We start from the raw sequence: 49,366 nt of genomic DNA on the forward strand, positions 1-49,366 counted from the left end.
CCTCCTAGTTAGCGATGTGATTTATAGTATCAAAAAAATGTAGGAAAACCGACAATTTCTCGCCGCCATTTTCCTACATTTTATAACCGCCCTTTACAACGTGAGCATATCAAAAATTTGTTTATAATAGGATTTTATTGATTACCTCATTTTGTGGACAGCATGCATTAATTCTGTGATAACTTTGGATGTGGACCTAACTGTTAGAAAACTTGTTAGGACTTGAAAGAATGCCTTAGTCGACTTTTCTTCCAATTGTTCACTCATATGTACAATCAACTATGATATACTCCAAACATACTACTTAGGAGGAATATAATACATTAATGAAAAAGACAGGATTGGTCGCAGTCACCGCTGCAGTGTTAATGGGAACATTCGCAACGTTCAGTACAACTGAAACCGCCCAGGCAGCAACTTGGCACAAGAACGTACCATCAGCCATTCGGGGGACGTGGAAGGAAAAGGGTGGCGATTTGAATTACAAGTTCAAGATCACCTCAAGTACTTTTAAATTAAGTGCGCGCCTTGGCGATCCACAAACTGCTAACAAGGTGATGTATCACCATTCAAAAGGCAGCAGCTACTATTACCTCAGAGGCCATGAAACGGCTTATACCAGCGGGAGAGAACTGCTTTACTACAAGGTCAAGAAGACCGGCAACCACATTAAGATCTTGAATTACTTGACGTCGCTTGATGGTTCTAGTTATAAGAGCTCTCGATATATGCCATTTAGTTTTTACAAGTAGAATAATGATTTTGGACGAAGCTGAAGTGGTGGCTTGGTCCATTTTTTATTAAACAAAACGTGATTTTTGTCATAAAAAATCCTGTAGGTAAATCCCATCCCAGGGATTTGCATACAGGATTTGCTTTAATAGTAACCATAGTAAGGCGTTTGTACCACTGCTGAAAATACCCAATTAATCAATGTAATGAAGTCAAAAACTGGTAAGCCAACTGCACTTTGAATTGCGGACGCGTAAGGTGGCAAGTCGCTGCATTCCAACAGAATCGCGCCAATTTCTGGATGATCAGCAATCAAGTTTGTACTGACATTAATGAGTTGCTGGGTTAAACCCGCGTTATCTAAGACGGGCTCGCCATAGCGAATCGGATGGAATTTGGACAAAGAGCCGACATCCTGAATCACACAATATTCCTTGCTGGCATGGGATTTGTTTAAGAATTCTTCCGTGGCATTTTCGTAACTTGCTACGAAGACACCGACTTTCTGATCGGTTTTCAGACCAAATTTGATGATGGGCAATTGAGCTAAACTGGACAGGAAGACGGGAACGTTCACCGCGTTTTTGACTTCATCCTGGAAGTTTGCGAAGTAACCACAGGCGCCAACGATTGCGCGAACACCGCGTTTTTCAAGCTTTTGGGCTGCTTTGATGACGGTGTCTTTGATCTTTGAATTACCCGTAAATAAATCCTCAATCTCAACATCAATCACTTCGTATTCAACCGGGAAATCGAATGTTGTGGCATTCACAACGTTACCGGGAAGCTTAGGATAATTTAAGTTTACGGCAATGATCCCCATTGCGTTACCAGCCACAGGTGTAATTAAGGGTGCCTGTTTCTGGTTCAATCGTTGGTCGTTATTGAGTACGGCTCGATAATGCATTGCGACACCTCCCGTATGCTAAGCTAAAGCACCAGTATTCAAATAGTCTAACAGTTGTTGTTTATCAAGTTGACCAATACCAAGTTCGTTGAGGGTCACACCAGTCTTGTAGAAATCTGTCCCAACCATTGCCGAAGCAAGCGTAATCATGCTGTCGATGACACGGGTGTCAACGTTGAATTTTTTACCCAGCTCGTGGTAGATGTGGCAGCCGACAGGGACGTCTTCGGTAATGTAGCGGTCGTGGATATCGAATGGACCAGTACCAATCGCCATTGGATATTGCTCGTCAAACGGTACCGCGGCACCGTCACCCATGTATTCTGGTCCAAGAATGTTTGAACGTGAGAAGAAGACTTCTTTGTCAAAGTGCGCAACATCGACACCAATCGCATGGGCCAGTTTAACTTCTTCGGAATAAAATGCGTACTGTACTTCTGAAATCGATTCACAATAGGCGTATGAGTAAATGGAGTACTTGGATTTATCGTTGCCACCAAACACGCGACCAAAGTTTTCCATGACACCGACGCCGAGTAATGTACCCGGACAGTGGAGAACCGGATTAACGTTGCTGAAACCAATGTCTAGAACGGTCTTTCCACTAGCTGGACCGTCACCGAAAGTCACGGAATCAAAACAGCCTAAATGCGCTGAGCTTTCCAGAAACTTTTCTTGATCGGTTGTGGGTAAGGCAGCACCACGAAGAGAAATTGCACGATAACGGAGTAATACTCGAGTAGTGTCAATACCGGCTTCTTTAATGATCCGGGTACCGTATGGTGCACTTGACCAGCCACCAACAATCACTTCCTTAGTGCTACCTAATTCACGCATCTTCTTACGCAATTTAAGCGAGCCGAAGTTATCAGGAATGATATGAATGATCATACCATCTTGTAATAGCGGAACTAACTTTTCAAAGAAGGCATCGTGACCAACGGACGGAATCGCAACGATGACAAGGTTGGCACCGTCTAATACTTTTTCAAGATCCGTAGAAACTAAATCGAATTTAGCGGTTCCTGAACGTGTAAAATTGTATTTATTCCACTGCTTGCCTTCGAGTGTGATACCGGTACGATCAAGGTTCGCAAGTGAAGTCTTGGCAAACTCTGGTAGATCATAGAGGCGTACTTGATTGCCTCCAAGTTTACAGTCTGCGGCAACTGAGCGGCCGACCGCGCCTGCACCTAAAACGGCAACGACATCATTTGATAAATCATGTTCTGGCATTATAAAATCTCCTTTAATCTTTATTACACAAAAAATCCCCACAGTCTTAAAGTTAATAAGACTGTGGGGCGAACTAGCCGCGGTACCACCCACATAGGCACTCATATGCAAAATACATACGTCACGATAACGAGTGGAAGACGTAACGTGCTCACGAAAGCGCTCACACATTAAACAGCAATACCAAGACCATATTCATCTAGTCTGTGACGTTACATTTCACCAAATCGTAACTCTCTAAGGGACACTTGCTAGACTACTCATCTTTTGTGTTTCGTTGGAGAAAGAATAGCATCAACAAAAACGGAAGTCAACCGAAATATTAAAATTAAATTAATATTCATATTGGGCTTGCTTTTCACCAGAGGCAAAATATAAGCTCCTAATCCTGTTCTTAAAGGATAATATCGGGTATATGAAACTATATTGGGGAAATAAAATAATTGGAAATGTATTATAAAATAATGTGTAATTTTGTAAGAGGTACAACGAATATTCGTGAGAACAGCACGAATTCGACCTGAAGTGAAAATAAAAAGCAGATCATCTGATCTGCTTTTGGTTAACGGTAGTAACTAGTCCCATATCCCTTTTTCAGGTAGGTTGAAAAGACAATATGGTGTTTCGATACCCACTTAAAATAGCGAGTTTGGTTCTTTTTGGAATAAATTGGTTCATAGCCGACTATCTTGTAGTCATGATGACCAAGGTAACGATAATGGGTGCGATTCAAAAAGTCTGGATCATTACCGTAACTGTGAGTATAATTCTTGCCATTCTTTAGTTTGAAAGAGACTCTAAAAGCTTTATTATACTTAGTCTTCCACGTTCCTTGGAGCGCTTTTGGCATTCCCTTATGCCAAGAAGCTGCTTGCGCCGTGTTCACGGATACACCAGTACCACCAGCTAAGCCAATTCCAACGGCAAGTGTGGTTATAATCGATTTTTTCATGTAAAGTCCTCCCCTGATACGTTTCATAATACACTTATCAATCTATTAGTAAACGGGTAATATCGTTATTAATATCCCAATAGTAACAATGGTGTCCCAGACGGCAAATTCATTTGACTAGTTTCCGTTCACCAGCTCATCCTGCAACTCAGCCAACTTAGTCGTCATATAAACGTGGTAAGTATCCGGATTGGTCAGTCGTTTGGTTTCATCAGGCAGTTCGGCAATGGCTTGTTTGCTGAAAGTTTGAATGTCCAGTGGATTTGAAGCGTGTTGGTTTAAGTCCACAGGCTGCAATAATGGCACGGCATCAAAGTCGTTTAACTTCTGTACCTTGTTGACACTCAGTGGGTTACTATCATACGCATTCAGTTCGTGCTGGTCAGCAACCGGTTCGTCGATGAGGGCAATGAGGTCCGCAAACGCATCGTTGGTGTTATGGCGATAGAGCCGATAGACCTGTTTTTGACCCGGAATCGTCACTTTTTCGCGACTGTCACTGATTTTGATTTTGGGGATGAGTTTGCCATCTTCTTCAATCGCGGCTAATTTATAAACGCCACTTAGCACGGGTGAAGATGAACTGGTAATCAACTTTTCGCCAACCCCGAAGTTGTCGATTGGTGCGCCTTGATGAAGTAATGATTCGATGATGTTTTCATCTAGCGCATTGGAGATCGTGATTTTGGCTTTAGGGAAGCCAGCATCATCTAATAGCTTTCTAGCTTGACGTGACAGGGAGGCGATGTCACCGGAATCAATTCGGATGCCCACAGGTTCATGCCCTTTGGCACGTAACTCCTTGAATACAGTAATTGCATTGGGAACGCCAGAGCTGAGCACATCGTAGGTATCCACTAGTAGGGCACTGTTGTCAGGGTAGTATTTGGCCCATTGACGAAAAGCAGTGAGCTCGTCCGGATAAGCTTCAATCCAGCTGTGTGCCATGGTGCCGGCAACCGGAACATTGAACAATTTACCAGCCAACACGTTGGAAGTACTGGCAGCACCGCCAATGACTGCTGCGCGGGCACCATAGATCGCGCTATCTGGGCCTTGCGCACGGCGAGCACCAAATTCCATGATGGGTCGGTCACCAGCAGCAAAGGTTATTCGACGGGCCTTGGTCGCAATAAGTGATTCGTGATTTAAAATGGTCAGCAGCAGCGTTTCTAACAACTGTGCTTGAGCAATTGGACCTTCCACAGTCATTAACGATTCTCGTGGGAAAACGGGCGTCCCTTCAGGAATTGCTCGCAAATGACAATCGAATTTAAAGTTAGCTAAGAAGTCCAAAAAGTCGTCACCCCAGAGATGAAGACTACGGAAATAATCAATATCTTCTGGTGTAAATGAGAATGGTAGGGCATCGATAATTTGCTGCAAGCCAGCGGTAATGACGAAACTGCCTTGATCTGGTACTTTCCGGAAGAAAATGTCAAAAGTCGCTCGGGTCTCGAGCATGTCTTTTTGAAAACCGTTTGCCATTGAAAATTCGTAAAGATCTGTTAACAAAGAAAGATTACGCATGACTCATCGTCCATTCTTTTCATGTTTGATTGGTGTCTTGACACCCCATGAAATAATGTCTATATCTTAGCATATATCAGTGAAAAGGTTTAATTGAATTTTCACGAAATGTTCTCTTTGGTCTAATTTTCTGGTAGGATTATGAATATAAGATAAAGTGGTATATCAATTATTAAAAGTAGGCGGCAGTATGACAAATGCAGAACGACGATCACAGATTCAATCAGTTTTATCAACCAGTTTGTCACCAATAAGTGCAAGCAAACTCGCACGTCGATTTCACGTTAGTCGCCAAACAATTGTGGGGGACGTTTCCCTGTTAAGAGCAGGTGGAGAAGGTATTGTTGCCACGGTGAGAGGTTATGAATATCAGTACAATGCTGTTCATGAAGTGGTATTGGTTTGTCGCCATACGCCAATTGGGAGTGCCGATGAGATGCAGCGAATCATTAAAGCTGGTGGTGTGATTGAAGACGTCGTGGTGGATCATCCGCTCTGTGGACAAATTCGAGCAAATTTACAGGTGAGAGACAAGGCTGACGTGAACCTATTTATGGCGAAAATCAAACAACAAAAGGCCCATTTGTTGTCGGAATTAACGGATGGCGTGCACACTCACACTATTGCGTATGACACGCCCGAGCAATTGGTGGCGATTCAAGCCTCATTAAGAGAAGCTGGCTATCTTTATGAAGATGGTCCAAATACCTGACTGCCAAAAATGCAGGTAGAAACTCATTAACACTAAGACGAAAGAATGGAGACAACATGACGCAAATTAAAGGTAATCCAATATTAGAAAAAGAAGCTGAAAAAAATCAGACGCTCAACGTTCAACGGGAGAAAGCGTTAACTCAGGAACTTGAAAAGGTGCGCTCGGAGCTGGCATATGTGAAAACAGAGGAGTTCAATAAGGACTTAAAAGCCTACCACGTCGACTTATACGAACGAGCACGGAAGGAAGATGGCACCGTTGATCCCAATTTAACGGCGTTCGTTGATCGCTTTTTAGATAAAGTTACCCAAAATTTGGATTACGATGAAATGTTACTGCTCAGAGATTGTGTTGTTAGTGCGTTTGAAGCTGGCGGTAAAGGCATGCAGCAGGATTGGACCCAATTTCAATAAAGTGATTGATAAGTCTTATTCATTAAAATCTCATTTTATCGTTGACATTGTTTTTGAGTTGCTTGTACAATAACCGGTAACAATTTAACAAATCAATTAGACATAAGATGAGTAGAGCTGAAAGCTACTTTTAGAGAGCCACGTTGATGGAAAGCGGTAGTAGTTTAAGTTTGAATATGGTCTTAACGACAGTCTTTATCATCGAGCATTAGTTAGATGATGACGGGTACTCCCGATACAGAGTGAGGGTATTAAAATCATTTTTGTACCCGAAGCGTATGTCATTTGCGTGAATGATGTAAATTGAGGTGGTACCATGGAAAAGCACTTTCACCCTTAGTTAGAGATTGAAATCTGATGAGGGAGAAAGTGCTTTTTGTCTCTCTATTGGAGTCATAAGGAGGAATGAATTATGGGTAAGAAGCAAGAAAATTACGAGTTATTGGTTGAACAGGCAAAGAGTTTATTGGATGGTGAAACGGATCTTGTGGCTAATATGAGCAATTTAGTCTCGCTGCTATTCCACGAAATACCAAATTTAAATGGCACGACTTATTACCGATTCAAGAATAATGAGTTAATTCTAGGGCCCTTCCAAGGTAAGCCTGCTTGTATGCACATTCCAGTTGGAAAAGGAGTTTGCGGAACCGTTGCTCAAACCAAGCGGACGGAGATCGTTGAAAATATTCACAATTTTGCTGGTCACATTGCTTGCGATAGTGCGTCGAAATCAGAAATTGTCGTACCGGTGTTTAAGGATGATCAGTTTTGGGGTGTTTTGGACTTAGACAGTCCTGAATACAGTACGTTTGATGAAACGGATGGCGAGTATCTTAGTCAGATTGCACCACTGATTTTTAATTAAAGTTAACGTAGATGTTTAATTTGTCAGTTAGCAATATAATCATTTCAGAAAGGGGAGAACTTTGAAATGAAAAAATGGTTTTTAGGGATTGTAACAGCTTTAGCACTCGTGTTTGGTGTATCAGCCACGACAACCGCCAATGCGTCTAGTTGGCATAAGGGGACACCATCAAGTTTGAGAGGAACTTATTTTTACAAATATCATGATGGTGTTCGGGGCACGGATATCTATAAGATTACTAAATCCAGCGTCTACTATACGCCAACTGGCGCACCGACCTCGAAGACAACTGGTATAAAGTATGAAAAAGTCGGCAAATATTATCGAATCAAGGGGACTACGCATGCCTATGGGCGAAAGTTTGGTTATGATGAGGTTTTCTATAAGAAAGGGCACAGTATGAAGGCGCTTGGCTATAGTCAATACAAGCATGGTGGCTTTAGTAAAGACCACTATATTTTCTATAAGCAGTAGGAATGGCGAAGGTTTGAAGCCAATAATAATGCCAAGAGATGAATTTTATTCTCTTGGCATTTTTGCTATGTTTTTGAACCGTGTTCTAAAAATATCGACATACAACACACACACGACTATATCCCTTTTTTTGAGCAAAATTAATTTCACGTAAACAGAAGAGAAACGATTAGCATTCAGAATCACGGTTTCTCAGTCAGAATTTAATCTTTATAAAAAAGGAGAGGCTCAATTCGTTGGTGAATTGAGCCTCTCCTTTGCTTTCCAAAGAATTACGATTCATTAATTTCCAAAATGTTAACGATTAATTCAGTAACTTTTTCTCCAAATCCGCCACCGATCCATAAATATCCGCGTTCACCGCTTTGAGTGCATCTAATTGAACACTGGGTGACCAAGCGGCTGAGAAGCAGTGGATACCAGCGGCTTGGGAAGCCTTGATATCACTGGTGGCATCACCAACGTAGGCTAGTTCTTCGGGTGCAATCTGTTGCGTTGCCACAAGACGTTTAAGGTTATCAGTCTTAATGTTGCGTACTGGCGAGCCCACCAGAATAGGTTCAAAGTAGCCGGTGAGCCCCAGCATTTTCAACGAGATATCACACGCCTGCTGGCCCTTGCCAGTGAGCAGCGAAATTTGGATGCCATGGCTGGCTAAGTCTTTGAGTAAATCTACGATCCCTGGAAACGGCTGCCGTAAATCCTCATGGGCTTGCTGATAGGCATCGTAAAAGTAATCTGACGCGGTATCTAATGGTACATCTGGCAGCAAACTACGCAGCATACCTTGCTCATTCGTCCCAAAAGTGTCGAAAATCTGCTGATCGTCAATCTTTTCACCGGTAAAATGCTCAACCGTGCTGCGAAAGGACTTCAAGATCACCGGAAAAGTGTTCGCCAAAGTGCCGTCTAAGTCGAAACTGATCATACGATACATTATCTTCACCCAACTTTCTAAATGGTTTAATTTCATTTTCAGTATTGCACGCTGGTCGACTGGGTTCAAGGTGTAGTGGAAGCCTTGGTTATTTTCTGGCGCGTAAAATTCTCGTCATCATGATGCCATACATGCCGTTGATGCCGGCATTAGAGACCGTGAGTTCACTCACACCGAGCTGCTGCAAGGTCCGCTGGTACTGAGCAATGTGTTCAATATCAATAATGATGATTTCACCGCCTGGCTTTAAAACGCGATAAGCCTCACTGATGGCTTTCGCGCGGGCGGATGCCGGTTTGACGTTATGAATCGCCACACTGGCCACCACAAAATTGAAGGTTTCGTCATTGAAAGGCAGATCAGTCATATTAGCGGTAGTGAGTTGACTGACACCGGTTAAGTCTTGCGCGTCAATGAGCTGTTGTGTATTTGCCAAAGCGTTGTTTAATTGGTCATTTTGGTTCCAGATATCGATACCGGTTACTTTTCCAGGTGCCTTTAATTTCTTAGCGATTTCCATCAGAAACGCGCCGTGACCGGTGCCAAGATCTAAAACTTGCGCGTTAGGCTGCAAATCCATTTGGCTGACTACTCGCACGATGATCTTGTATTTCCCAACCAGTGAAGTATACAGATACAGGCCGCCTGATACTAAGAGAATAAGGGGGAAAATTAAGTTGATCAACTCATGTGAGGACAGCGCGGCGACTAGGGCAACCAGGCCAAAACTAATCAGCAAAAGGGGAACTAACGGGGCATCTAAACCTTTTTTCAATGTTTTCGCCTCCTTTATTGTTATAGGAAATTTAATTTAGTATACCCGACTATCGGTTGTGACGAAAGTCCGGTTAGCGTACAAAAGAGGCGCAAGCTAAGTCTTTGCGCCTCTTGGTTAAATTGATTTTTAATTATGCTGCGCCATTAAGAAAATGACGGTAGCCACGGTAACGCAATTGAAAGTTACTTGCCACCACTTAGAAAATGGTCAATGGCTTCGTTGGCTGAATGTCGATCAGTCTGTTTGACTGTTGAAATTGGGATTCCGGCTTCACCACTCAAGGCAAGTAGGATATCGAAGAACGGTGGTTTGATCCCCAATTCATCCAAATCATCCAGTGAAATGGTATAACGGATTGAAGCTTCGTCGTTGTGTTCAACCTTTTGTACCCAGTGAGGCTCACGAATGTTTTCACGGCCTAATGCAACTAGGTCAAAGCCCGAATCTGTGGCTTTGGCGGCATCAGCGGGCGTTTGAACGTCTCCGACGACGATCATTGGAATCTTTCCCTGCAAATGGTCTTTGATGGTTTCATTTAATGGTGTCGTGATGGTTTTATCCGTCAAAGACTTCCGCCAAACGTCGCTCATTGAAACATGGAGGTAGTCAATTGGCTGATCCTTTAAGACATCGACAAACTTCAAAGTATCCTCAAAGGTGATGCCTGGTTTTTCAATTTCTTCAGGGGAAATTCTGTAGCCCACGATAAATGGTTTATCGGCGTATTTATCGACCGCTTCATTAACTGTTTTGATGACTGCTAGCGGGAACTTCATCCGCTTTTCCAGCGTGCCACCCCATTCGTCGGTCCGCTGATTTGAGTTAGGGGAGAAGAATTGTTGAATCAAATAAGTGTTAGCACCATGAATTTCTACGCCATCAAATCCTGCTTGAATAGCCCGACGAGTCGCTTCACCAAAATCAACAATGGTTTGTTTAACTTCATCTGCTGAAAGTTCCCGAGGCTGTTCGGATCCGGCACGTGCGGCTGCAATCGCACTGGCACTGACAGGTCGTTTACCTCGAAGGATGGCCGTTGAACTCATCCGACCGGCACTGAAAATCTGTAGCACAGCTTTAGTCCCGTTTTGTTGGATGGCCGAAGCAAGCCGGTGTAGGTCCGGAATGAACTTGTCATCATCGACACTCAGCTGACCTTCAAATCCTTTACCTTCTTCGTTAATGTAAGCGACGGCCGTGATATAAAGACCAACGCCACCGGTATGCTTACGGTAGTAGTTAACCTCATCGCTAGTAACATGGCCGTCATGGAACGCCATGCACTCAGTTAAAGGTGGAATGACCACGCGGTTCTTCAATGTGATGTCCTTGTTTGGAAACGTAAAAGTGTTCAAAAATGAATATGCCATTATTAATCCCTCCATTCATTTGTGATTATTATAACATATAAAAGGGGTAATGATATGCTATAAAAACGGGTTTCAATTATTTAATTTAAAAAGATTGTGAATATATAAATATGATGGTTGAGGTAACAAAAAAGCCGATAGTGTTTGACCAATATCGGTTTTTCATTTGAAATAGCTTTAATTTTCTGCAACTAGTGAGTTATCCACCAGGTTCTTTTGAAATTTAACGATTAGGCAGATAATGCCGAGTACTAATGCCAGCACACCACTGACTGAGAAGACGTTCAAGCCCATCTTGCTAAATAGACTAGTTAGCGGATTTACAACGAATGGACTGACAACACCGCCAATTGAGTAGATGGCAACGTAGACACCTAACGCCATGGAAACACTAGTTTTTCCGACCGCAATTGAAATCAGATAAGGGAACTGACCCATTGCGATACTCATCGCGGCACCAACGACGAAGCTGCCAATGAATGCAATAAGTAATGAATGACCATAGCCAATCAAGAAGTAGGAAAAACCGTAGAGGATGAATGAAAGAGCAATCGAAGAATATTTGAAATGTTTCCCAATCATTCCAACAAAGAACCCGCAGATCATCCCACCAATCAATGAAACAGTTGAAGTCAACGCTGCTTGAGATGTGGCACCCAAATGTTGTTTAACAACGAATAGTGCGATGTTGTTATTGAGGACGTTGTTCAATAACATGATACAAAATGACCAGAAGGCACAGTAGAATACGTATTTATTCAGCTTGATTTTGCCTTCGCCAGTATCAACTTCACCGTTATTAACTGGTAGCGGATGAAGGGGCACCATGAGGACGACAACAATCAAAACTAGCAATGAGAAAATATAAATCCAGTAGTTGCTGACCCAAGTGCTTGAAGCGGCTAATTGACCGCCACCCATGATGAAGATGATGCCACCAATGTTAGTAAAAGTGGTGGATAGACCCATGGTGGATTGACGTTCAGTTTCTGGTAACATGGTGGAAATTAAGACTTGTGCCAAGTTAGTACACATCCCTTGTCCGAGACCTACCAAACATGAACAAATTAGCAGAAAGGTGAAACTATCATGAAAGGCTAATGGTAAGAAGCCGCCAATCACGATGAAAATAATAGCACTTAAGGTGAGCGTCTTTAAATTCAACTTCGTAGCAGTTAGGCGGCCCACCAATAGACCAGCTAGCATCATAAACAAATTAGGTAATGAAGTTAGCATTTGAACACTGGTGTTGTTCAGTGTGAAAAATTTTGCAATTGCTGCATAGGAAGGGGTGATGGCAAGTGATGCCATTCCCATTGTTGCAACGGTTAGAACACCAATTCTAGTTTTTGAAATATATGTTTTACTCGGAGTATCCATTATGAACCTCTCCTTTTAGTTATTGTTAAAACAGCATTTCTTCCTGAAAAGGTGGCGTATCCTGCTGTACTACCGGGTAATGTTACGGCGTACGTATCACCAACAAGCATGCCCGCAGCGTCGTTACCAGCGGCGTAAAGTCCCGTTAGTGGATAGCCATGATCATTCAGCACTTCGTTGTCGTTATTGACCCGAATGCCACCTAGAGCACAGGCCATACCGACACCAAGTTCCACTGCGTAGTACGGGCCTTGTTTTAAGGGAGTGAGATATTGCTTATCCTTACCGAAATCAGTGTCAGCTTGATTGTTAACCAGGCTGTTATACCGTTGAACAGTTTCGGCAAGGTCTGGAAGATTCAGCATTTCAGCAAGCTGTTCGACTGTGTCTGCTTTCGTTAAGTACTTTCGGTGAGCGTTCAAGTCTCTATCAATTTCGACTTTAAGCTGATCCAATTTATCCGGAGAAACGGGGGAGTTACCAATTTCCTTGTAGAGTCCCTGGTTAGTCAAATGGTCAACTGTGCCTTGGTCCAAAATTGAGAAAGTTCGTGACTGAGTCAGAATCGCGCTCCCAGCATGGCACATATTATCGTTAACATCTTCATTAACAAAGCGTTCACCACGTTCATTTACCCAGAGAATTGCTTCTTGAGTCGCAGCAGCGGCCAGTTGTGATGCCATGTGAGTGAATGGGGGATTTTGCTTATCATAAATCGCACCGCCACCATACTGAATCGCCCCAATTTGATAGTGCTCAGCACCAGCTTTCCATGCCATCTGCATACCATCACCAGTAGATTTGCCATCGCTGACGGCAAAGAGACGGTCGGAAAATGGTGTGCGTAATTTAACTAATTCAGGGTTATCAACGTAGCCACCGGTTGCCAGCAAGATATTAGCCGTTTCGATGTCGCGAAACTGACCAGTAGCTTGATTTTGAACTGATAAACCGGCTACATGACCGTTTTTTTGTAAAATCTGATCTGCTTTGATACTCATGGCAAATTCAATATTCGCGTCAACCGCTTTTTGATACAACGTTTGAACTGCAGCGTGACCTCCACCGGTAAAGGTATGGATAGTTGGCCAACTTTTTCCTTGGACACCAACCTTGGAAAATTCAACACCCTGCTCATGCAGCCAGTCGATTGTTGGACCACTGTTATCAATTAACTTTTTGAGGTGTGGGGCGCTCGCTTCATAATGAGAATAGTTAAGCTCATCTTGTAAGAGCTCAGTCTTGTCAATAGTGATACCAGCTTGTTTTTGCAAGTAACTATCAACGCCCATGGCGCCCTCAACATAGTTACCATCACCGCCAATGCTTCGACCTTTTTCAATCACCAGAGTATCTAGGCTATTTTCAGCGGCCGTAACAGCAGCTGCTAAACCTGATAGACCCGCGCCAACAATAACAAGATCGTATTTTGTTTGTTTAGGGAACATAATTGACCTCCTGCTATTTCAAGCCAACTGAAACGCCGCCATCACTTAAGATTGTTTGACCAGTCATGAAGGTTGCTTCACTTGCAACAAAGACAAATAATTTTGCCACTTCATCAGCAGTTTCGTAACGTTTCATTGGAACAGTTGGCAAAATCTTATCGAGAAAGCCGCCGTCATTGAGTGGGGTCTTCGTCAATCCAGGAGCGACGCAATTGACCCGAATCTTCTTGTCAGCATAGTCAACAGCAGCAGCTTGAGTCATTCCCATAATGCCGTTTTTAGCTGCATTATAGGCGCCCATTCCACCTGGATTATAGACACTGCCCAAGGCACCAGTATTGACGATTGAACCGTATCCTTGTTTCAGGAACAGTTGAATTTCTGCGCGCATGCAAAGGAAGGTCCCACGCAAATCGAGGTTGATCGTTTTGTCGAAATCGTCATCCGTTAATTCCGCAAATGGTTTAAGAACACCGCCACCAGCATTATTAATCACGTAGTCTAATTTGCCATATTGAGTAATGACCTGGTCGAGTCCTTTTTGAATACTTTCGTCATCCATGACATTCATTACTAAACCGGAGATGTTGCCGCTGTATTTTTGATTTAATTCAGTTGCAGCGTCAACGACCTTTGGATTGTAGTCAGTTAAAATAACGTCAGCGTCATGCTCAGCAAATGATTCACTGATTGCGTAGCCAATCCCTTGTGCAGCGCCAGTAACTAAAGCAGTTTTACCTTTTAAATTTAACATTATAATGCCTCCATTTTTGTTTGTTTTAAGCTCTTAATTGATTCTTCACCAGCAATCCAACCAGATACAAATGCGAAGCCGTTAGCGATGCCTTCATAACTTGGATAACCATCAGAATATAGGCCGTTAACGTTGTTGCCGACAATATAGAGATCCTTTATTGGGGTACCGTCTTCTCTGACAGGTTCACAGTTTCGGTTGACATTAACACCATCCAAAGTCCCTAAAATTGCACAGTGTTCAACGATTGCGTAGAAGGGACCGCTTTCAACATTGAATAGAAGCTCATCGGTTGGTTTCAAGAATACATCGTCATCTTGAACGTCAATAGCGTGGTTGTAAGCATCAACACTCCGTTGCAGAGCGGGTAATGATAGGTTAAGTTTTTCCGAAAGTTCTGATAATGAGTTGGCCTTAACCACTTCACCGGTCTTTTCAGCATCATCGAAATCTTGCTGGATATTCGGTAAAGGACCGACAGTGGTTCGAGGAGTTTCACCAACTTCACAGAACTGGCGTTCGAATGTATCTTTCAGATTGACCTGTTGAGTTTTAAAAGTATCGATTGTTTTTTGATCAACCAGCACATAGTATTTACCACCAACGTTGTGTGCTGCATTTGCCCACATTGCGAAGTCGTATACGATATCTTCATTCACAAATCGATTGGCGGTTTGGTCTAACCAGAATAAGGGGAGGTTAGTGAGTGTCTCAACACTGCTGTCTCGCCTCATTGGGTTGATTTGGAGACTTGGGGCACATCCGTGAGCGAATAAGACTGGTGTGTGATTAGTGTCAGCACCAAGTTTCTTAGCCAACTTAATTCCGGTACCATCAGCTTTTCGTTCACCCAAGTTTAGTAAGTTTTTCGAGTCCGCATACTTTTCAGCCATCATGTTTGGATCACCACAATAGCCACCATCAGCAAAGATCACTTTTTGGGTGCTAATGCGAGTCCTTTCACCATTTTTATCTTCCACAATAACCGCTTTTAACCCATTTTCATAATCAAGATCAACGGCAGCGGTTTCAGTTAAGACTGTGTTACCTGCTTCAACAAACTTAGCTGGCAATTGATCCCAATTATTCATCTTGTCTTTGAAATTGTTGAATTTATGATAAACCAGCGGATCGTTTAAATGCGCTTCTTGTTCACTTTGTTCAACCGTAACGGAGAGTCCCATTTCTGTCATGCGATCAATGTTTGCACCAGACTTTTTGAGAAATCGGGATAACAATTCACCGTTAACAAAATAATGATTGTACTCGGTTAAGCCCTCGAAAGCTTGCTGATAATCATAAGTGACGCCTTTGGCAATTTGTTGTTTGGAGTTGATGGCGAAAACACCATGTGCACCAAATTTACCTGCACCACCGACTTTGTCTCCCCGTTCGAGCAAAATAAAGGGGATCTTTTGCTTGTAAAGCTCAAAACTAGCTGAAATTCCAGCAGAACCTGAACCAACAACTACAACACTCGTTGATAACGCTTTCATAATTTTGCACCTTCTCAAATAAATTTAAGTTCCTTACAGCTTTAATTGTAATATGATTCACAAGAAGGCGCTAATATTAAAAAGTTTTCAGTAACAACCTTAAGTTATTGATTTCACAATTAGCTTTAATAATGCCTGTGGAGCATGTGATTCGGTGGCAATGACAACTTGGAATGCCTGTTTCAAATGAGCAGGGGTGTATCTGTAGATATTTTCACAATTTTCGGGCATATGAAAATTTTCTGGGACCATGGCAAAGCCACCCTTAAAGTTAACATTCAAGCAAGCTGCCGCAAAACTATTAATGTTAACTGTCTCTGAATAGTTCCAACCATCTTTGGCGTAGGCGTTGATCATGGCGGTTTGAATATCTGAAATACCCGTGGATTGCCAATTCTGCAAATAGAGTTTTGAATTTTGAGCCAAACGTTTTAAATTATTCTTATTCTGGGTGACTTCTTCCTTGTTAAAAATTAAGTCGAAATTAATTGTTTTTAACGGAAAAATTTTCACCTTATCATTATTTGCAAAGGCCAGCTGAAAGCCAATCAAAATATCGTAGTAACCCTTGATTAATCGATTGATACTGGTATCTAAGAGTTCTTCGTCAAAGCTGTAGTGGGTTGACTTAGGCAACTGTTCAACAAATTCAACGGCATCGGCAGCCAGTCCTTGTAGAAAGTGAATACGGACCAATTTCTCGGGGTGAATATCAGGGTGATACCAAATTTCGTTATAGGCGTTGATCACGCCTACCGCACGTGCGTAAAACAGTTCACCAACTGGCGTCAAAGAATTCTGTCCAGCTTTCCGGTTCAGCAGTTTATGTCCCAGTTCGTCTTCTAGTTTACGAATAGCCGAGCTGACAGCTGTTTCTGAGACATAATTACGTTTTGCGGCGGAGATGAAACCGCCAGTTTGAACAACATCGATGAAGTATTTAACAGGCATTAAGTTGTAGTTCATGGGTGAGCACCTACTTTTTCGTAATATTATTTATTATAATCCAGATTTGGTTCGCAAAATATCGGATATTATGTTTCTGCCATCGCAAAGTTAAATCGGGCAAATTTGAATTCTTAAATATTGTTTAAAGACCAATTCGTAATCAATTGGTCTTTTCATTAGTTTCAGCTTATCAATGGTTAAGTATTTATTGAACAAAGTGTGTTCTCATGTTAAACTAAAGGGGTAGAGGTCACTATCCTCAGGTCTATATGTCCGTCTTTTGGGTTTGTAGGAGGGATACGATGGATAAAAAAATTCATTATAAGCTTTATAAGGCAGGAAAATTTTGGGTGTCTGCAGCACTCATGAGTGTTTCTATTATAGGGGCAATGGTTATCACTCAACCAACATTGGCAAAGGCTGACTCTATTCCACAGACTTCACAGGAAGTGAGTCAAACCGCTACCGAGGGTACTAACCAGGATGCAACGAATAGCAGTGCCGTTGAAAGTGATTCCGATGTTTCGACTTCGGCAACACAACAAGCAGCCAGTTCGAATACCGCGGAGGCTAATAAGGCAGTCACATTAAGTCAAAATTCGGCAATTGAAACGTCTGAAAATGAAAGCGCTTCACAACCCGCAACGGAAGCAAAACAAGCCGTTGCAGCTGCGTCAGAACATCCAGTTGATGTTACGGACACGGCTCCGGTTTCAGTCAAAACGGAGGCTGCACAGAGTGAAACGCAAATTGGTGGTAATGCCGTCTTCTCAGTGGATGTTAACATTACTGGAATTAAAACAGAATTGAACAATGCCAAACTCGTAGTGGGCTTACCGACTGGCACAAAACCAGCCGATACCTTAGACCATTATGCCATCAATGATGTTACACCGGTTGCGGATGTGGACACAAATTCGTTAACGTATGATTTTGGCACGATCAACTCTGGTATTCATCAGATTGTGATTTATAACCTCAATACTGATAAAACGATTCTGAAGAAAGATGATGAACTAAAATTTACCACGGTCTTAACCGCAGATGATCAAACGACCGTTACTGGTGAGGCAGCGACGAAGATCACGGCAACGGATGCCACTTCTGAAACTTCGATTGCCTCAACCATCACCGGGCCAGATGGGACCGTTAAAAAATACGCTGCCAGTGGCGATAATATTGACTGGTCAATTGCTGGTCAAGTTTACACCGCTCAAGCGGGGGTTGAGTTGCTTGATCCTGACACACCATTGACTTTGACGTATACCGTCGACAAAAATTTAATTTTCAAAGACGTCACCAATGGCAGTGGTATTGAACTACCAGCACCGAACATAGTCACCAACGCTGACGGCAGTACCACTTTAACCTGGACGTTTAAACCGGGGACGCTCGCGGAACAGGCGGCACAAAACATTAAGTATGGTGTCAAAGTTAGCACTCAAGTCAAGCCTGATACATTGAGTTTTACGACCGTCACAAACGTTCCTGAACTTAGCTATACAACCATTACTGGCACTAAGGTGGATAAAAAAGCTAATCTGCCTGCCGCTTCGGTATTGGTGACGAACAATAACCCTGAAAGTTATACCAAGGTGGGTAGTATCTTCATGATGGGGCAAATTTCAACTGCCGATGGGAATGGTGGTTACGATACGACTCAAAATGTTACAACTAATTTAGATCCGGTGGTTGTTGCTGAAGACAACCCTGTTCTGAAATGGCTTGACATGGCCAATGAAGGCTATTTGGGAATACTGAATCAAGACACACTACATGAACTGTATGGCGATTATAACTACTATGCTATTGTACAGAATATTAATAAGGGCGAAGTACTGCAGTCGATTTATCTAAGTCCTGCGAAGTACCTGCCGAACATGACTTACTACAGTGACTATGGTATGCAGGATCTTAAAGTGGCACCAACGGTAACATTGGCGGTTCAATATGCAGGTGAAACCAGTTACCAATCACTTGCCGATAACTTAGCGATAGATGGATCAGAGAACGTGACCCGAGCGGAAATGATTCAGATGGGGCTTGATCCAGATAAGGATATTCAGCGGGTTTGGCTGTACTATCATAAAGACGGTCAGGGCGAGTTGCCAACCATCAACGCTGAAGATTTGACTGGCGATAATGCTTGGACGACCAATGCGGATGGTACCCAAACTTCAAATTTACCAGCAGGTTCATATGCGCCACTGGGAATTTATGAACCGGTTCACTTCACCACAACGGTTAAGCCGGATTTCACGGGGACGTTGTCACATGATTTCTTACCACAGTTTATTGTTCTGAAAAAGAATGCTGCGGAAGAAGATTATCCAGCACAATTCTATTTCCTTCAGACCGCTGATAAGGACTCAGGCCGAATCGAAACAAATGACCGGTTTGGCTTTTTAGCAAGTACCGTTGAAGTCACTTCAGAGCCGAAGGGGACTGCACAGATTGTGACGGCAAGTGTGCTGCTGGATGGGAAACCAGTTGGCTCACAACTAATTGCAGGGGAACATCAAGTCACGATTAATGCGCAATTAACATCAGATTCTCAAAGTCGATTGGTGACTTCAGATGCATTCACGTCGTATACGCTATTGCCTAAAGGGGTCACATTAGGCACTCAAGATGCCAATGGCTTTATTAACGCTACGTTGGTTGACCCTGATTATCAAGGAACAGGCCAACAACTGGTTAAATTAGTAAGTTCTGAACAAGGCTATTTGAACCCTGGTAGTACGGTCAGTGTCGGCTTTAACGTCGATATCAGTAGTACGGCGGATCCAACCCTGACCTTTGGTGTCACCTTTATGTCACCTGAAAAGGACATTCAAGTCCCAACATCAGTTAACGAGCAAAATGAACTCGCAGTGCTTGGAACGGATGCTTATGACTTTGATGGAAATGGTGATACAACGCAGGCAACGGTTTCCGCAAATGCCGTTTATAAACTATTGAAGTCAAGTACAGTTCACGTTATTGGGACGGTCACGAATGGAAGCACGATGGGGATTACCACGGATGCATACTCTGGTGACACGGTCACGGTTTCACTATTGACTAAGCCAGATACCGATGCTGATTTGCAAAATCTCAGTCTAGTAGACTGGTTACCAACACCGGGTGACACTGGGCTAACCACGAGTGATTCGCGGGGGTCCACATTTACGCCAAGCTTGACTGGACCAATTACTCTACCGAGTGGTTGGAACGATAAAGTCACGGTTAAATATTCAACTGACCTTGCAAATGGAGTTGATCCAAGTGTTGCAACCTGGCAGAATGCTGATCAAATTAGTGATTGGTCAAAGGTTAGCGGCTTCTGGATTTATCTAGATCCATCAGCTGGCATCACTGTACCGGGTGGTCAACAGGTGATTACCTACAAGCTGGCTGTTCCATCCAAAACTGAGAAGGGATTAGTTGCTTATAACACTTTCTATATGAGTGCTAATCAGCTGAGCGCCACTGAACCGCAGCTCGTGGAAATCAAGACGTTAGGTGACAAACCAGAGAATCCTGAAAACCCAGGTAACCCTGGCAATGATACGCCACCAACTAATACGCCAGAAACTCCACCAACCACGACACCAGAGACGCCACCGACAACTACCCCAGAAACGCCACAAAATACGGAGGAACCTGGTCAACCAGGAGTAGTACCGGAAGAGACCCAGAAGGTAACGCCAAAGCAGGAAGTTTCTGAGGGTGAAGCGAAGACTACCGAAACCTTCCAAAAGACAGGTACCGAAAGTCAAACTAATAATGCCAAAACCACCGCAGCATTGCCGCAAACCAACGATACACAAAGTACCTTTGCTAGTTTGGTCGGTATGTTGATGGTCAGCATCCTTGGCGCATTTGGAATTAAGCTTCGGAAACGACACGAATAGAGTCATCATTTTACTGAGAAATCTTTGACACAGCTGGTATTCGGCTGTGTTTTTTTTATACGTGTAATTAGCGGGATGAAAAAGAAGTAATCTGCTAACTATAAGAACAGCATTGCGCTGGATTAATGTTGACATCGTGTCACTATCTGTTATACTAATCTTACAAATTAAGTGACACGGTGTCACTTGCGTTAGAAAGTGGGATTAATTCATGGTTTCATCAACTTTTAAAAATTTACCAGCAGAAAAGCAAAGTCGGATTCGCCAGGCTTTGCTGACTGAATTTTCGCAGTATCCCTTAGCTGAAGCTCAAGTTGCGCGGATCGTGAAGAATGCAAATATCGCTCGCGGTGCTTTTTACAAGTATTTCGAAGATTTAACGGATGCTTACAATTATGAGTTTGGGATTGCGATGATCGATATTCATCGGACGATGCCAGAGCAGCCAACAGCTGATAATATCAACGCATACGTGGACTCAATCCGAAGATTCATTAGCGAAACGGAGGAGAGGGGATATCGTCAATTGGTTAAACTGCATTATCAATACAATGAAGGATTTTTGGGCAGTAGGCCAACGGTGATACACGAAGATGGGAGCGGTCCAATACAGTGGGCAATGACAGTCCTTTATCACCAAACAGTCCGAGATATTGTCTTGGATCCAACCAGTATGGATCCGCGGATTGAACAGTTGCGCACGATTCTAAAAAAAGTAAACTAGTGAAGGGGCATTACTCAATGTTTTTAGCACTCAAAGAAATCAAAAAAGAAAAGGTCAGGTCGGCATTGATCATCTCCATGATTGTCTTGATTGGGTATTTAATTTTTATGCTGACGAGTTTAGCTCTCGGCTTGGCCCAGCAAAATACGGATGCCATCAATTCATGGGATGCTAAGCGAATCACGTTAAACAGTAACGCTAATGTGGATATGCGACAGTCGTTTTTGACTAAAAAGCAGGTCGGTAATCTCAGTAAGCAGGAAGCTTTAATTGGGGAAACTTCGGCAGTGGCCAAGGCTGACTCGCATAAGCAATTGTCAGCGATATTTATTGGACTGAATGCCAGTCAATTTATTTATCAAAATCTGGATGTGACTGCTGGCCGTAAAGTCCACGATAATCATGAAGTAGTGGTCGATACAGCTTTTAAAACTGAAGGCTACAAACTGGGCAGCACTTTTAAACTTAATGATGATAACCGAAATTATAAGATTGTTGGTTTCACTCAAAATGCGAAGTTAAATATCGCGCCAGTAGTCTATGGTCAAATGAGTGATTGGCGAACTCTCCGAAATATCACCGCAGGGCCAATCGGTTCAGCAGTCATTTCTCAAAATGCGAACTATAACAACGATACCAGTGGCGCCAAAACTTACTCCAAGCAACACGTTATTGACAAACTGCCTGGCTATCAAGCACAGAACATGACGTTTCTAATGATGATTGGCTTTTTGATGGTGATCTCACTCATAATTATTGCCGTATTTCTGTATATTTTGACATTACAGAAACTTCCTAATTACGCCGTGTTACGTGCACAGGGAGTACCAAGCAAAATGTTGGTAGGAGCTACGTTGTCACAGTCAGTTTTGCTTGTGATTGGCGGTTTGGTGGTTGCAACCGCACTGACCGTGGTGACTGCATGGGTTATCCCTAGTTGTGTTCCGATTGCTTTTGACGTCCCAGCTTTGAGTGGGGTGGGTATCGGTTTAATTGTGATGGCGATGATCGGTAGCTTGATTCCAATCAAGTCCGTACTTAATGTTGACCCAGTGTCCGTGATAGGAGGTTAAAGTAATGAGTTCATTTTCCGTAAAAAATGTCAATCAAATTTTTGGCACAGGTACTGCTCAAGTTCAGGCTTTACATGATGTGAACTTTGAAGCCGAACCGGGTACTTTAAGCTTAATTATGGGACCTTCTGGATCTGGAAAAAGCACTTTTTTGACGATTGCGGGTGGGCTATTGACCCCAACTTCAGGAACGGTGGAGGTCAATGGTATCAGCTATACTGATCGTTCTAAAAAGGAACGTGATGCATTGAGGCTTGATTCCATTGGGTTCGTTTTACAAGCCTACCACTTGCTGCCTTACCTCACCGTGGCCGATCAGTTTAAGCTAGTTGACAAGGTGAAACCTAAAGAAAATTTATCTAAAGCTGAGCTGGATAGTGTCCTTGATACATTAGGTATCAAAAAATTATTAAATAAATATCCTGGGGAATTGTCAGGTGGCCAGCAGCAACGAGTGGCTATTGCCCGAGCACTTTATCCCAACCCAGCCATTATCTTGGCTGACGAACCCACGGCGGCGTTGGATAGTCCACGAGTTGCAATCGTTGGTGGTCTGCTGAAAGACCTGGCCGTGCAACATCATAAAGCCGTTGTGGTGGTAACTCATGATGAGCGATTGCTGGATTCAGCTGATCATCTGTATGAGATAAGGGATGGGTATTTGACAAAGAAGAAAATGGTTAAGCCGTGAAGTTAACGTTGATGATTTGGGTAAATGAATTGTAGGGCTAATGAGGTTAATTAAGCTAGAAAAGCGCCATTCCAATAAGAATGTACTCGTACACTCTCATTGGAATGGCGCTGTGTTTGTCTCTACTGGCACCTACTGAATTTTGTTGCACTTCGTTGATAATCAGCATCTAGTTTTAATAACAACTCAGCGGATAACCCAGAGCTACATTCAATTTGCTGAGCCATCATCGTGGTTAAATGCCGTTTATGGGAGAGCAATTCTAACATCCGTTGCGTACTGATACCAAGCTGTTGTGCCATTTTGTCAAAGCCAATTTGATAGAAGGGCATTATTGCTTGTAATGAGTCAGAGTGCGCAGTTTCATGATAATAGCGTGTTAGGTTGATTCGGTTTAACATGTTCTGAGCCTCCTTTGAATATGGCACGAATTCTCATCTAAATAAAAGATTATAGTATGGTACGACTGCAATAATTTTATTGCCATCATAATATCACTCCCTAATGTCATTTTCCATAATGTCGAACCATGTTAAAGAGTGGGTTTGTTGAAAGCTGTAATAATGACTCTTTTAATCTGTTAAGGTCACAGCTGTACATTAATGAACGTATAATTCACAAGTGTTAGGGGTATTTTATTAGCAAGTTACAAATCGCCAAACTATTAAGATAATTAAAAAATAATGAGTAGAATTAAGTGCAATAGCACCTAATTTGTGTTACCATTCACTTGATATTAAAAGCTTCAAGGGGGGCTAAGATCATGAAACTTGCGAATCATCATATTTTAATTACTGGTGGCACTGCGGGTATCGGTTTTGCGTTGTCCCAAAAGTTTGTTGAACTAGGTAATACCGTATTAGTTGTGGATAGCAATGAGGAAAAACTTGATGAAGTTAAAAGTATATTACCGGATTTGGTAACGTTTAGAGCTGACTTAAGTGATGCTGATGAGCGCCGACGACTGGCGAAGTGGGTTCAGTCAAACTTCTGGCAATTAGATGTGTTGATTAATAACGCAGGAATTCAGCGGGGGATAGATCTTAAAAGATTTGAAAATCTGCAGTCATGGGACTGGTACCATCACGAGTTAGCAATGAATTTTGAGGCACCGTTGCACTTAACGTTACTTCTATTAGCGCTAATTACCAGACATAAAGAAAGCGCTATCATGAATGTGTCATCTGGTTTGACAATGACAACCGGTGCCCGCACACCTATTTTTACGGCATCAAAAAAAGCCGTGCATGGATTTACCCAGAGTCTGCGGCTTCAGCTAGAAAATTCTAATACCAGTGTGTTTGAAATTTTGCCGCCGTCTTTTGATAACGATATCGGCAGTCGTAGTGATCAGACTTTCGGCAGTGAGTTAGACAATTTTGTCTCAGCAGTGATGGATCAGCTTGAGGATGGTTATCCCGAGATCACTTTTGATACTTCTTGGACTGAATATGCTCGATTAAGAAATAATCTCAAATTTTAAAGTCACTCAGGTTTATGCTCAATCAGTTGTCGTAACTGGATGACGGTCTGATAGGCCCTTTTTTGATCAGGCTCTAGTTCTGTTAATAATGAGGCGTTCAAGTGATTGATATGCCGTTCAATACCACGGTTGATAGTTGATCCTTCCTCGGTTAAAAATAATTGGGTCACTCGTTTATCCACTGGACTGGTTGATTTTCTAACGAGTCCTTTTTTGATGAGTTGGTTTACCGCCCGAGTGATCGAACTAGGATTGAGATGAACAAGTTGGTTAAAATCATGTTGGGAAATACCCGGGTTGGCACCGATCTTCATGACATAGAAATAATTGGATGAATTGACTTCAAAGGGTGCCAATACATTGTTGATATGGTTGGTAATTGCTAAGTTTAATTGTGCAATTTGTTGAACAAGATCAATTTCTGATAAATTGCCCTGGGTCACTGAAAACACCTTCAATTCTCTAATATGGATATCTCTTTAGATACAGTATACCAAAGTTACGCGGTTTTGAATCTAACGGAATCATGTCTAGTGGTCTGCCGATATCTGTCTGAAAGCGTTTTATGGTAGAATGGTAGGGAATAGGAGGTATCTAAAATGACAGTTAATTACAATGATGAAATGAACGCACTTAACGCGTCGTACAAACAGGTTTTTTCTTCAGTGGGAGAGGCTGGTACCGGCTTCCGTCAGTTACACGCGGACGCTGTAGCTGATGGCGTGTTAGATTCTAAAACCAAAGAACTGATGGCGGTGGCCGTTGCAATATCGATTCGCTGCGAAGGCTGCATTACCGACCACGTCTACAATGCAGTGAAAGCAGGCGCAACCGAGGAGGAAATCAACGAAACGGTCAAAGTTGCCATGATGATGAGTGGCGGTCCTGGTGTGATTTACGGTGGTAAGGCTTTAGCAGCAGCGAAAACGTTCTTAGCTGCTAAGTAATCTAAAAGAGGTTGTGGATGATGCCGATTTAGTAAGTATCTGAATCAAAATTTCGCTAATAATTGGACATTTATTCAATACTTCAGCCTAGTTTAACTATGATCCACCATTCAGATTCCAGTCATTTAACATAAATAATGCCAACTCCCGAAACAGTCCTTGGGAGCTGGCATTATTTACGTTAAGTTCTGGAATCTAACGAGTTTTATCACACTAGAAATAATTTCGCTGATAATCGGCGTCAATTTTCAACAATAAGTCCGCAGACATTCCGCAGAGATTTTCAATCTGCTGTATCTCTTTAGGTGCGAGACTATTCTTGTGCGCTAGCAGCTTCAAAATCTGCGGCGTACTGATGCCTAGTTGCTGCGCAATCTTTTCCGAGCTGATCTGGTAGAAGGGCAGCACGTCATGAAGAGAATCTACGGCAGCTACTTCGTGATAATAATGAGGAAGTGCAAATCGTTTTAACATATTCCAACCTCCCAAATCCAACTTTCAATTATTTAGAATCTGTTGTCAATGAGTTATAGTAAGTGGTCAAGTCATCCTTATAATCAAATGTTTTCTTGTCTACATAACCTGAGAGGGCTTCACCAACTGATTGCGGTGATCCTTTTCGAGCAGCTTCAATGGCTTTTTTCTGTTGCTTTTTGCGAATACGATTATTTGTCATGAGCCTTTCCTCTATGTCGATCATTGGTAAGCGCTGGGTGAATGCAAATAAATAAGTATTTCAATCAACAAAATAGTAGCACAAGCTAAGTGCAATTGCACCTAATTTGTACTACTTTTCACTTGAATCTTGAAGTTTGTTTGAGTGGCTTGCTACAGCTTTTCAGGGTGTTGTGCTTCAATTGATTGACGTAACTTCACGATATGATTGAAGACCGTGTCGCTATCTGGCGCAAGGCGCGTCATTAATTCAGTGTTAAGCTGTTGCATATACTGTTTGATACCGCGATTGAGCCGTATCCCTTTTTCAGTTAAATAGAGCTGGGTCACCCGTTTATCCTTCGGGTCGATGGATTGTTTGATCAAGCCTTTTTTGGTCAGCTGATTGATCGCCCGAGTAATCGTGCTGTGGTTTAAATGGACTAAATGATTGAAATCACTTTTACTGATTCCTGGGTTTTCAGCAACTTTCATCACATAGAAGTAATTCGACGCGTTAACTTCATAGGGTGCCAGCTTTTCGGTCACTTGGTTGGTAATCACCATGTTCAGAAGAGCGACCTGCTGAGCGAGGTCGGCACCAGAAGCTTTGTGAGTCATAACGTTCACCTTCAAAGTTTTAAATGGCATAGGGGGTTAACTAACTTCACTGTTATTATAACAGGTAACTTGGGGATTATGTGGTTTAAGAGAAAAGCGTTACATATTGGTGATTTTGTCTAAAGTTTTCAGCAACGTAAAGGGTAGGCAGAATAGAAATAGTCAAACTCTCGCTGATTTGGGCGCCTTATGCTATAATATAAGCATAAAAAAGAGGACTGGCGTTGTAGCACCAATCCCCTTGCAAACCGCTTCAAAGGCGGTGGCTAGTGACAGACAACTATAAGAAGTCAGCTATCAACTCGCCAAAGTTAACAGGGGTGGCTTCTTATTTACGGTTTCTCCGGTCGATCAGTATCGTTAACGTTGCAAAAGCAATCATCAACGATAATGCGTCAAAAACTGACACAGTCTGAATCTTTCGTAGATTTTGTAAATCATAGGCATCATCTACTTTCGTATTGACGCCACCACCCATGAAACTCTTTGCCCTAACAGTATATCATAAGATATGCTGTTTTTTATTTGTCTAAAATTATGGCGACAGATTATATAAATCGTGATATATTGCGTCAACTCAACATATTGCCTAATTATCCGAAGAATTAACTTCCCAAGCTAACCGCTGCAGTGCTTTTTGATTCGCAATCCGGTACCCCCGCCGATCTTTTTGGAGGTAGCCAGCTTTCACAAAGTCGGCGATGACGAACAGTAAATGGCGGTATGACACACCCAGGTACTCAGCGACCTGGGTGTGCTTTTCGTTGTAGTAGCCGTTGTGTTCGGTAAGCAAAATGAAGGCCCCCAGTCGCTGTGACAGGGTGAAACCCTGATTCCTCGACGCCGTCTTAATATTGCGGGCATTTTTATGCGACAGGTAAATGCAGACGTGTTGTAAAAAGGTGGGGTCGGCTAATAGTTGGGCACGGTATTTTTCCATGGGCAATGCCAGGCAGTAACAGTCATCGATCACTTGGACGCCGAAGGGCTCGTTTTTGGCGTCCAGCATTTCCATTTCCCCGATAAAACATGGCGGGGTGAAGAAGTCGATGAGGGTGTCCTTACCATTAGCCAGCGAATCATAAAGCTTGGCTTTCCCCTTGACTAAATAAAATAAATATGCTGGTTGAATGCCATTTTTCACGATGTATTCCTGAGTTTTGAAGTGCAGTAATTCCGCGTGCTGCGCCAGGTCAGAGCCGAATAGGGACTCATAATGGCACTGGGTCATGAACTGCTGTTTCAAGTCATCGTCAACAATTTTTTCCATTTTTTCTCCTAGTGTGAGATTTCTCATACTTAGTGTATCAATTCACAGGCCATAATTCAATCCGTAAGTAAGGGCTTACATCAAGACCCTTACATTTAAACTCTAGGAGGAATTTTTACCATGACTGCAAGAAAGATTATTCTCGACTGTGATCCAGGTCACGATGACGCCATTACCATGATGATGGCGTACGCACATCCAGATATCGATTTATTAGGTATTACGATTGTTGCCGGTAACCAAACTTTGAAGAAGACCGTTCATAACGGTTTAAACGTCGCTCAATTATTAGATATGGACGTTAAACTTTACCCAGGGATGCCTCAGCCACTTGTCCGCGAACAAGTCGTTGCCGGTAATGTCCATGGTAAGACCGGTTTAGATGGTCCAACTTTTGAAGAATTAAAGCGGAGTGCTGAAAAGGAAAACGGTGTTCAATTCATCATCGATACCTTATTAGCTAGCGCCGGTGATATTACCTTGGTTCCTACTGGTCCATTGACTAACATCGCAACTGCTATGCGGATGGAACCGCTGATCATCCCTAAGATTAAAGAAATCGTCTTAATGGGTGGCGCATACGGTACTGGTAACTTCACGCCTTCAGCTGAATTTAACATCTTCGCTGATCCAGAAGCTGCTCACGTGGTCTTCAAGTCAGGTCGTCCAATCGTCATGATGGGCTTAGACTTAACGAACCAAACCATTTGTACCCCTGACGTGATCGAACGGATGGAAGCCATTGGCAACAAAGCCGGTAAGTTATTCGGTGATTTGATGCGTTTTACCTTGAAGACCCAGTTTGAAGAATTTGGTCTTGAAGCCGGTCCAATCCATGACGCTACCACTGTTGGTTACTTAATTGATCCATCACTGTTTGAGATGCAGGACATGTACGTCACCGTTGATATCAACCGTGGACCATGTTACGGCCGGACAGTTTGCGATGAATTAAACGTTTTGAAGCAAACGCCAAACGCCAAGGTAGGTAAGGGAATCGACCGTAAAGGGTTCTTCGACTTAGTTGCTGAATGTATCAAAACTTACAAATAATCGAGAGGGGTACATTAAGATGTATGTCCTGATTAACCTGGTAGGGCTGGTTGTTTTCTTAGTGATCGGCTTCCTATTTTCAAAGAAGAAAAGCGATATTCGCTGGCGTTCAATTGCCATTATGTTACTGATAAACTTAGCTTTATCCTGGTTCTTCACTAGTTTCGCAGCTGGCCGAGACGCCGTTAAAGCAGCGGCGGATGGTTTCAACTGGCTGGTGGAAGTTTCCTACCAAGGAATCGTCTTCGCACTGCCAAACTGGGTCACCCCAGCCTTTGGCGGTTCAGCAAAGTCGATGAACTTTGTTACCAGTGCCTTACTGCCCGTATTGATGATCGTTCCAGTGTTTGATATTTTAACCTACTTTGGCGTTTTGCCTTGGATCATCAAATGGGTCGGCCGTGGCTTATCCTACGTCACTGGTCAACCAAGATTCGAATCATTTTTCGCCATTGAAATGATGTTCTTGGGTAACACCGAAGTCCTGGCTATTTCGGGTCGTCAATTACGCCAAATGCGTGCCACCCGGAACGTTACGTTAGCCATGATGTCCATGAGCTGCGTGACTGCTTCGATCCTTGGGGCCTACACGCAGATGGTTCCCGGTCAGTTCGTATTGACCGCCGTGCCAATCAACGTTATCAACGCGATCATTGTGACTAACTTACTGAATCCAGTGAAGGTCGCGCCAGAAGAGGATATTATTGCCACCGTTGGTTCCGAAGACGAGGGTAAAAAGGAACCGTTCTTCTCTTACCTGGGTGATTCAATCCTTGGTGCCGGCCGCTTGATTTTGATCATTACGGCTAATGTTATTGCCTTCGTTGCACTAGCTGCCTTGGCAGATAAGATTTTAGGCTTGATCTGGGCGCCGCTTTCCTTAGAGCATATCGTGGGTGTTATCATGTTCCCGTTTGCTTGGCTGCTCGGTTTCCCAGTTCACGATGCTTGGATCTTATCCCAAGACATGGGCTTGAAGTTAGTGACTAACGAATTCGTTGTCATGGGTAAAGTCGCTGGGAACGTGATTAATGGCTACACGCCTCATTTACGTGCCGTGTTGACCGTCTTCTTGACTTCCTTTGCTAACTTTGGGACCACCGGTATGATCATCGGTGCCTTCAAGGGATTAGTGGACAAGGAAAAGAACGATTTAGTTGCCAAAAATGTTGGTTACATGTTACTTTCAGGTATTCTCGTATCACTATTATCAGCTGGCTTCGTCGGCCTGTTCGTGTGGTAATCGAAAACCGTATCTTGCAATTCTGAAGCAAATTGCACAACTTGATGCATAGGCGTGTGTAATCAATGGTGAATAATCAGTGATGCTATTTACAGCAAAAAGAAGACCAATTCATTTATGAATTGGTCTTCTTTCGAGTTTTTAGCTAATCAAGTTAACAAAATAATTCTGGAGGGAGTGGGCATTTACTTTACTGCGTTATTTTTCGTCAGTTCGTTTTCTTCTAATTCCAAACAAGCCCAGTAAACTAAGCATCATCAAACCAAGAAGACTCGTCGTTGCAACTTCTTGTGATTGTTCATTAGTTTGTGGCAATTGACCACTTGCTGTGTTTTCAGCAGTTGATTGGCCAGAAGTGGTAGTTGATTCTGACAACTGAGTAGTTGTTGCCTGACCCGTTGCAGATGATGCACCGGTAGAAACGGTCGAGTTAGTGGCCGTCATATTGTGGCCGGTTGCCTGGTTCCCAACCTGAGTTGTACCAGTTTCATTTTGTGGCGTCGTGGCTGTACCGTTATCTGAACCTTCTGCTGGTACGTTTTCCGGCTGTGTTGTGCTGTCAGTAGGCAAGGTTTCGTTACCAGTCTGAGGAATGTTGTCCGCATCGCCGGTATTATCGTTGTTACCAGGCTGACCAGTACTACCACCGTTAGTGCTATTAGCAGTATAGGTCACGTAACCGGCATCACCAGGCTTTGCCTTAGGAGCGTTAACGGTAATGGTGCCATCTGGATTAACAGTAGCAACTACCGTTGATTTATCAGCAGTGTAACCATCAATTGGTGGCACGTTTACAGTGACTGTTTCACCGACTTGACCTGTGACGTTGTCAACCGTTTGAGGGCCTAGGTTGCTTGGAATCGAAACGTTGCCGGTAATTTGATTACCTGTATAAACTACGGTAATATCCTTTGCATTTGCAGGTTTAACATCAGTGATCATCGGTGAATCGGCAGCTACACTAGCGATGTTAGGTGTGTAGCCTGTGACTGTTGGTGATTCAAGCGCTGTGTACCAGTCCATTGGTGTGTAAGCGTCAGTTGGGTCACCAGTTACCGCACCAACTGGTCGTGTCCAAGTCACAGTTTGAACAACATCAGGTGATACTGTGTTGCCATGACTATCGACAAAATGGATGGTCCGAGTTGTTTGTACTGTTTGAATGATTTGCTTTTCGGCTAACGGCACCGTGATTGTTTGATCCTTGGTAGTATCCGTATCAAAATGATGGTTTGCAACACCAATAAGGTTATCAAATGTGGTTTGACCGTATTGACCATCGATTGCGTACCCATCAGGGATCAAGGCTAAAATCGCTGGCACATCATAGTTGACTGGATCACCTGATTGTCCGGTGGTAGTCCACGTTTTATCACCAACTTTAACGATCACTGTTTGCTGGTCACCGGTGTAAGTGACAGTGACATCATCAGTATTTGCTGGTGCATCAGAATTAGTCAGCTTCAATTCTGTGACATTTGGGTTGTCTGCAGTGTAACCGCTAACTGTTGGTGCAGTTAAACTAGTGTACCAACCCATTGGTGAGTATGAATCAATGGGTTCACCAGTTACCGCATCTACCGGCTGAACCCAGGTTACGGTTTGAACAACGTCCGGCGAAACTGTATCACCATTTTGATTGACGAAATGAATGGTTCGAGTTGTATTTTCTGATTGATAGGTTAGCGCATGTGTCAGTAAGATAGTGTAACTTTGATCCTTAGTTGTGTCATGATCAAAATTAGCTGGGGCATATGCTTTCAACAGGTCGCTCAGTTTTGTATATGATCCTTCAATGGTATAGCCCTTAGGAATCAGTGCGGTAATTTTCGCTTCATCATAGTTAACTGCACTGTCTGATGGTCCAGTAGTTGTCCAAACTTGATTGCCGACTTTAACGTTCAATGTTTGGGTGTCTGCCTTGTAGGTAACAAAGTTGGCATCATCAGTCTGAGCATCAGGTGTATTGACCGTAATCGTACCATTTGGATTGATTGTAGCAACCACTGTGGTCTTGTCAGGCGTGTAACCGTCCAAAGTAGGGACGGTTACCTGAACAGTATCGCCGACCTTACCAGTAACACCTTTTACTGTTTGAGCACCTTTATTAGAAGGTACGGAAACATCGGCGGTAACTGGATTGCCAGTATATGTGACATATCCAGCATCACCAGTTTGAGCATCAGGCGTAACAACGGTGATTGAACCATCAGAATTGACATTTGCCGTTACCGTTGATTTGTCTGAAGTGTAACCTTGCATACTTGGCACGGAAACTGTGACTGTTTTACCAACTGTTCCGGAGACATTGGCAACAATTTTATCACCCTTATTAGTGGGGATTGTAACAGCAGCTTTCACTGAGTCACCAACATAATTTAAGGCAATGTTATTTTCACCACCTGAAGCCAGTGTAATGAATTGTGAAGTGGAAAGGTGGTAGCCCTGTACAACTGGTACTGCATACGCAACGGAGACGGCGTTACCTGCATTGTCAGTGGTTGGTGCAGTTGTACCAGGTTGATAAAATGCAATAACCTGACCCGTTGTGCCGTTGATGCCTGATTGCGCAACATCAGGCATGTTGCTGGTGATGTTCAACTTGGCGTCAGCAGGGACATAGGTGTAGTTATTGATCGTGACACTGTAGGCAGCTTTTGAAGAAGCCGTTGCAGCGGTGACACCAAGGACGTAGTTTTGACCAATTTGATCATCGCCAATTGTCTTGGTGAAGGTTTTGACAATCGTGCCGTCAGCGCCGCCTTCACGAACATTCGTTACTAACTGTTTGTTATCAACGGTGTATTTAACATCGAAAGTGTAGGTTAAACTCCCAGTTGAAGTGCCGGCAGGTCGAACGATTCCGGTGTCGTATACGCCACCAGTGGCTTGACTACTGTCGGATCCGGCTTGATAAATGACCCAATCGTTGTGTGGATTCTGATACTTGATACCGTCCGAAGTAGATGGTGAGGCGCCGATAGCGTCAGTTGAGATAATATAGCTAGTAGTCCCTGGAACATTTTGAACTAAGCCCATCTTGCCACCCGTCTGCCCCTTGGTTAATGCATCAGAGGTAGAGACAGGTTGAAATGACACCGCTGTACCATCACCGCCGAGCCAGTTGCCCATAGTAGCAGCATCCCATTTAATATTGACGGTAGCGTTCAAACTAAAATCGGTATTGAAATCGACAGCATCCTTAGCTACAACCGCGCCGTTATTAACGTGATTTTTGGTAGTCGGGTCAGTCAAGTCTGTGGTATCACTGCTAATTGTTGGCAGAATTTTACCATCACTACCGCCCGTGACAAAACTGGTGGAAACTTTATCGCCAGTGACCACACTAGGCGAGGTATTAGTATGTCCTGTGTTGGCAGGATCAGTAGAAGCTGTATTTGATTGATCGGTAGTTGTGACGATTGAATTTGTCGTTTGCGTAGCTACTTCTGGCGCAGGTTCAGGTGTTGGTTCTGCTAATGCGGCTGTTTGAGCAGTTGTACTGGTGGATTGTGGTTGCTCAGTAGCTGTAGTTGGGGTACTTGTCGACGAATTTCCAGCGTTGGAATCTGAAGAGTCCGTTGTTCCGTTCGACTGAGTTGTTGGCACAGTTTGACTAGTTGTTGAGACTGGATCACTATCTGTTCCAGCCGCATGAGCAGTAGTGCTGGTTGCAAATGAGATTCCGGCCAGAGTTGCGAGCGTCATACCCATTGCAACCCACTCTGTACCTTTCTTGTAGAGTTTTACACGATGTTTTTTTTCGATAAATGGTGATTTTAAGTTATTTTTTGACATGGTAAATAGCCCACTCCTTTTTACATAATCCCTAGTTACGATAACAAATAGATAATACTTACCCTCCAACTTTTATAATATCATGTAACTTATAGAAAGTAACTAAAAAAGGACTAAAATTATTGGAATTTCTTTCCAGCTTTATACAACAGCGATGTAAAGTTGAATTTTGCTGATATATAGTAGGCGAGCGGCATCAAGAAAACGATGATCTGGTGCCAAGCGGCCCGGTATTATCTATTGACATCATCAGGCTATGATTACTCGGCAAATAAGCAACAATATCGTTTAAATTCGCCGTCATTCATCTAACTAATCTCAACCATTATTAATGACAACAGTTTGAAAATACATTGAAATTGGCATCATGAGGGATGTAAAGATAAAGATTTTACATCTCAAAATATTGTTGACAAATTGAAGCAATTTTGATGGTTATTTCTTAAAAGGTATGGTAAATTTAGCTTGTAATTTGTTCCTAATGTGTTGATAACTTGGACTCCTGAGGGGAGGATATTCAACTATGACAGAGAAGGCGAAAAAGGCAGCACAAAAGCTGCAGTGGGATGAACGGGAAATTAAGGTGCGAAGAAAACTCTATAAATCCGGCAAAATCTGGCTGGCAGCTAGTTTAGCTTCTGCAGTATTGGGAGCAACGATGATTGGCAGTGAATTGTCAGCGAATGCCGACACTGCTGAACCAGTCAGTCATACGCAAACCCAAGCAGATTCAGAGATTCAAGGTAAAACGGTGACGCTAGGGACTTCAACGAATGAGGATCAAACGACAGGTGCGCCGTTAAAATCTCAGGCAGAAACTGCACCACAGTCTGAACAATCGAGTACTGTTAATGCCGTGAATTCTGACAAAAGTGGTCAGGTTCAAAACACCGACACTGACTCTACAGGAGGTACTGTTGGTACAAACATTGGGGTGACAAAAGCTGACAGCTCCGCAACCACGGATTCAATTAATTTGGGGAATGCGGATGCCGAAACCATAAGCAATGCAAAAGAAACGGCTTCGAAAATCTATCAGCAAACTGGTAAAGCGCAACAAATTACGGCAGTTGCTGCCGAAGCGACTGGAACGATTGGAACCAGCCCATATCAACTTAGTGATGATGGTGCCCTGACTATCCAGGCTGGGGAGCTTACTCAGGGCGTCTATACCATTGGTTCAGATAACGTTAATTCCATTCAGACCATCAGTGTTGGCGATGACGTTATCGCAAAATTGGATGGGGCATATGGTGCACTCTTTGGTAATCTGCCGAATGTCACTGCCATTGATGTTCATAACTTAGATATTAGTGGTGCAACCGGTTTTGGCGGCTGGTTTACAAATAATACTAAATTACAGCAGATTAACGTTACGGGCTGGGACACTAGTCATTCAACTGTGTTTGCCAACATGTTTTTTAATAATCAAGCTTTGAACGGTGTTGATCTGAGCAGTTTTGATACCAGTAACGCGGTTGATATGCATAGCATGTTTCAAAGTTCGGGCATTCGAACAATTGATCTGAGCAAATTTGATATGTCTAAGGCGACCAATATTACCGATATGCTGCAAGGTACCACCAACCTTTGGCAAATTAAACTGGGACCAAAAGTTAATTTAACGGGTACTGGGTTGGTGGATGCACCAGCTGCGGGTACCAAAATAGTTGACGGTGACAACACTTATACCACGGCAGCCCCACTCTGGCAGGCAGTTGGTGGCGGGACCGTCAATGCGCCTGAAGGTGAACGGCTATCTGCCGCTGATTTGATTAAAAAGTATAATGGCGACGGTACGGCACCGACAGAGACGTATGTCTGGGCACAAGATTTAAACAATACCATCAATCTGATTGATGCCACCAATGGACAAAAGCTTGACACCACCACGGTGAGTGGCGAGTATGGTGCGTCACTTGATCTTAGCACGTCACTGCCGGTTGGCTATCACTACGCAACGGGTTCTGAACTAGGTACGTACACTCAGCCAGTGGCACCGACGATTGGTAAAAATGATGCCGCAATTGATGTTTACGTTGTTGTTGATCCAAAGATTACGGTTAACTTCGTTGATGACGATGCGCAGGATACAGTTGTTCAAACCGCAGAGCAGAGTGGTCAATTAGGCACGGTAAGCGATTATGATTCGGCAACGGATCTCGCCGCACTGGAGCAAAAGGGCTATGAATATGTGAGTGATGATCTGCCTGATGGAGGACTGAGCTTTAACGCACAAACAGCCTCGTACACGGTTCATGTGAAACATAAACTCACTACGGTAAAAGGGACGGATTCAACAGCCACAGCCAATCAGCAAAAGGCAATTTCAGTCATTATCGATGAATCAACTATTGGGACACCACTTACACCTGAGCAAGTCAAACCAGAAGGCGACACAACGCAAACATTGATATATGTCCGTGATGTGGTGATTGATGAGGCTAAAAAGGCGGCTGGAGCACCGGCCAGCGAATACACGAGTTATGGAAATTGGTACACAAACCAAAAACTGACACCGGTGGTTTCAGCAGAAGTTGAAGGCTATTCGCCATTGGCCTTCGTTGTTGATTTAGAGACACAGTGGGATGAAACTCGGACAATTAATCAAATTCTAGCTGATTTTGCTGCTCAGTCTCCTGGTAGTGCCACGGTGACGCTGCATAATTCCTACCGAATCAATCAATATCCAATTGCGATTCAATACGTTGATCAGACGACGGGTCAAACGGTTGGCACGGTTGAAAAACTCCGTGGTGACTATGGCACACAGTTGGTCTACCCAGCAATTGCACCTAGTGGTTATGTCTTGGTTCCCGGACAAGACGAAATTGTGAATAATAAAGTGACGATCACGTTTGGTCCAGATGTCACAGCATTGACAATTAAGGTGACACCGGAGATCACGAATCAATTGGCCACGGTGACTTATCAAACCGAATCGGGTACCACGGTTGCTCTCGAAACGTTTAACGGCGATTCCGGCAGTGAAATTGCCTTTGATACAAGTGATTATGTGGCGCAAAATTTGAGTGCGTATGAGATTAAGACAGATGCGACCACAGCAGGGGCAACTTACGATAAACTATCTGATTCCGTTCAGAATTTTAAGGTCGTAGTTGCCTTGAAACCAATTTCGACTTTGATAACACCTACTGGCATTGACGGGCAGCCAATCGAAGGTGCAACGGCTGTTGCGATTACCGGTCAGCCTGGTGCTGATATAACAACAATTCCTGATGTTGATGGTTACACGGCCATACCAGATCAAACGTTGCGATTCCCACAAATCAACAACGACGTCACCAAAGTGTATTACGTTGCCAATAATCTGTTCGCTAACGTGCAGTTTGTTGATGAGAATGGCAGCCAACTGGCCAATCTTTCGGTGAGTGGCATTAAGAATGGGTTGCTGGATCACGCTAACGTCGCAACGGTAACACAACAGATTCTCAAACAAGGGTATAACTTGATTAGTGACGGTACGGTCGGTGGCAGTTTTGACGGCACCACCGATCAGATATTCACCGTTAAGCTTGCCAAATTGGCTGATGTGCAGACCACACAAACTGCGACAATCAAGTTTGTGAGTGACGAACCTAATAACTTTGGGACACTCATTATGACAGGTGACAGCGGGTCGGGCATTGATCACCATAATATTGCGACGGTCATTCAACAAATTCTGAACCAAGGCTTTAATCTGGCACATGATGGTAGCGTGGGTGCGCTATTTGATAGCGATCCAAATGAGAATCAGATGTTTACTGTTTCATTTGATAAAATCGCAGATAAACCGCAGACAGACACTTCAACACCTGGACAGCCCATTGGTGGGGGCGGTACAACCCCTGAGGGACCAAATGGTGGTATCGACAATCCTGGAGGCCCTGGTGAAGGTAGTGTGACACCGCCAACAGGACCAATTGGCAGCGAGACTAATATCCCAGAAGGACCAAATACCAGCAATCCAACGCCGCCAACGACGACGCCAAGCAATCCGGTGGGTGACACCGTACCAACCATGAACAATAATGATACTGAGGGCGATTCAACGACCTCGAGTAACGACGCGTCTGTTACCAGTCAGAAAGTGACCGTTCCTAAAGCACAAGTAAACAGCGATGGGCAGTCGGAGAAACAGGGACTGGAAAATCAGCATGTCACTCTGCCGCAAACGGATGAAAATAGCAGGTCTGATGCGGTCATGGGGATCGGTTTGCTAACGATGGTAATGGGGCTGGTTGGCATTAAATTAAAGCGTAAAAATGAGTAAACAGGCTGTAATTTCAAAGTACTTTTGACTTAAAAGAGTTGTACCATCGCCAATTAGTGGTATATTAATATTGATAGTAATTTATCAAGCAGTAAGTGGCTGTGGTCTTTCGGGATCACAGCCATTTACTATTTAATGAAGTCTTTTGATTGAAATCAGCTATGAGATCGTCAATAATGAGGTTATCAAAACGAAAAGAGGTCACATCATGAAAGTCATTAACGTTGAGTTAGCAGTTAAACCGGGGCAGCAGGCAGCTTACGAAGCCTTTATCGACAAGTTGGTTCAAGGTTCACGCCATGAAGCTGGCAACGTCAGCTACGATCACTTTAAGAAACTTGGCAGCGATACGGATTATGAAATTATCGAGCATTGGCAGGATGCGGATGCGGTTGCTTTTCACAATGATACACCACACTTTCAGGCGTTTTTGAGTGGCGTTGGTGATTTTCTGACGGCTGACCCAGTTATTATCCGGATGGATTATAATGAATGATTGAAATGAGCATGACTCCAATCGAAAGTGATTGGGGTCATTTTTTATCTGTTCCTATTTAGAAAATAATCTAAATAGTTTAACACTTATGTACAATACTGTGATATAATCTATTTAGAAAACAATCAAAATAGATTGGAGTGATGCGCATGGCAATGAGTGACACGCTAAAGGCAATTTCAGATCCGGTACGCCGACAAATTTTGGAATTGTTGAAGACGAAGCCGTATGCGGCAGGTGAAATTGCGGCTCATTTTGATTTAAAGCAGGCCACGGTTTCCTACCATTTAAAGTTACTTAAACAGGCAGGGTTGATTACGGAACGAAAAGAGAAAAACTATATCTACTACGACTTGAACGCTAGTGTTTTCGAAGATGTGCTGACGTGGATCTACAGCTTAGGCAAAGGGGGTAACGACGATGAAAGGTAAATGGAAGACGTTATTAGTGACGAGTTTGGTGATTCTGGCACCAATTATATACGGTGTGAGTGTCTACAATCGGCTACCAGCCAGAATGGTGACGCACTGGGGATTCAATAATCAGCCTAACGGATGGATGGTAAAACCATTGTTGGTCTTTGGGTTGCCTTGTTTAATGCTGCTGATTCATTTGGTGGCGGTGGGTGCAACATACTACGCTGGTGCAAAGGGGCGGCCGGCACCACGGATGGAGCGGGTCGTTGCTTGGATTTTCCCCGTCATTACAATCGTTGCGTACACGATCACGATCCGGTATGGATTAGGAGAGGCTGTTGACATTCGTTTGTGGACGGTGATCATGGTGGCCGCTATTCTGATTTTTATTGGCAATTATCTGCCGACAGTTCCACCCGAAAGTGTGAACAAGAGTGGTTTTCATTTGAGTAAGTCCAGTTCCCAGAGCGACTTACGGTCAATCGGGTACTGTCTGGTGCTGTTTGGCGTTTTGACGCTGTTAAGCCTGTTTTTCCCAGCAATTTTGACGGTGATTGTGTTGGTTCTCTTCATTATTAGTCTGTTAGGTTTGATGCTGGTTAGTTATCGTAAATCTGCCAAGTAATGATTGAAATACATTTTCACACCAAAAAGCAGCTCGTCTTAGGGATAGGGAGGCGGGCTACTTTTATATCGTCTCAGCGAGAATGCTGAAAGATCACGATTCAGTCAATGCTCCAAACTGGGACAGTAGCTTGGAAACGTCAACTAGCCAATCTGTGCTAGAAACAGTTTAACGTTAGAGGTCACTGCTGGGGGGAGTAACACAGATTAGCGAGAATGATTAGAGAAGCAGCAGGCAAGAGCTGTCTCTAAGTAACCAATCCGCTGAATTGATTACGCTTGCATTTTATCAACTTTTAATTCGAACTACAAATAAAAGCACTTGAATTTATCAAGCAAATTTTTGGACTTCTCTTGAAAACAAAGTACAATATGATTTGCCAGAGATATACAGTGATGTACTCAAAACTATCTGGCAACTTCAGAGAGAAAGTGAAAATTATGCTTAAAAAAATATTTATCACAATCGTTGTGTTGATGCTGTCAGTATTGAGTTTTAGCAGGGTTGCCCTCGGGGCGTCTCCCTGTCGTCAATCCATGGCGGTTTGAAACTAATCAAGCTACGGTACAAATCAAAGTTGGCACGTATTATTCACAAGTGTGGACTCGGGCAATCAATGCTTGGAATTCAAAAAAGGTTTTCACGTTTAAGATTGTAAAGGGACCTGCTCAAATTACGATCTTACCAGCTCAAAGCAATGAGGCGTCACTCATCAAACAGAACTTTGTGGGCGTGGCGTACGTTAATCACGATAATACAAAACGCATTACTAGCGTTCAACTGCATTTGGTCAATTCCTTGCTAAAGAGCAATGGTTATACGACCAGCCAGCGGGTGAATGTAGCTGAGCACGAATTGGGTCATGCAATGGGCCTGGCTCACAATCCCAGCAAACAAAGCGTGATGTATAAAACCACGCGGTATGTGAGCATTCAGCCGATTGATGTCAAGAACGCTAAAGACCTGTATAGTATTCCAGCAAGTCAGTACTTCATTAACTTACCAGCAACGACTTCAACCACAGCCAACAAAGACGTGATTGCTAATGGTGCAGGTGATCGGCTGTTTAAATCACCGTTTGAAACACGATCAGTTCAGGCATTGGTCGACCCAAGCACCATTTACTAAATAGCGGTGACGAAATTGCGACTGGTAAGTTGCAGTTCAAGGGACTCGATAGGCGAGTCCTTTTTTTGTGTCTGTGACTGTCAGCATCCAGTCTCAAAATGCTATACTAAAAATACAAATTATGCGAAGGAGGAGTGAATTTGGCTCAAAAAACATTAGCAGACTTCGAAAAAGACATTCCGGCAGTGGCCGAATTATTGGCAGAAACACCAAAAATGCAACAATTCTTTAACGATCTAACGCCCGGTTATCAAAGAGAGTGGGCACGGTTTATTTTCGGTGCTAAAGCTGAAGCGACGAAGAACCGGCATATTGAAGTGATGAAGACAGTTTTTAAAGCGGGTTATAAGTCTAAACGAGCATACGATTCACGCTCAAAAGAATAGGTTGACGACGAACTTCGGTGTAATCGGAGTTCGTTTTTTATTGCTTTTCTATAAAGGTGAGTATATACTCACTAGTGAGTAATCAATCACTTACCGTGAATGGAGGATTCAAAATGACGGAAGCAATTATTGATTTAAAACACTTAGTCAAAAAATTTGGCAAGCAAACGGTTTTAAAAGACGTCAATTTAACGGTGTTACCTAAGCAAATCGTTGGCTTGATTGGACCTTCTGGTGCAGGTAAATCCACTGTTATCAAAACGGCATTAGGAATGGAAGTAGCCGATGGCGGCAGTGCCACAATTTTCGGTCAGGTTATGCCTAACCGAGAACTGTTGTCGCGGATTGGCTATATGGCACAGACTGATGCCCTTTATGATTCGCTATCAGGGCGGGAAAATCTTAAGTTTTTTGCGCAAATGAAAGGGATCAAGAATACTGAAATTGCCTCCTCCATTGACCATGTGTCAAGAGTGGTTGACTTGCAAGACGATTTGGATAAGCGAGTCAGTGGCTATTCTGGCGGTATGATGCGGCGTTTATCGCTGTCAATTGCGCTGCTAGGCAGTCCTGAACTCTTAGTGTTAGACGAGCCCACCGTGGGTATTGATCCAGCGTTACGTCGACAAATTTGGCAAGAGCTTGGCCGAATCCGTGACGAAGGTCGGAGTATCCTAATCACCACTCATGTGATGGATGAAGCAGAGTTAACGGATCAGGTCGCGTTATTACTGGGTGGGAAAGTGATTGCTTTCGATGAACCGGTGGTACTTAAAGCCCAATACCAAGTGAATTCAATTGAAGATGTATTCTTAAAGGCAGAAGGTGAACTACAATGAGAACATTTGCGATTACGAAACGCGTCTTAACTGAAATGATTCGTGATAAGCGATCATTAGCCTTGATGTTTCTGGCACCAATCTTAGTTTTATGGTTGATGAGTGTGATTTTTACTGCGAATTCAACGACTAATGTTGAGGTAGGGACAGTAGGTGTCACTTCTAGCGTTTCTAATAATTTAGATCAAATTAAACACGTTGCGGTCCATCACTACACAAGTCAAGCCGATGCCAAAAAAGCGATGAAGGCAGACAAAATCGATGCCGTTATTCATCAAAAAGGCAATGACTATAGCCTAACCTATGCCAACACTGACTCCAGTAAAACAGCAGCGGTAAAAATGGCTTTTAAATCAGCTTTAACACAAACAAATGTTAATCAAATGAAGAACCAATTGGGCGCTGCACAGACCACCATCAAGAAACTACAAGCAACATTGCCGGTACCGGTTCAAAAGCAACTACGAAGCCAAATGCCGACACAGAAGAAGGCGGCTACCCCGCAAATCACTAATCACTATGTTTATGGTGACTCAAGCACGGGCTTTTTTGATAAAATGCTACCGATTCTAATGGGTTTCTTCGTATTCTTCTTTGTATTCCTGATTTCTGGAATGGCGCTCCTAAAGGAACGAACCAGTGGGACACTATCGCGGTTGTTAGCAACACCAGTCAGACGTTCAGAAATCGTCTTTGGGTATATGGCCAGCTATGGTATTTTAGCAATCTTCCAAACGATTCTGATTGTTATGGCGACAATTTGGTTGTTGGGAGTTGAAGTGGTGGGCAACGTTCTCAGCATCATTGTAATCAATTTGATTTTAGCGCTGGTTGCTCTGGCATTTGGCATTCTAATCTCAACCTTTGCGAATTCTGAATTCCAAATGATGCAATTCATCCCGGTTTTAATCATCCCGCAAATCTTTTTCTCTGGGATCATTCCGATGGATTCCATGGCCAGTTGGATTCAAGATATTTCTTACATCATTCCGATTAAGTATTCCGGTGACGCGGTATCTGGCATCATGATGCAGGGTAAGGGCCTGTTCTCGTTTGGCCTTGACATTGGTGTGTTGCTTATCTTCTTGGTTGTGCTAACCATTTTAAATGTACGTGGTCTCAGACGCTATCGTAAAGTTTAGGAGGGAAGCGGCTTGAAAAAGAAAATTTCTGCCAGTTACCGTGACTGGTTAAATGAGCAAGAAATGCCAAAAGGTAAGCGCTCGGCGATGCTGTCTGCGTTGGAATTATTCTCCAAACAAGGATACGATGGCACTTCGACCATGGCTATTGCAAAAAATGCAGGAATCAGTCAAGCAACGATTTTTAAGTATTTCAAGACTAAGGATGACTTGCTACGAGCAATTTTAAAACCAATGATCAATCATTTATTACCTGAGTATCGGGAGGATTTCTTGTCGAATATTCCAGAAGCAACAACCTTACGACAAGCGGTGCATTTTCTTTTGACTGATCGTTATGCCTTTCTTAAAAAGAATAAGGAAGTTGCGCTGATTTTTCTGACACAAGTGTTGACCAACGCAGATACGCGCAACATGTTTCGAACTTTTATGGGTGAGACCGCACCGATGTTCATTGATTATATCTACGGGACACTGAAAAAAACTGGTCAATTACGAGATGACTTAACACCGGCTGCAGTGTTACGCACCATTGCTGGTCAAGTACTCAGTTACTTTATCCAGCGGGAAGTCTTGCTGCCGGATGTTACTGCCGATGAAGATGCTGATTTACAGTTAGCTGAAGATCTGATTGTCCGGGCACTGAGTACGGATTAAAAGTAACAGACAATAAACTCGTAATTATTAGACAGCGGGAAACGATATAACTTCATCAACTTGTTGCACAATCCTTGTAATCAATCGTTACATTTTGTATACTAAAGCCAACAATCAGCATAAAATATACTAAATGGGGAGTTAAAATGAGAAAACAAGTTAGCTATTTCGATTTTCCTTATCATCTCCAAGAAGTGACGATTGAAAATGTTAAGAATGTGAAATATGGCAAAATTAACTTCACGAATAAAGACCAGCCACTTAATACGGTTGGTATTTACGGCGCTAATGGCTCTGGTAAAACGACCTTTGTGGACGCAATGACGTTGGTAAAAGCAATTATTGAGTCATCAGTAGTTCCGCAATCTGAGGACGTATACCATAGTTTAGTTGACTTAGTGCCACTTGATGAAGGGAGTTCCTCAGTTATTTCCGTTGTGATTGCTGGTGAAGAAGCGGACGTAACGTATCAGGTGACCTTTAGCACAAAACAGTCAAGGTTATGGATTGACGAAGAAAGGATTTACTATAAGCGCAATGTTCTCCGGGCTAAAACTCGACTTCTGTTTCACTACAAACAGGGTGCTAAATTAAGCGCTGCTATTGATTTGCCATTACTTGATTTGACTAAGAGTGTTCAAAGCACAGTTGCTAAGCCAAAGAATCAAATCAAACTTGGAATTGTTAGCGGAATAGCGCAACCTAAAGGCAGCTCACTGTTTTTCAATGATCAGATGGTCACAATTGTTCAGGATGAAAAGATATTTGGCCCTGAATTACACTATGTACAGGAAATATTTAATACGTTTGCGTTGAATCTATCCATTTACTCAAGCAAAATTTCCGGCCAAATCTATTCAGATATTAGCCTGCCACTCAGCTTCTCTGTTGAAGGCGGCTTTGGCATGACGGAGATTCCAATGGATGGTAAACACGAAATTGAACCAAGCACGTATAAATTTAGTCAGAAAATCTTCGAGCAAATTAATCAAATGCTACCAGTATTGATTCCGCAGCTCACCATCTCGCTGGTCAAAAAGGATACGGTTGTCACCAAAGATCAGAAGGAAATGAACGTGGTGGAGTTGATGGCAGAGCGTGACGGGAAAGAATATCCATTACGTTATGAGTCCGATGGTATTAAGAAAATCATTTCTATATTGAGTACACTGATCAATGTTTATAATACACCGCGGGCAATTGCCATCATCGATGAACTAGATGCCGGTATTTTTGAATATTTACTAGGAGAAATCGTCGATGTTATTGCTGAAAATGCAAAGGGGTTGCTGATTTTTACTTCTCACAATCTGCGCCCGCTTGAAGTGTTAGATTATAAGAAAATCGTCTTTACATCAACTAATCCTGCAAATCGTTATATCACGATTAAAAATATTAAACCAACGAACAATCTTCGTGACACGTACATTCGTGCCATTCAGCTAGGCGGGATGGATGAGTCTGTCTTTGAAAAAGTCAATCCAACCAAGATTAAGCGTGCATTTCGCAGTGCTAGAAAAGTAGAAGAGGAATCATACAATGGTGAGTAATCATACAGCTAAAGTTGTTATCTTAATGGTCGAAGGCGAAAATGACGAAATTTTACTAGAGCAATATATTGATGAGATACTGCAAAATAAGCAAACTGATTATCACTTTGAGGTCACTGTTGGTGATGTCTTAGGAAACAATCAGCACTGGGCTAATGCCGAGAATATTGTCCTAACCAAAATTAAAGAAGTAATGAATACTCAGAAATACAAGAAATCTGATGTTGCTGCAGTGTTCCACGTAGTAGATGTAGATGGTAGTTTCATCAAACACGGACACTTCTTAGTAAACGAACAATTAAAGCAGCTTAATAGAAGCCATGAATACGCGGTTGAAGATGAACTGGTATACTCCGAAAGTAGTGATATGAAGGAAAATAACCGTAAGTCGTGGCAACTTAAACATGGTCGTTTGAGGACGCTGTCAACTCGAACAGAAATCTGGTCTATTCCTTATAGCCTAATCTTTTTCTCTATTACTTCAGAGCATGTTTTAAGTGGAGAAATCAAATATGATCAAGAAGCAAAGCTCGATGTCATTGATGCGTTCTTAAATCAGCATCCAACGGTGACAAACTTCATAGACTTTCTTGAAGATCAAAAACTGATCACAAAAGCAAATCCATGGTCGGTTCTTGAGAAATCAACTGGGTTTAAGCGACTTACCAATAAAAATTGTGTGATTGATTCACTTAAAGTGTTGGAATGACAATGACACCTCCAAACTGCAATTGGGGGTGTCATTTAAATTAGATAAAGTTTTTACGTTATAAGGTGGAAAATGCTTTTTTCACAAAAACGACCCCACAAAAAAAGGCCAACCAAGTCTGCCCCGATTTCTCGAAGCCTGGTTAGCACTAATGATGGTAGTTTAGCATGGCTGCCTAAGTGCGTCAAATCAGCAAAAGGCCGTGGCATAATTAAAGCTTAGAAAGTTTTCGTAGTATTTCCTGTACCGTTGGATTTTCAAACACCTCAGCTGCTAATGCGTCAATAATTTGTTTCTTCTCTGTCGCTGAAAGATGGATGGGCTGGATATTTAAATCTGCATGTTCAATACTAAATCTCACGTTCGTATTCTCCATCATAATTACCCCAGTGTGTTGGTATCATCGGATCTGATTGAAACAGTTGCAGAGTACGTCATCGCACATGGCGGGCGTTGATTCGACAATTTCCAATAATATAGTCTTTAGTTTACTGCAGGTCAACTTGAACCACATCCCTTTGAAATTCCACCATCATGTTATACGATAAAACACAGAGAGGGGCGACTAACCATGGCAATGATTACTGTTCATGTCAGTCATTCAGAAAAGGAATGGCTGCAGGACATGGCTGATTTCTACGGCATCACACTGTCAGACTTGATTAAGAAATACTCGATGGAACAACTTGAAGACAAATACGAAAGGCAGGTTGCAAAGGTCGCGTATAAGCGCTATCAAGCAAGTGACAAAGAAACACATTCAATGGAAGAAGTTTTCCGTCAATTTGGAGGAGACCTATAGGCTGAAATTTCCAAAGATGCGGTTGTATTGATGTTTTCTGTAGGACATCGTCATGGCTTTGCAAGTAAGCGAGATTGATATTACAATGGTATAATTGATCTTGAAAAAGAATTAATCTTTTATCTATAGTCAATAATTTTCAGTCAAATTGTTGACTTGATTTAAAACAAGTATCTATACTTATCGTAGTTAATTATATAGAACGTTTTTGAATGGAGGGGTCAGTATGGAATATGGAAATACATTGTTTGCAATGCCCTCACTTATAAGAGGGGCTGCACGCGTTTTGGACTTAGGTTCAACCATGGATAGTTATAATACTTCTGATAATGACCTAGAGTCAGACTATGAGGCCCTAAAGCAAGATTGGATGAGTGTTGGTGCTGACTTATATGGAGCGTTAGATGACTACAAGCATGAGCAAGAGTGACACTCATAAGGAAAAAACCAGGAAATGACGCAAACCTTGACTTAAAGTCTGACCAGAATCAAACTGCGGAAAAACTACTTCGTGAGATATCAGAAACCTCTGATGTAAAAGAAAGACAGCGTTTAGTAGGCCAACTGAGTAATTTAAAAATGACAATACAACGATCAACTTTTTCTGGACCACTACCACCACCTTCGCAATTAAGCCAGTATGAAGAAATTTTACCTGGTTCTGCTGATAGGATTTTAAAGATGGCTGAGAATCAGGCACTTCACAGACAAAACTTGGAAACAACAGTTGTGAAGTCAAATTCGCGTGACAGTTTATTAGGAGTGATTTTTGGCTTCATTTTAGGCGTTATGATAATTGGCGGCGGAATTTTCTTAGCGATTAAGGGTGATAGTTATGGTCCTTGGCTAACTTTAGCTGGTGCGACTGGTTTAATTGGTGTGTTTGTTTATGGCACGAGGTCATCCCGAAAAGAACGGGTTGAAAAAGATAAAGCACGTAAGGAAAAGTAAAAGAGCTCCCTTTAAAGCGGGGAGCTCTTTTACATGTTGTTTTAAAGTGGAGTGCAGCACTGTTGATTGAAGGTTTCAGATTATGCAAAAAGCATGTTGTGATTTTTCCTCATTTTTTTTAAATTTTAAAGGCAAATTAACGTGTTCTTTGAAATTTCTGTTATCAGTAACTTGGACATATATTAGTGTATAGTAACTGTAGATGTACTAAAATAACCCATGAGGTGGCTGACATGTTCAAACCGAAAAATAAAAGTGCGCGGATAAACGTACAAGTGGATAAGAAAACTAAAGAAGAAGCTCAGAGAATCTATGCTGCACTTGGGCTCAATCTGAGCACGGCAGTCAATATGTTCTTAGCGCAAACGGTCATCAACAATTCATGGCCACTCGATAAGCCGACTCTGATTCCAGACGATGTTGATGAAGCCCGTACCGATGCACTGCATAACCGTAATTTGACTCAATTCGACTCAATTCAACAGTTGAAAGATCATATTAATACCGACCGCGACACCCACTAAATCTCTGAAAGCTGATGACGACTAATGAAAACTGCAAAAGTATGGATTGCCCCATACGACAAATGGAACAGAATTAATGACAGGTTTAATTCTGTTGCGTTCATTCTAATGATGATCACCATCTTTTTCCACCCACTTTGGCTGTCGCTGATAACGGGTATTGCTTGGGGTATCAGCAGTGGAATATTCTTCATTCTGCTTTGGCTGAATGAGCGCAAGAAACATCAGCTTGCTGAAGCCGCTATGAGGGAAAAATAATATAGTAATGCATAATTGTGAAAGTAAAGTCTTCTGACCTACATTGGTTGGAAGACTTTTTGTTTACAATACGAAAAAGGCCAGCCAACGTACAAGTACATTGACCAGCCCTCTTAATAAGGCTCTTCGTCAAGTAGAGTTGATTTAGCTTTATAAGAGTACTTGGACCTTAATTGGTCTAAGTACTTTTTTAGTTTACAGTATTTTTAGAAAGTGGTC

50 protein-coding genes are annotated in these 49,366 nt (G+C 42.7%); 29 read left to right on the plus strand and 21 right to left on the minus strand.

Annotation, left to right across the window (positions count from 1 at the left end; translation table 11 throughout):
• Nucleotides 1–326 precede the first annotated feature (326 nt).
• Nucleotides 327–752 carry a hypothetical protein gene (locus HC026_RS09320; protein WP_168925701.1) on the plus strand — a complete coding sequence of 142 codons (426 nt, stop codon included), beginning with the start codon at nt 327–329 and terminating at the stop codon, nt 750–752.
• A gap of 125 nt (nt 753–877) precedes the next feature.
• Here HC026_RS09320 and HC026_RS09325 read toward each other — a convergent pair whose 3' ends face one another.
• The 4 genes from HC026_RS09325 to HC026_RS09340 all read right to left on the minus strand — a co-directional run bounded on the left by HC026_RS09325 (nt 878) and on the right by HC026_RS09340 (nt 5,357).
• The gene (locus tag HC026_RS09325) at nt 878–1,639 is read right to left on the minus strand and encodes an aspartate/glutamate racemase family protein (protein WP_168925702.1); all 762 of its coding nucleotides are present in this window, start codon (nt 1,637–1,639) and stop codon (nt 878–880) included.
• A gap of 18 nt (nt 1,640–1,657) precedes the next feature.
• Nucleotides 1,658–2,875 (minus strand): NAD/NADP-dependent octopine/nopaline dehydrogenase family protein, encoded by a 1,218-nt coding sequence (locus HC026_RS09330; protein WP_168925703.1) that lies wholly within the window; start codon nt 2,873–2,875, stop codon nt 1,658–1,660.
• A gap of 562 nt (nt 2,876–3,437) precedes the next feature.
• The gene (locus HC026_RS09335) at nt 3,438–3,827 is read right to left on the minus strand and encodes a hypothetical protein (RefSeq protein WP_168925704.1); all 390 of its coding nucleotides are present in this window, start codon (nt 3,825–3,827) and stop codon (nt 3,438–3,440) included.
• A 117-nt stretch (nt 3,828–3,944) separates the two neighbouring features.
• Nucleotides 3,945–5,357, minus strand: a complete 1,413-nt coding sequence (locus tag HC026_RS09340; RefSeq protein WP_168925705.1) for a nicotinate phosphoribosyltransferase — start codon at nt 5,355–5,357, stop codon at nt 3,945–3,947.
• Between the two features lie 190 nt (nt 5,358–5,547).
• Here HC026_RS09340 and HC026_RS09345 point away from each other — a divergent pair, with 190 nt between their 5' ends.
• From HC026_RS09345 to HC026_RS09360, 4 genes are all read left to right on the plus strand, one after another.
• Nucleotides 5,548–6,069: a transcription repressor NadR gene (locus HC026_RS09345; RefSeq protein ID WP_168925706.1), complete on the plus strand. Its 522-nt coding sequence runs from the start codon at nt 5,548–5,550 to the stop codon at nt 6,067–6,069.
• A gap of 56 nt (nt 6,070–6,125) precedes the next feature.
• On the plus strand, nt 6,126–6,485 hold the full coding sequence (locus HC026_RS09350) for a hypothetical protein (RefSeq protein ID WP_168925707.1): 360 nt from the start codon (nt 6,126–6,128) through the stop codon (nt 6,483–6,485).
• 412 nt (nt 6,486–6,897) lie between these two features.
• Nucleotides 6,898–7,350 (plus strand): GAF domain-containing protein, encoded by a 453-nt coding sequence (locus HC026_RS09355; RefSeq protein ID WP_168925708.1) that lies wholly within the window; start codon nt 6,898–6,900, stop codon nt 7,348–7,350.
• Nucleotides 7,351–7,416: 66 nt separating this feature from the next.
• Nucleotides 7,417–7,824: a hypothetical protein gene (locus HC026_RS09360; protein ID WP_168925709.1), complete on the plus strand. Its 408-nt coding sequence runs from the start codon at nt 7,417–7,419 to the stop codon at nt 7,822–7,824.
• Nucleotides 7,825–8,128: 304 nt separating this feature from the next.
• Here HC026_RS09360 and HC026_RS09365 read toward each other — a convergent pair whose 3' ends face one another.
• The 8 genes from HC026_RS09365 to HC026_RS09400 all read right to left on the minus strand — a co-directional run bounded on the left by HC026_RS09365 (nt 8,129) and on the right by HC026_RS09400 (nt 16,953).
• Nucleotides 8,129–8,761 (minus strand): HAD family hydrolase, encoded by a 633-nt coding sequence (locus tag HC026_RS09365; protein ID WP_168925710.1) that lies wholly within the window; start codon nt 8,759–8,761, stop codon nt 8,129–8,131.
• Between the two features lie 88 nt (nt 8,762–8,849).
• Nucleotides 8,850–9,536, minus strand: a complete 687-nt coding sequence (locus tag HC026_RS09370) for a class I SAM-dependent methyltransferase (protein WP_168925711.1) — start codon at nt 9,534–9,536, stop codon at nt 8,850–8,852.
• A gap of 185 nt (nt 9,537–9,721) precedes the next feature.
• Nucleotides 9,722–10,912 carry an NADH-dependent flavin oxidoreductase gene (locus HC026_RS09375; protein WP_168925750.1) on the minus strand — a complete coding sequence of 397 codons (1,191 nt, stop codon included), beginning with the start codon at nt 10,910–10,912 and terminating at the stop codon, nt 9,722–9,724.
• A 174-nt stretch (nt 10,913–11,086) separates the two neighbouring features.
• Complete coding sequence (locus HC026_RS09380; protein ID WP_168925712.1) at nt 11,087–12,289, minus strand: MFS transporter; 1,203 nt, start codon at nt 12,287–12,289, stop codon at nt 11,087–11,089.
• The gene (locus tag HC026_RS09385; protein WP_168925713.1) at nt 12,289–13,737 is read right to left on the minus strand and encodes an FAD-dependent oxidoreductase; all 1,449 of its coding nucleotides are present in this window, start codon (nt 13,735–13,737) and stop codon (nt 12,289–12,291) included. Before HC026_RS09385 ends, HC026_RS09380 begins: the two co-directional genes overlap by 1 nt.
• Nucleotides 13,738–13,750: 13 nt before the next feature.
• Nucleotides 13,751–14,491, minus strand: a complete 741-nt coding sequence (locus HC026_RS09390; RefSeq protein WP_168925714.1) for an SDR family NAD(P)-dependent oxidoreductase — start codon at nt 14,489–14,491, stop codon at nt 13,751–13,753.
• Nucleotides 14,491–15,987, minus strand: coding sequence for an FAD-binding protein (locus HC026_RS09395; protein ID WP_168925715.1), 1,497 nt, complete (start codon nt 15,985–15,987; stop codon nt 14,491–14,493). Before HC026_RS09395 ends, HC026_RS09390 begins: the two co-directional genes overlap by 1 nt.
• 99 nt (nt 15,988–16,086) lie before the next feature.
• Nucleotides 16,087–16,953: a LysR family transcriptional regulator gene (locus HC026_RS09400; RefSeq protein WP_168925716.1), complete on the minus strand. Its 867-nt coding sequence runs from the start codon at nt 16,951–16,953 to the stop codon at nt 16,087–16,089.
• 284 nt (nt 16,954–17,237) lie between these two features.
• On the opposite strand from HC026_RS09400, the gene HC026_RS09410 reads away from it, so the two are divergent.
• The 4 genes from HC026_RS09410 (at nt 17,238) to HC026_RS09425 (ending at nt 23,319) form a co-directional block, all read left to right on the plus strand.
• On the plus strand, nt 17,238–20,831 hold the full coding sequence (locus tag HC026_RS09410; RefSeq protein ID WP_168925717.1) for a KxYKxGKxW signal peptide domain-containing protein: 3,594 nt from the start codon (nt 17,238–17,240) through the stop codon (nt 20,829–20,831).
• A 211-nt stretch (nt 20,832–21,042) separates the two neighbouring features.
• A complete protein-coding gene (locus HC026_RS09415; protein WP_168925718.1) occupies nt 21,043–21,555 on the plus strand; it encodes a TetR/AcrR family transcriptional regulator in 513 nt (170 codons plus the stop codon).
• Between the two features lie 17 nt (nt 21,556–21,572).
• Nucleotides 21,573–22,628 (plus strand): ABC transporter permease, encoded by a 1,056-nt coding sequence (locus HC026_RS09420; protein ID WP_168925719.1) that lies wholly within the window; start codon nt 21,573–21,575, stop codon nt 22,626–22,628.
• Between the two features lie 4 nt (nt 22,629–22,632).
• Nucleotides 22,633–23,319 carry an ABC transporter ATP-binding protein gene (locus HC026_RS09425; RefSeq protein ID WP_168925720.1) on the plus strand — a complete coding sequence of 229 codons (687 nt, stop codon included), beginning with the start codon at nt 22,633–22,635 and terminating at the stop codon, nt 23,317–23,319.
• A 122-nt stretch (nt 23,320–23,441) separates the two neighbouring features.
• On the opposite strand, the gene HC026_RS09430 is transcribed toward HC026_RS09425, so the two are convergent.
• Nucleotides 23,442–23,720 (minus strand): helix-turn-helix domain-containing protein, encoded by a 279-nt coding sequence (locus tag HC026_RS09430; protein WP_168925721.1) that lies wholly within the window; start codon nt 23,718–23,720, stop codon nt 23,442–23,444.
• A gap of 362 nt (nt 23,721–24,082) precedes the next feature.
• Here HC026_RS09430 and HC026_RS09435 point away from each other — a divergent pair, with 362 nt between their 5' ends.
• On the plus strand, nt 24,083–24,802 hold the full coding sequence (locus tag HC026_RS09435) for an SDR family NAD(P)-dependent oxidoreductase (RefSeq protein WP_168925722.1): 720 nt from the start codon (nt 24,083–24,085) through the stop codon (nt 24,800–24,802).
• Nucleotides 24,803–24,804: 2 nt separating this feature from the next.
• Here the strand turns inward: HC026_RS09435 and HC026_RS09440 are convergent, their stop codons facing one another.
• Nucleotides 24,805–25,245, minus strand: a complete 441-nt coding sequence (locus HC026_RS09440; protein ID WP_168925723.1) for a MarR family winged helix-turn-helix transcriptional regulator — start codon at nt 25,243–25,245, stop codon at nt 24,805–24,807.
• Between the two features lie 156 nt (nt 25,246–25,401).
• On the opposite strand from HC026_RS09440, the gene HC026_RS09445 reads away from it, so the two are divergent.
• Nucleotides 25,402–25,749: a carboxymuconolactone decarboxylase family protein gene (locus tag HC026_RS09445; protein ID WP_168925724.1), complete on the plus strand. Its 348-nt coding sequence runs from the start codon at nt 25,402–25,404 to the stop codon at nt 25,747–25,749.
• A 213-nt stretch (nt 25,750–25,962) separates the two neighbouring features.
• Here the strand turns inward: HC026_RS09445 and HC026_RS09450 are convergent, their stop codons facing one another.
• The 5 genes from HC026_RS09450 to yeiL form a co-directional block, all read right to left on the minus strand.
• Nucleotides 25,963–26,223: a hypothetical protein gene (locus tag HC026_RS09450; protein WP_168925725.1), complete on the minus strand. Its 261-nt coding sequence runs from the start codon at nt 26,221–26,223 to the stop codon at nt 25,963–25,965.
• Between the two features lie 28 nt (nt 26,224–26,251).
• Entirely contained in the window at nt 26,252–26,425 is a 174-nt protein-coding gene (locus tag HC026_RS09455; RefSeq protein WP_168925726.1) for a hypothetical protein, read from the minus strand.
• 152 nt (nt 26,426–26,577) lie between these two features.
• Nucleotides 26,578–27,024: a MarR family winged helix-turn-helix transcriptional regulator gene (locus HC026_RS09460; protein WP_168925727.1), complete on the minus strand. Its 447-nt coding sequence runs from the start codon at nt 27,022–27,024 to the stop codon at nt 26,578–26,580.
• A 328-nt stretch (nt 27,025–27,352) separates the two neighbouring features.
• Nucleotides 27,353–27,502 carry a putative holin-like toxin gene (locus HC026_RS12990; protein WP_332871181.1) on the minus strand — a complete coding sequence of 50 codons (150 nt, stop codon included), beginning with the start codon at nt 27,500–27,502 and terminating at the stop codon, nt 27,353–27,355.
• A 111-nt stretch (nt 27,503–27,613) separates the two neighbouring features.
• On the minus strand, nt 27,614–28,294 hold the full coding sequence (gene yeiL / locus HC026_RS09470) for a transcriptional regulator YeiL (RefSeq protein ID WP_168925729.1): 681 nt from the start codon (nt 28,292–28,294) through the stop codon (nt 27,614–27,616).
• Nucleotides 28,295–28,414: 120 nt separating this feature from the next.
• Between yeiL and rihB the strand changes: the two genes are divergently transcribed.
• Both rihB and HC026_RS09480 read left to right on the plus strand, forming a co-directional pair.
• Nucleotides 28,415–29,347: a ribosylpyrimidine nucleosidase gene (rihB, locus tag HC026_RS09475; RefSeq protein ID WP_168925730.1), complete on the plus strand. Its 933-nt coding sequence runs from the start codon at nt 28,415–28,417 to the stop codon at nt 29,345–29,347.
• Nucleotides 29,348–29,366: 19 nt separating this feature from the next.
• On the plus strand, nt 29,367–30,590 hold the full coding sequence (locus tag HC026_RS09480; protein ID WP_168925731.1) for a NupC/NupG family nucleoside CNT transporter: 1,224 nt from the start codon (nt 29,367–29,369) through the stop codon (nt 30,588–30,590).
• A 198-nt stretch (nt 30,591–30,788) separates the two neighbouring features.
• On the opposite strand, the gene HC026_RS09485 is transcribed toward HC026_RS09480, so the two are convergent.
• On the minus strand, nt 30,789–34,388 hold the full coding sequence (locus HC026_RS09485; RefSeq protein ID WP_168925732.1) for a mucin-binding protein: 3,600 nt from the start codon (nt 34,386–34,388) through the stop codon (nt 30,789–30,791).
• Between the two features lie 523 nt (nt 34,389–34,911).
• Here HC026_RS09485 and HC026_RS09490 point away from each other — a divergent pair.
• The 11 genes from HC026_RS09490 to HC026_RS09540 all read left to right on the plus strand — a co-directional run bounded on the left by HC026_RS09490 (nt 34,912) and on the right by HC026_RS09540 (nt 46,612).
• A complete protein-coding gene (locus HC026_RS09490) occupies nt 34,912–38,664 on the plus strand; it encodes a mucin-binding protein (protein WP_168925733.1) in 3,753 nt (1,250 codons plus the stop codon).
• A 208-nt stretch (nt 38,665–38,872) separates the two neighbouring features.
• The gene (locus HC026_RS09495) at nt 38,873–39,160 is read left to right on the plus strand and encodes a putative quinol monooxygenase (RefSeq protein ID WP_168925734.1); all 288 of its coding nucleotides are present in this window, start codon (nt 38,873–38,875) and stop codon (nt 39,158–39,160) included.
• A gap of 149 nt (nt 39,161–39,309) precedes the next feature.
• Entirely contained in the window at nt 39,310–39,591 is a 282-nt protein-coding gene (locus HC026_RS09500; protein WP_168925735.1) for an autorepressor SdpR family transcription factor, read from the plus strand.
• Nucleotides 39,581–40,201, plus strand: a complete 621-nt coding sequence (locus tag HC026_RS09505; RefSeq protein WP_168925736.1) for a DUF1648 domain-containing protein — start codon at nt 39,581–39,583, stop codon at nt 40,199–40,201. Before HC026_RS09500 ends, HC026_RS09505 begins: the two co-directional genes overlap by 11 nt.
• A gap of 504 nt (nt 40,202–40,705) precedes the next feature.
• The gene (locus HC026_RS09510) at nt 40,706–41,329 is read left to right on the plus strand and encodes a matrixin family metalloprotease (protein WP_168925737.1); all 624 of its coding nucleotides are present in this window, start codon (nt 40,706–40,708) and stop codon (nt 41,327–41,329) included.
• Nucleotides 41,330–41,469: 140 nt separating this feature from the next.
• The gene (locus HC026_RS09515) at nt 41,470–41,715 is read left to right on the plus strand and encodes a YdeI/OmpD-associated family protein (protein WP_168925738.1); all 246 of its coding nucleotides are present in this window, start codon (nt 41,470–41,472) and stop codon (nt 41,713–41,715) included.
• A gap of 113 nt (nt 41,716–41,828) precedes the next feature.
• The gene (locus tag HC026_RS09520) at nt 41,829–42,554 is read left to right on the plus strand and encodes an ABC transporter ATP-binding protein (protein ID WP_168925739.1); all 726 of its coding nucleotides are present in this window, start codon (nt 41,829–41,831) and stop codon (nt 42,552–42,554) included.
• Complete coding sequence (locus HC026_RS09525) at nt 42,551–43,696, plus strand: ABC transporter permease (protein ID WP_168925740.1); 1,146 nt, start codon at nt 42,551–42,553, stop codon at nt 43,694–43,696. Before HC026_RS09520 ends, HC026_RS09525 begins: the two co-directional genes overlap by 4 nt.
• Nucleotides 43,697–43,708: 12 nt before the next feature.
• The gene (locus HC026_RS09530) at nt 43,709–44,353 is read left to right on the plus strand and encodes a TetR/AcrR family transcriptional regulator (RefSeq protein ID WP_168925741.1); all 645 of its coding nucleotides are present in this window, start codon (nt 43,709–43,711) and stop codon (nt 44,351–44,353) included.
• A gap of 146 nt (nt 44,354–44,499) precedes the next feature.
• Nucleotides 44,500–45,903 (plus strand): AAA family ATPase, encoded by a 1,404-nt coding sequence (locus tag HC026_RS09535; RefSeq protein WP_168925742.1) that lies wholly within the window; start codon nt 44,500–44,502, stop codon nt 45,901–45,903.
• Nucleotides 45,893–46,612, plus strand: a complete 720-nt coding sequence (locus tag HC026_RS09540) for a hypothetical protein (protein ID WP_168925743.1) — start codon at nt 45,893–45,895, stop codon at nt 46,610–46,612. Before HC026_RS09535 ends, HC026_RS09540 begins: the two co-directional genes overlap by 11 nt.
• Before the next feature lie 211 nt (nt 46,613–46,823).
• On the opposite strand, the gene HC026_RS09545 is transcribed toward HC026_RS09540, so the two are convergent.
• Nucleotides 46,824–46,973 (minus strand): hypothetical protein, encoded by a 150-nt coding sequence (locus tag HC026_RS09545; RefSeq protein ID WP_168925744.1) that lies wholly within the window; start codon nt 46,971–46,973, stop codon nt 46,824–46,826.
• A 210-nt stretch (nt 46,974–47,183) separates the two neighbouring features.
• On the opposite strand from HC026_RS09545, the gene relB reads away from it, so the two are divergent.
• From relB to HC026_RS09570, 5 genes are all read left to right on the plus strand, one after another.
• Complete coding sequence (gene relB / locus HC026_RS09550; protein WP_168925745.1) at nt 47,184–47,414, plus strand: type II toxin-antitoxin system RelB family antitoxin; 231 nt, start codon at nt 47,184–47,186, stop codon at nt 47,412–47,414.
• Nucleotides 47,415–47,640: 226 nt separating this feature from the next.
• The gene (locus HC026_RS09555; RefSeq protein WP_168925746.1) at nt 47,641–47,844 is read left to right on the plus strand and encodes a hypothetical protein; all 204 of its coding nucleotides are present in this window, start codon (nt 47,641–47,643) and stop codon (nt 47,842–47,844) included.
• Nucleotides 47,841–48,365, plus strand: coding sequence for a DUF2335 domain-containing protein (locus HC026_RS09560; RefSeq protein ID WP_168925747.1), 525 nt, complete (start codon nt 47,841–47,843; stop codon nt 48,363–48,365). Before HC026_RS09555 ends, HC026_RS09560 begins: the two co-directional genes overlap by 4 nt.
• Nucleotides 48,366–48,598: 233 nt before the next feature.
• Nucleotides 48,599–48,889: a type II toxin-antitoxin system RelB/DinJ family antitoxin gene (locus HC026_RS09565; RefSeq protein ID WP_168925748.1), complete on the plus strand. Its 291-nt coding sequence runs from the start codon at nt 48,599–48,601 to the stop codon at nt 48,887–48,889.
• Between the two features lie 24 nt (nt 48,890–48,913).
• Complete coding sequence (locus HC026_RS09570) at nt 48,914–49,147, plus strand: hypothetical protein (protein WP_168925749.1); 234 nt, start codon at nt 48,914–48,916, stop codon at nt 49,145–49,147.
• Nucleotides 49,148–49,366: the final 219 nt, after the last annotated feature.

It is taken from the genome of Secundilactobacillus angelensis (assembly GCF_012641075.1).
Taxonomy (GTDB): domain Bacteria; phylum Bacillota; class Bacilli; order Lactobacillales; family Lactobacillaceae; genus Secundilactobacillus; species Secundilactobacillus angelensis.

Bases quoted from the DNA above. Each gene is read 5' to 3' on its own strand.
- HC026_RS09320 (WP_168925701.1), top strand. From the start codon at position 327: ATGAAAAAGACAGGATTGGTCGCAGTCACCGCTGCAGTGTTAATGGGA.
- HC026_RS09325 (WP_168925702.1), bottom strand. From the start codon at position 1,639: ATGCATTATCGAGCCGTACTCAATAACGACCAACGATTGAACCAGAAA.
- HC026_RS09330 (WP_168925703.1), bottom strand. From the start codon at position 2,875: ATGCCAGAACATGATTTATCAAATGATGTCGTTGCCGTTTTAGGTGCA.
- HC026_RS09335 (WP_168925704.1), bottom strand. From the start codon at position 3,827: ATGAAAAAATCGATTATAACCACACTTGCCGTTGGAATTGGCTTAGCT.
- HC026_RS09340 (WP_168925705.1), bottom strand. From the start codon at position 5,357: ATGCGTAATCTTTCTTTGTTAACAGATCTTTACGAATTTTCAATGGCA.
- HC026_RS09345 (WP_168925706.1), top strand. From the start codon at position 5,548: ATGACAAATGCAGAACGACGATCACAGATTCAATCAGTTTTATCAACC.
- HC026_RS09350 (WP_168925707.1), top strand. From the start codon at position 6,126: ATGACGCAAATTAAAGGTAATCCAATATTAGAAAAAGAAGCTGAAAAA.
- HC026_RS09355 (WP_168925708.1), top strand. From the start codon at position 6,898: ATGGGTAAGAAGCAAGAAAATTACGAGTTATTGGTTGAACAGGCAAAG.
- HC026_RS09360 (WP_168925709.1), top strand. From the start codon at position 7,417: ATGAAAAAATGGTTTTTAGGGATTGTAACAGCTTTAGCACTCGTGTTT.
- HC026_RS09365 (WP_168925710.1), bottom strand. From the start codon at position 8,761: ATGTATCGTATGATCAGTTTCGACTTAGACGGCACTTTGGCGAACACT.
- HC026_RS09380 (WP_168925712.1), bottom strand. From the start codon at position 12,289: ATGGATACTCCGAGTAAAACATATATTTCAAAAACTAGAATTGGTGTT.
- HC026_RS09385 (WP_168925713.1), bottom strand. From the start codon at position 13,737: ATGTTCCCTAAACAAACAAAATACGATCTTGTTATTGTTGGCGCGGGT.
- HC026_RS09390 (WP_168925714.1), bottom strand. From the start codon at position 14,491: ATGTTAAATTTAAAAGGTAAAACTGCTTTAGTTACTGGCGCTGCACAA.
- HC026_RS09395 (WP_168925715.1), bottom strand. From the start codon at position 15,987: ATGAAAGCGTTATCAACGAGTGTTGTAGTTGTTGGTTCAGGTTCTGCT.
- HC026_RS09400 (WP_168925716.1), bottom strand. From the start codon at position 16,953: ATGAACTACAACTTAATGCCTGTTAAATACTTCATCGATGTTGTTCAA.
- HC026_RS09410 (WP_168925717.1), top strand. From the start codon at position 17,238: ATGGATAAAAAAATTCATTATAAGCTTTATAAGGCAGGAAAATTTTGG.
- HC026_RS09415 (WP_168925718.1), top strand. From the start codon at position 21,043: ATGGTTTCATCAACTTTTAAAAATTTACCAGCAGAAAAGCAAAGTCGG.
- HC026_RS09420 (WP_168925719.1), top strand. From the start codon at position 21,573: ATGTTTTTAGCACTCAAAGAAATCAAAAAAGAAAAGGTCAGGTCGGCA.
- HC026_RS09425 (WP_168925720.1), top strand. From the start codon at position 22,633: ATGAGTTCATTTTCCGTAAAAAATGTCAATCAAATTTTTGGCACAGGT.
- HC026_RS09430 (WP_168925721.1), bottom strand. From the start codon at position 23,720: ATGTTAAACCGAATCAACCTAACACGCTATTATCATGAAACTGCGCAC.
- HC026_RS09435 (WP_168925722.1), top strand. From the start codon at position 24,083: ATGAAACTTGCGAATCATCATATTTTAATTACTGGTGGCACTGCGGGT.
- HC026_RS09445 (WP_168925724.1), top strand. From the start codon at position 25,402: ATGACAGTTAATTACAATGATGAAATGAACGCACTTAACGCGTCGTAC.
- HC026_RS09450 (WP_168925725.1), bottom strand. From the start codon at position 26,223: ATGTTAAAACGATTTGCACTTCCTCATTATTATCACGAAGTAGCTGCC.
- HC026_RS09455 (WP_168925726.1), bottom strand. From the start codon at position 26,425: ATGACAAATAATCGTATTCGCAAAAAGCAACAGAAAAAAGCCATTGAA.
- HC026_RS09460 (WP_168925727.1), bottom strand. From the start codon at position 27,024: ATGACTCACAAAGCTTCTGGTGCCGACCTCGCTCAGCAGGTCGCTCTT.
- HC026_RS12990 (WP_332871181.1), bottom strand. From the start codon at position 27,502: ATGGGTGGTGGCGTCAATACGAAAGTAGATGATGCCTATGATTTACAA.
- yeiL (WP_168925729.1), bottom strand. From the start codon at position 28,294: ATGGAAAAAATTGTTGACGATGACTTGAAACAGCAGTTCATGACCCAG.
- rihB (WP_168925730.1), top strand. From the start codon at position 28,415: ATGACTGCAAGAAAGATTATTCTCGACTGTGATCCAGGTCACGATGAC.
- HC026_RS09480 (WP_168925731.1), top strand. From the start codon at position 29,367: ATGTATGTCCTGATTAACCTGGTAGGGCTGGTTGTTTTCTTAGTGATC.
- HC026_RS09485 (WP_168925732.1), bottom strand. From the start codon at position 34,388: ATGTCAAAAAATAACTTAAAATCACCATTTATCGAAAAAAAACATCGT.
- HC026_RS09490 (WP_168925733.1), top strand. From the start codon at position 34,912: ATGACAGAGAAGGCGAAAAAGGCAGCACAAAAGCTGCAGTGGGATGAA.
- HC026_RS09495 (WP_168925734.1), top strand. From the start codon at position 38,873: ATGAAAGTCATTAACGTTGAGTTAGCAGTTAAACCGGGGCAGCAGGCA.
- HC026_RS09500 (WP_168925735.1), top strand. From the start codon at position 39,310: ATGGCAATGAGTGACACGCTAAAGGCAATTTCAGATCCGGTACGCCGA.
- HC026_RS09505 (WP_168925736.1), top strand. From the start codon at position 39,581: ATGAAAGGTAAATGGAAGACGTTATTAGTGACGAGTTTGGTGATTCTG.
- HC026_RS09520 (WP_168925739.1), top strand. From the start codon at position 41,829: ATGACGGAAGCAATTATTGATTTAAAACACTTAGTCAAAAAATTTGGC.
- HC026_RS09525 (WP_168925740.1), top strand. From the start codon at position 42,551: ATGAGAACATTTGCGATTACGAAACGCGTCTTAACTGAAATGATTCGT.
- HC026_RS09535 (WP_168925742.1), top strand. From the start codon at position 44,500: ATGAGAAAACAAGTTAGCTATTTCGATTTTCCTTATCATCTCCAAGAA.
- HC026_RS09540 (WP_168925743.1), top strand. From the start codon at position 45,893: ATGGTGAGTAATCATACAGCTAAAGTTGTTATCTTAATGGTCGAAGGC.
- relB (WP_168925745.1), top strand. From the start codon at position 47,184: ATGGCAATGATTACTGTTCATGTCAGTCATTCAGAAAAGGAATGGCTG.
- HC026_RS09555 (WP_168925746.1), top strand. From the start codon at position 47,641: ATGGAATATGGAAATACATTGTTTGCAATGCCCTCACTTATAAGAGGG.
- HC026_RS09565 (WP_168925748.1), top strand. From the start codon at position 48,599: ATGTTCAAACCGAAAAATAAAAGTGCGCGGATAAACGTACAAGTGGAT.
- HC026_RS09570 (WP_168925749.1), top strand. From the start codon at position 48,914: ATGAAAACTGCAAAAGTATGGATTGCCCCATACGACAAATGGAACAGA.